This is a genomic window from Kineococcus deserti (genome assembly GCF_050871945.1).
In the GTDB taxonomy this organism is placed as follows: Bacteria; Actinomycetota; Actinomycetes; order Actinomycetales; family Kineococcaceae; genus Kineococcus.
The window spans coordinates 1-42262 of sequence record NZ_JBJLSI010000040.1 but is presented as its reverse complement, the minus strand read 5'-3'; the positions used below and the strand labels follow the sequence as shown (position 1 = coordinate 42262).

General features: G+C 68.8%; 44 protein-coding genes and 1 pseudogene. 33 read left to right on the top strand and 12 right to left on the bottom strand.

Features of this window, described 5'->3' with window-relative positions; genetic code table 11:
• Positions 1–290 precede the first annotated feature (290 nt).
• On the top strand, positions 291–1328 hold the full coding sequence (locus ACRYR2_RS22145; protein WP_432565059.1) for a hypothetical protein: 1038 nt from the start codon (positions 291–293) through the stop codon (positions 1326–1328).
• A 111-nt stretch (positions 1329–1439) separates the two neighbouring features.
• Here the strand turns inward: ACRYR2_RS22145 and ACRYR2_RS22140 are convergent.
• A pseudogene (locus ACRYR2_RS22140) lies at positions 1440–1541 on the bottom strand (PAQR family membrane homeostasis protein TrhA); the annotation flags it as partial.
• A gap of 492 nt (positions 1542–2033) precedes the next feature.
• Here ACRYR2_RS22140 and ACRYR2_RS22135 point away from each other — a divergent pair.
• The 9 genes from ACRYR2_RS22135 (at position 2034) to ACRYR2_RS22095 (ending at position 9351) form a co-directional block, all read left to right on the top strand.
• Positions 2034–2348 (top strand): hypothetical protein, encoded by a 315-nt coding sequence (locus ACRYR2_RS22135; RefSeq protein ID WP_432565058.1) that lies wholly within the window; start codon positions 2034–2036, stop codon positions 2346–2348.
• A gap of 483 nt (positions 2349–2831) precedes the next feature.
• Entirely contained in the window at positions 2832–4400 is a 1569-nt protein-coding gene (locus ACRYR2_RS22130) for a ParB/RepB/Spo0J family partition protein (RefSeq protein ID WP_432565057.1), read from the top strand.
• A gap of 158 nt (positions 4401–4558) precedes the next feature.
• The gene (locus ACRYR2_RS22125) at positions 4559–5005 is read left to right on the top strand and encodes a hypothetical protein (RefSeq protein WP_432565056.1); all 447 of its coding nucleotides are present in this window, start codon (positions 4559–4561) and stop codon (positions 5003–5005) included.
• Positions 5006–5130: 125 nt separating this feature from the next.
• Entirely contained in the window at positions 5131–5736 is a 606-nt protein-coding gene (locus ACRYR2_RS22120; protein WP_432565055.1) for a hypothetical protein, read from the top strand.
• Between the two features lie 138 nt (positions 5737–5874).
• Positions 5875–6315 carry a DUF6573 family protein gene (locus ACRYR2_RS22115; RefSeq protein WP_432565054.1) on the top strand — a complete coding sequence of 147 codons (441 nt, stop codon included), beginning with the start codon at positions 5875–5877 and terminating at the stop codon, positions 6313–6315.
• Between the two features lie 263 nt (positions 6316–6578).
• Positions 6579–7385, top strand: a complete 807-nt coding sequence (locus ACRYR2_RS22110) for a ParA family protein (RefSeq protein ID WP_432565053.1) — start codon at positions 6579–6581, stop codon at positions 7383–7385.
• Entirely contained in the window at positions 7385–7813 is a 429-nt protein-coding gene (locus ACRYR2_RS22105) for a hypothetical protein (RefSeq protein ID WP_432565052.1), read from the top strand. Before ACRYR2_RS22110 ends, ACRYR2_RS22105 begins: the two co-directional genes overlap by 1 nt.
• A gap of 324 nt (positions 7814–8137) precedes the next feature.
• Entirely contained in the window at positions 8138–8965 is an 828-nt protein-coding gene (locus ACRYR2_RS22100) for a hypothetical protein (protein WP_432565051.1), read from the top strand.
• A gap of 113 nt (positions 8966–9078) precedes the next feature.
• Positions 9079–9351, top strand: coding sequence for a hypothetical protein (locus ACRYR2_RS22095; protein WP_432565050.1), 273 nt, complete (start codon positions 9079–9081; stop codon positions 9349–9351).
• A gap of 246 nt (positions 9352–9597) precedes the next feature.
• On the opposite strand, the gene ACRYR2_RS22090 is transcribed toward ACRYR2_RS22095, so the two are convergent.
• A complete protein-coding gene (locus ACRYR2_RS22090; RefSeq protein WP_432565049.1) occupies positions 9598–10248 on the bottom strand; it encodes a hypothetical protein in 651 nt (216 codons plus the stop codon).
• A gap of 566 nt (positions 10249–10814) precedes the next feature.
• A complete protein-coding gene (locus tag ACRYR2_RS22085) occupies positions 10815–11759 on the bottom strand; it encodes a hypothetical protein (RefSeq protein ID WP_432565048.1) in 945 nt (314 codons plus the stop codon).
• Between the two features lie 298 nt (positions 11760–12057).
• On the opposite strand from ACRYR2_RS22085, the gene ACRYR2_RS22080 reads away from it, so the two are divergent.
• The 5 genes from ACRYR2_RS22080 (at position 12058) to ACRYR2_RS22060 (ending at position 15036) form a co-directional block, all read left to right on the top strand.
• Positions 12058–13095, top strand: coding sequence for a site-specific integrase (locus tag ACRYR2_RS22080; RefSeq protein ID WP_432565047.1), 1038 nt, complete (start codon positions 12058–12060; stop codon positions 13093–13095).
• A 35-nt stretch (positions 13096–13130) separates the two neighbouring features.
• Entirely contained in the window at positions 13131–13589 is a 459-nt protein-coding gene (locus ACRYR2_RS22075; RefSeq protein ID WP_432565046.1) for a hypothetical protein, read from the top strand.
• Positions 13576–13890 (top strand): hypothetical protein, encoded by a 315-nt coding sequence (locus ACRYR2_RS22070; protein ID WP_432565045.1) that lies wholly within the window; start codon positions 13576–13578, stop codon positions 13888–13890. The genes ACRYR2_RS22075 and ACRYR2_RS22070 overlap by 14 nt, the downstream gene beginning before the upstream one ends.
• Positions 13891–14224: 334 nt before the next feature.
• Complete coding sequence (locus ACRYR2_RS22065; RefSeq protein ID WP_432565044.1) at positions 14225–14560, top strand: hypothetical protein; 336 nt, start codon at positions 14225–14227, stop codon at positions 14558–14560.
• A gap of 206 nt (positions 14561–14766) precedes the next feature.
• Positions 14767–15036, top strand: coding sequence for a hypothetical protein (locus tag ACRYR2_RS22060; protein WP_432565043.1), 270 nt, complete (start codon positions 14767–14769; stop codon positions 15034–15036).
• A gap of 112 nt (positions 15037–15148) precedes the next feature.
• Here ACRYR2_RS22060 and ACRYR2_RS22055 read toward each other — a convergent pair whose 3' ends face one another.
• Positions 15149–15619: a PH domain-containing protein gene (locus tag ACRYR2_RS22055; protein WP_432565042.1), complete on the bottom strand. Its 471-nt coding sequence runs from the start codon at positions 15617–15619 to the stop codon at positions 15149–15151.
• Positions 15620–15727: 108 nt separating this feature from the next.
• Entirely contained in the window at positions 15728–16051 is a 324-nt protein-coding gene (locus tag ACRYR2_RS22050) for a hypothetical protein (RefSeq protein WP_432565041.1), read from the bottom strand.
• 130 nt (positions 16052–16181) lie between these two features.
• Between ACRYR2_RS22050 and ACRYR2_RS22045 the strand changes: the two genes are divergently transcribed.
• A complete protein-coding gene (locus ACRYR2_RS22045) occupies positions 16182–16931 on the top strand; it encodes a nucleotide-binding protein (RefSeq protein ID WP_432565040.1) in 750 nt (249 codons plus the stop codon).
• Between the two features lie 235 nt (positions 16932–17166).
• On the opposite strand, the gene ACRYR2_RS22040 is transcribed toward ACRYR2_RS22045, so the two are convergent.
• Together ACRYR2_RS22040 and ACRYR2_RS22035 are read right to left on the bottom strand one after the other, a co-directional pair.
• Entirely contained in the window at positions 17167–17400 is a 234-nt protein-coding gene (locus ACRYR2_RS22040; RefSeq protein ID WP_432565039.1) for a hypothetical protein, read from the bottom strand.
• Between the two features lie 865 nt (positions 17401–18265).
• A complete protein-coding gene (locus ACRYR2_RS22035) occupies positions 18266–18610 on the bottom strand; it encodes a hypothetical protein (RefSeq protein ID WP_432565038.1) in 345 nt (114 codons plus the stop codon).
• Between the two features lie 206 nt (positions 18611–18816).
• Here ACRYR2_RS22035 and ACRYR2_RS22030 point away from each other — a divergent pair, with 206 nt between their 5' ends.
• From ACRYR2_RS22030 to ACRYR2_RS22010, 5 genes are all read left to right on the top strand, one after another.
• Entirely contained in the window at positions 18817–19155 is a 339-nt protein-coding gene (locus ACRYR2_RS22030) for a MobC family plasmid mobilization relaxosome protein (protein WP_432565037.1), read from the top strand.
• Positions 19156–19159: 4 nt separating this feature from the next.
• Entirely contained in the window at positions 19160–20890 is a 1731-nt protein-coding gene (locus tag ACRYR2_RS22025) for a relaxase/mobilization nuclease domain-containing protein (protein ID WP_432565036.1), read from the top strand.
• Entirely contained in the window at positions 20887–22161 is a 1275-nt protein-coding gene (locus ACRYR2_RS22020; RefSeq protein ID WP_432565035.1) for a hypothetical protein, read from the top strand. The genes ACRYR2_RS22025 and ACRYR2_RS22020 overlap by 4 nt, the downstream gene beginning before the upstream one ends.
• Positions 22158–23876, top strand: coding sequence for a VirD4-like conjugal transfer protein, CD1115 family (locus ACRYR2_RS22015; RefSeq protein ID WP_432565034.1), 1719 nt, complete (start codon positions 22158–22160; stop codon positions 23874–23876). Before ACRYR2_RS22020 ends, ACRYR2_RS22015 begins: the two co-directional genes overlap by 4 nt.
• 191 nt (positions 23877–24067) lie before the next feature.
• Complete coding sequence (locus ACRYR2_RS22010) at positions 24068–24580, top strand: hypothetical protein (RefSeq protein ID WP_432565033.1); 513 nt, start codon at positions 24068–24070, stop codon at positions 24578–24580.
• 32 nt (positions 24581–24612) lie between these two features.
• Here ACRYR2_RS22010 and ACRYR2_RS22005 read toward each other — a convergent pair whose 3' ends face one another.
• From ACRYR2_RS22005 to ACRYR2_RS21990, 4 genes are all read right to left on the bottom strand, one after another.
• On the bottom strand, positions 24613–25134 hold the full coding sequence (locus ACRYR2_RS22005) for a hypothetical protein (RefSeq protein WP_432565032.1): 522 nt from the start codon (positions 25132–25134) through the stop codon (positions 24613–24615).
• Between the two features lie 188 nt (positions 25135–25322).
• Entirely contained in the window at positions 25323–26516 is a 1194-nt protein-coding gene (locus ACRYR2_RS22000) for a DUF6545 domain-containing protein (protein WP_432565031.1), read from the bottom strand.
• Positions 26513–27199 (bottom strand): hypothetical protein, encoded by a 687-nt coding sequence (locus tag ACRYR2_RS21995; RefSeq protein WP_432565030.1) that lies wholly within the window; start codon positions 27197–27199, stop codon positions 26513–26515. Before ACRYR2_RS21995 ends, ACRYR2_RS22000 begins: the two co-directional genes overlap by 4 nt.
• 156 nt (positions 27200–27355) lie before the next feature.
• Entirely contained in the window at positions 27356–27850 is a 495-nt protein-coding gene (locus tag ACRYR2_RS21990) for a helix-turn-helix domain-containing protein (RefSeq protein ID WP_432565029.1), read from the bottom strand.
• A 400-nt stretch (positions 27851–28250) separates the two neighbouring features.
• Between ACRYR2_RS21990 and ACRYR2_RS21985 the strand changes: the two genes are divergently transcribed.
• Positions 28251–30188 (top strand): glycoside hydrolase family 26 protein, encoded by a 1938-nt coding sequence (locus ACRYR2_RS21985; protein ID WP_432565028.1) that lies wholly within the window; start codon positions 28251–28253, stop codon positions 30186–30188.
• A gap of 51 nt (positions 30189–30239) precedes the next feature.
• Here the strand turns inward: ACRYR2_RS21985 and ACRYR2_RS21980 are convergent, their stop codons facing one another.
• Entirely contained in the window at positions 30240–30548 is a 309-nt protein-coding gene (locus tag ACRYR2_RS21980; protein ID WP_432565027.1) for a hypothetical protein, read from the bottom strand.
• 116 nt (positions 30549–30664) lie between these two features.
• Here ACRYR2_RS21980 and ACRYR2_RS21975 point away from each other — a divergent pair, with 116 nt between their 5' ends.
• The 11 genes from ACRYR2_RS21975 to ACRYR2_RS21925 all read left to right on the top strand — a co-directional run bounded on the left by ACRYR2_RS21975 (position 30665) and on the right by ACRYR2_RS21925 (position 41852).
• Positions 30665–30862, top strand: a complete 198-nt coding sequence (locus tag ACRYR2_RS21975) for a hypothetical protein (protein WP_432565026.1) — start codon at positions 30665–30667, stop codon at positions 30860–30862.
• Entirely contained in the window at positions 30863–31714 is an 852-nt protein-coding gene (locus ACRYR2_RS21970; RefSeq protein WP_432565025.1) for a type IV secretion system protein, read from the top strand.
• 2 nt (positions 31715–31716) lie between these two features.
• Positions 31717–32130: a PrgI family protein gene (locus ACRYR2_RS21965; protein WP_432565024.1), complete on the top strand. Its 414-nt coding sequence runs from the start codon at positions 31717–31719 to the stop codon at positions 32128–32130.
• Positions 32114–34486, top strand: a complete 2373-nt coding sequence (locus ACRYR2_RS21960) for a VirB4-like conjugal transfer ATPase, CD1110 family (protein WP_432565023.1) — start codon at positions 32114–32116, stop codon at positions 34484–34486. The genes ACRYR2_RS21965 and ACRYR2_RS21960 overlap by 17 nt, the downstream gene beginning before the upstream one ends.
• Position 34487: 1 nt before the next feature.
• Entirely contained in the window at positions 34488–36104 is a 1617-nt protein-coding gene (locus tag ACRYR2_RS21955) for an NlpC/P60 family protein (protein ID WP_432565022.1), read from the top strand.
• The gene (locus ACRYR2_RS21950) at positions 36101–36778 is read left to right on the top strand and encodes a hypothetical protein (RefSeq protein ID WP_432565021.1); all 678 of its coding nucleotides are present in this window, start codon (positions 36101–36103) and stop codon (positions 36776–36778) included. Before ACRYR2_RS21955 ends, ACRYR2_RS21950 begins: the two co-directional genes overlap by 4 nt.
• 23 nt (positions 36779–36801) lie before the next feature.
• Positions 36802–38526, top strand: a complete 1725-nt coding sequence (locus ACRYR2_RS21945) for a MinD/ParA family ATP-binding protein (RefSeq protein WP_432565020.1) — start codon at positions 36802–36804, stop codon at positions 38524–38526.
• Positions 38527–38793: 267 nt separating this feature from the next.
• Positions 38794–39069, top strand: coding sequence for a hypothetical protein (locus tag ACRYR2_RS21940; RefSeq protein WP_432565019.1), 276 nt, complete (start codon positions 38794–38796; stop codon positions 39067–39069).
• A gap of 245 nt (positions 39070–39314) precedes the next feature.
• A complete protein-coding gene (locus tag ACRYR2_RS21935; RefSeq protein ID WP_432565018.1) occupies positions 39315–39563 on the top strand; it encodes a hypothetical protein in 249 nt (82 codons plus the stop codon).
• Positions 39564–40887: 1324 nt separating this feature from the next.
• Positions 40888–41391, top strand: a complete 504-nt coding sequence (locus ACRYR2_RS21930) for a hypothetical protein (protein WP_432565017.1) — start codon at positions 40888–40890, stop codon at positions 41389–41391.
• Positions 41392–41438: 47 nt separating this feature from the next.
• The gene (locus ACRYR2_RS21925; RefSeq protein ID WP_432565016.1) at positions 41439–41852 is read left to right on the top strand and encodes a hypothetical protein; all 414 of its coding nucleotides are present in this window, start codon (positions 41439–41441) and stop codon (positions 41850–41852) included.
• Positions 41853–42262: the final 410 nt, after the last annotated feature.

The window sequence follows — 42262 nt, the reverse complement described above, 5'->3', positions numbered from 1 at the left end:
CTGTGGAGGGCCCACGCCCCGCGAAGGCCCCACGCCCTGTGGAGGGCCCACGCCCCGCGAAGGGCCCACGCCCTGTGGAGGGCCCACGCCCCGCGAAGGCCCCACGCCCTGTGGAGGGCCCACGCCCCGCGAAGGGCCCACGCCCTGTGGAGGGCCCACGCCCCGCGAAGGCCCCACGCCCTGTGGAGGGCCCACGCCCTGTGGAGGGCCCACGCCCCGCGAAGGCCCCACGCCCTGTGGAGGGCCCACGCCGCGCAGAGCCGAAGTCGACCGAGAAGCGAACGCCTCAGGTGCGGCACGGCCGAGAGTTCGCGCAATTCCGAGTCGAGAACAGAGACCGCCGCCTACTCGACCTCGAACGCAGCCTGGCGGCCGCTCGTCGTCGAGCTACGGAAGAGACGGCTCGTCGTACGGCTGCCGAGGAAGCCCTCAAGAGAGCCCTCGCCCACGCCGCCCCTGAGGAAGTCGCGAAGTCCGCTCGTCAGATCGCTGGCGACGACAGGGAGATCATCGACCTTGTGCACCAGGTGGCCGAGGCCGAGGGTGAGATGGTCCGAGAGGGCCGCTACCGCTTCACAACATCGCAGAGCGACCGTGCCGGCGCCTCGCTGCACTTCGAGGGCGACTCTAGGCCCACTACCGTCGCCCGGACTCTGATCGCTCTCGAGTACCGGTACAACGTCGGCGTCGTGGTCAACAAGTTGCGCACAGCGGCCGAAGGCACATCCCCCTTCAAGGGGATCAACCTCGCGCTGATGCGCGGCTTGCCGGAAGTGATCCAGGAACACCTTGAGGAGCCGATGGAGGTGACCAACGACGCTCTAGCCGAACTCCTGTCACCCCAGGAGCAGATGCAAGTCCTGTTCATCCAACACACCGGCTCGTTCGACATCGGCTTCGAGGGCCTCGGGGATGCCGTCCGTGAGGTCAGAGAGTCCGTCACCCCGACAGGACGCGCAGGTCGAGCCGAGCAGCTTCGGCACCAGAAGAAGGTCAACGCCCTCGACGAGGACAGTCAGGGTCAAGCGAATGCGCACGCCCGTCGTATGAACTCGATGGAGGCCGCCCACTCCGAGGTCGACCTGCACACCAAGGTGCTCGACCTGCGGGAACGGCAGCTCGATGTGGCGGCCAAGGAGCGCCAGCACATCCTCGAGACCATCGCCGCGTTCAACATCGCCGGACTTCCGATCGACGCGGAGCTCGCTGCAGCACTGAAGACAGCGCTGTTGCGGACTGCCTCTCTTGAAGCCACCGACGTGACAAAGCTGTACACGTCCAACGACCAAGCGCCCCCGGCTTTGACCGAGGACGCTTCGGGCCAGTAGCTCGGTGGGGACCCACCGGCCGCCCGCCTGACCTGGGGGCGGCTCAGACCGACCGGGACGAAGACGACGCGCTGGAGTGGTGACGGCTGCAGCTAGGCGCCCGCGCCGGACCCGCCTGGCGGGCCGCCTCGTCACCGCCAGCGGCGTGTACGTGCCGGCGATGATGAGGAAGATGTTGCTGTGATCCAAGCGCGGTAGGACGGTCGCGGGCCGGGTATACCGTGAGCGCCGAGCACGACGTGGTGCTGCCGCTGGTGGTCGTCAGCGAGCTGGAAGGCAAGCGGCACCACCCCGAACTGGGCTACTTCGCCCGTAACCGCGGACGAGTACCGCGCCGAGCTGGCGGCCGATTCCGGCTGCGGGACACTGCGCTGGGGCCATGAAACTGGCCCTTTTTGCATTGCGCTGCAATGCGTTTAGCAGCGGCGACTACCTTCGAGCACCGGCAGATCGTCGTGCTCGCCGCCGCTGTGCTGTGGACGTCTCGTCGCGTCACCTGGATGTCACGCACTGATCACTCCGGATCGCGTGTTCCCGATCCGACACAAGGGCCCATCGTCTAGCGTCATGGGTACCCGCAGAACGGCGACGAGCCGGTGGGAGGCAACCCACCGGCTCGTCAGCGGCGATCAGGACGCAGGACCAAGCACGCCTCAAGTGCAAGTACCTACAAGATCCCGGCTCGCCGGGAGAAGGGCGGTCCACATGGAACCGCTGCTCCGCCCCCACCGTAAGCCCGCGCCCCTGCCGGTCGTGGGAAGTTCGGCCAACGACACCCAGGAGACGGTCGAAGACCCGCCCCACCCGGCGGCCACAAGCGCGCGGGCGACGCCGAGTGACCAACTCCCCCGGGCCGTCGGGGCGATCATGCTGGTGGGGCTCCCGGTGACCATCCTGCTGCGCCCGGAGGCCTCGTCCGAAGCCCTCGGCGTCATGGGTGCGTGCGGCCTGGCCCTCTTCGGCATCGACAAGCCGTGGTCGCGCGTGATTCAGGACGTGAAGAACCGCGTGCACGGCTGAGCCAACGAGTCGTCGACGGGACTGCGGTACGCAAGCACCGCGGCCCGTCGACGACCAGAGCGATGCGAAACGGTGCAGCCGAACCGCCGGCGGCGTGTCCACCCAGGGTACGGCCCGAGTGGTCACGGCTGACGCGCGGCCGGTGGTCTCCGGCCGCCGGCAGGCACCTGCTGGGGCCGGGGTCCTCGACGACCTCCTGCGGCCGCGGGACTGGCAAGCGGCCTTGAAGAAGGGGTGGGGCTTCGCGCAGGGGACGGGGACGGCTCCCCCACGCTGACGGCGGTGGGGGGCTGGCTCCGGGCCTGCGGCCCTCAGAGCGTTGGCCCACGCCAGACCAGGACCCGGCAGACACCCCACGCGGCAAGCCACTCCCTTACTCTCGCAACAGAAAAAGACGTGACAGGTGTTGCCCCTGTTAGTTCTAACCGATACAATAGAACTAATAGGGACGGAGAGACCGGCCCTGGAACGAGAGGAAGAACCGTGACCGACACCGTCACCCAGGACAGCGCCGAGACCGCAGCGCAGACCATCGTGCAGCTCGACCCCCGCACGCTGCTGGTGGACCTGAACATTCGAGAAGCCCGCATCGACGCCGACCTGGTCGACAGCATCAAGGAGCTGGGGGTCTTGCAGGCCGTCACCGTTGTGACGACCCCCGAAGGGGCCTACCGGGTGCGCTACGGGCACCGGCGCACCCTGGCCGCCATCGAGGCCGGCCGACCCCTGATCCCGGCTGTGGTGGCCGGAGCAGAGGGCAGCGCCAAGGCCGCGCAGGTCGCCAGGATCGTGGAGCAGTGGCACGAGAACGAGGTCCGCGCGAACCTCACCCGCGCCGAGCGGATCGAGGCCACGGCCCAGCTCGCCGCGTTCGGCGTCTCCCCCACCCAGATCGCCAAGCGCACCCGGCAGGCCAAGGACGAGGTCCGCCACGCGATCACCGTGGCCGCCTCCCCCGCCGCCCGCCAGGCCGCGCAGGAGCACGAGGCCCTGACCCTCAAAGACGCCGCCCTCCTAGCCGAATTCGAGGGCGACGACGACGCGGTGGCCCGCATCCTCGCCGTCGCGGGCCGTACCTGGGGGTCCTCCCCCGCCCACGTCGCCCAGAAGATCCGCGACGAGCGCGCCGACGAGGCCCGCCGCGCGGAGTTCGTCGAGGGTCTACGCGCCGCAGGCGTGACCGTCCTGGACCCCAAGGCCGAGGACTACACCGGACGCGCCCTGTCGGTCCTGCTGGACACCGAGGGCCAGCGGATCACCGTCGAAGGCCACGAGCAGTGCCCCGGCCACGCCGCCGTCATCGGCCAGAGCTGGGGCTGGCTCGACCCGGCCACGGGTCTACCCGCGACCGCCCAGGTCGACGACCAGGACGACCAGGACGAGGAGGACCAGGACGAGGACCAGGACGAGCGGGACGACGAGGACGACAAGGACGAGGCGAACCAGACGCAGAAGGAGTGGGGCTCCTACCCCACGACGGCATGGGTCTGCGCCGACCCGGCAGCCCACGGCCACGCCGTCGAGGCCAGCTCCGGCAGCGGCACCAAGCGCGCCGCCGACATGGGTGAGGCCGAACGCGAGGCCGCCAAGGAGGCCCGTCGCACGGTGATCCGCTGCAACAAGGAGTGGAAGGCCGCGCAGCCGGTTCGCCGCGAGTGGCTGACGACCTTCCTGACCCGCAAGACCGCCCCCAAGGACGCCGCTGCGTTCATGGCGCAGATCGTGGCGACTGAGCCCGGCGTGCTCGCGCGCATCGAGGCCAACGAGCTGGCCGCCGTCCTGCTGGGGCTGGCCGAGAACACCGGATACGGACGGAGCAAGGTCCTGACCGAGGCCGTCGCCAAGGCCAGCGACACCCGCGCCCAGGTCCTTCTACTGGCCCAGGTCCTCGCCGGATGCGAAGCCAGCTTGCACCAGAACTCCTGGCGCAACCTGGCCCCCACCACCAGCCGCTACCTGTTGAGGATCGAGGAATGGGGCTACCGGCTGGCCGACGTAGAGCGGCTGGCCTGCGGGATTGAGACCCTGCCGGAAGTGAGCACCGAGCAGTAACCAGCGCGGGGGGTGTCCAGTCGGACGCCCCCCACCTGCTAGTTCTAATATTGCCGTTCGTTCAAAACACGCTAAGAGGTTGTCTCCGTTAGTTCTAACCGTTACGATAGAACTAATGCCAACCGGACAGGCCGGCTGGTGACCAGAGAGGGCAATCCGTGAGCGAGACCAGCACCCCCGCCGCCGAGGCCACGACCACCGCGGCCACAATCGAGGCCGCCACCCCCACGAAGACCACCCCCACGGGCATCCCCTTCGTCATGTGCGGGAGCTGTCGCCTGCCCCACCCGATCACCCGCAAGCACTGCCAGACCTGCGGCTCCCCGTCGGTCTTCGCCCACAAGACCCACGCGCGGCGGACGGCCCACGTGAACTACCTGACGGGCGTGTCGGACGCCTACCAGCGCCCCCGATCCACCGCGCCCGCCGTCACCATCTCGATCCTCAGCCACGCCGACGCCGTCCACGCGGCGTGCGCCGTCTACGAGGCCGAGCACGGCATGGCCCCGCTCGACCACGTCAGCAGCGACCGGAACGGGGTCGTCACCGTGGAGGCGTACGGCCCCCACTACATGCCCGCCGTCAGCGTGACCTGGCGTCCGTGAGCACGGGCACGGCCAGGCGAACACGCCACCTAGAACTATCAGCGGACTTGACCCTGTTAGTTCTAATCCCTACAATAGAACTAACGCCGAGCGGACAGGCCGCCGGTGCACCGAAGGAGAGAACCGTGAGCGAAAACGCCTCCATCTACGAGACCGCCGCCGCCAGCGGGAGCCAGCCGACCGCCGAGCAGCCCGAACGCATCTGGCACCAGGGAGCCCACAACCTGTTCGACCGACCGGCCGCGCGCCGCTCCGGCAACAGCTACGTCGTCAGCCGGGAGGCCCTGGTCCGGGCCGTCGAGCGCATGGGCTGGCACGACGTGGTGGACGGCCTGCCGATGCCGTTCAGCCCCGGCCTGGCGGTCAACGCCCTGGCGCAGGTCTCGGGTCTACCCAAGGTCCAGCGGATCGCCTGGGACGGCGCGGTGACCACCCACGACGACTACGAAGGCCCCGGCGCCTACAGCGTCGTCGGAGTCGAGTTCAGCTCCGGCCCGACCACCTTCCGCATGTACGCCGTGGACCGGGGGACCGACCTGGTGATCGCGTTCATGGAGTGGTGGACCCGTCCGCGGCCTGAGTGGATCGTGACCGCCGACGTCACGACCACGGCCATCGCCCACGTCGAGGCCGACACCGAGGAGGAGGCCCGCGCCCTGGCCCTGGTCGCGCTCACCTCCGACGGCACCGACCCGGCAGACGTCAGCATCGCCGAGGTCGAACGAGGCTGACCCCCTCAGGGTGGCGCGGACAAGGGTCCGCGTCACCCCCCTAGAACTAATAGAAACCTTGACTCTGTTAGTTCTAACCGCTAGGATAGAACTAACACCGAGCGGGCAGGCCGCCGGTGCCGACACGAAGGAGTCATCGTGACCGACACGACCAACCACGAGGCCCAGGACCTGTGCGGGCGCAACGTGATCCACGCCTACAGTCGCGCCCAAGCTCTCGCCGACGGCGTGCTCGTGGCCGTCGACCAGGCCACCGCCCGAGAGGCCGGGGTCACCATCCCCGTTGCCCTGACCGCCGCCGTCTGGGCCGACTGCGTGGCCTGGACCCGCGAGACCGAGGCAGCCAAGTCCTACGGCACCGGCCAGGATGAGGCCGGACGACTGTGGGACGTGCTCTGGATGGCCCGGTGGGCCGCCCGCAAGGCCGGACCAGGAGCGGACCGGGTGCGCTTCCCGCTGCTGCGGGTTCCGCCCACCGGGGCCGGGGTCGCGGCCCAGGCCGTGACGCTGTCTCTACGTGTGGGCCCGGGTGACGGGCGGGAGCCAGTCGCCACGATCTCCGAGCCCGGCGAGGACTGACCGGAGGTGCCCGGCGCAGGCGACTGTGCCGGGCACGCCCGCGCCGCCCCCCGGCGCAGCCGGATGCACCACCCCCGGTGGCCGGGGGGGGTCGGCCAGGCGGCATCGAGCCGGCCTGCCCGCCCAGCTTCGCCGCGCATCCCGCCCAGGTGCGGGGCCGGCCACCAGCCCCGGCGTGTCGCTAAGAGTTCCCATCCCTCTAAAAGAACTATCGGGTACGTTGAGGGTCACTCGACCGTCAGCGCACGAAAGGAGAACCGCCCGTGAGCGAGACTGCCCACCCGAAACCCGTGCGCCGCATCGCCTTCGCCAACCAAAAGGGGGGAGTCGGCAAGACCACCTCTACGGTCAACATCGCGGCCTGCGCCGCCGAGAGCGGCCAGCGCGTCGTCCTCGTCGACCTCGACCCCCAGGCCAGCGCGACCCGCTGGCTGGGCGCCAGCACCGAGGCCGGCGACCTGCTCGACGTCTTGGAGGGCACCGCCAGCCTGGCCGACGTCCTGACCACCAGCGTCGTCGAGGGCCTGCGCGTCGTCCCGGCCTCCATCGCCTTGACGGCCGCGGAGAAGGTGCTCACCGGCCAGCCCGGCGCAGAGATGGTCCTGCGCTCTGCCGTCGACCGGATGCTGGGGGAGGACCTGGAGCGCGTCGGCCCCGTCGACGTCATCCTGTTCGACTGCCCACCCACCCTCGGCCTGCTGGCCGTCAGCGCCCTGGTCGCTGCCGGCGAGGTCGCCGTCCCGGTCGGCATCGGCTCGATGGAGCTCGACGGCGTGGCCGACCTGCTGCGCACCGTGGAGCTGGTCGCCCAACGCCTCAACGCCGGTCTACACGTCAGCGCCGTCATCCCCGTGGCCTACCAGGCTCGTCAGCGCCTGTCCCAGGACGTCCTGGCCAGCCTGACCGCCCGCTTCGGTGAAGCCGTCCTGCCCCCGGTGCGCCAGTCGGTGCGCGTGCGCGAGGCCCCCTCGGCGCGCGAACCGCTCACGACCTACGCGCCCACCGAACCCGTCACCGACGACTACCGAGCCGTCACCACCGCCCTACTCCAGCGAGGAGCGACCCCCTGATGCCCCCCAAGAACCGCCGCGGCGGCCTGCGCAGCAACCCTCTGGACGCGGTGATCCCCGACCCCGCCGCCAGCGCGCCCCAGGACGAGCCCACGCCCGAGCCGGAGTCGGCCCCGGCCGTCACCGACAGCGCACCGGAGACGACCACCGCCGCCCAGGCAGAGACCGAGCCCGCCGAGCCCGCCGCGCCGGCCAAGGCCGTCGACCCCGCCAAGCCGGTCAAGTTCAACGGCTACGTCAGCCCCGAGCACGCCGACCGCGCCCGCGATGCCCTGTACGTGCTGCCGGGGGAGTGGACCACCGGCCGCTTCCTCGAGCACGCCATCGACCTGGCCCTGGCCGACCTGGCCGAGCAGTACAACGGCGGCAAGCCCTTCGCCAAGCGCCCCGCAGGCCAGGGCCTGCGTCGTGGACCCCGCATCACCTGACCTCGACCCGGCCGGCCTCAACCACCAGCCCTGACACCTGGAGATCCCTGTGAACTTCCGCGGCGCCAGCGCCACCATCCGGCCTGTCCTGCAGCATGTTGCGGCACAGGGCTTTACCGTTGAGCACGCTGCGGGGTCAGGGCATTGGAAGGTCAGTGACCCGATCACCGGAGCCTTCCTGTGCGCCCTGCCCCACACGCCGTCCTCACGACAGGCCGCCGCCCGCGCCAACTCCGTCCTGCGCCGAGCCGGAATCGACCCCATGCCATCCCCCGCGCAGCGGGTGAAGCGGGTCCGCGCATTTCAGCTGCGGCCGGTGACGCAGTGACGAGGATCGAGCTACGGCATCCCGAGCGGTACTGGCTGGCTGGTCGGACCGACATGCCCTGGCTCGAAGACCCCGACAAACGTCGCCAGCGCTGGCCAGACCGAGACGAGCGCGACTGGGCTGGCATCGCTGCCGTCGTCCAGCACGTCATAGATGAGGTCGCCGAAAGGCTCGGGCGTACCGAGCAGGTCGACGAGGACGACCCAGATATGGGGAAGTCCGTCGTGGTCGACGTCGAGCTCGGCCACCTCGAAGCCCAGGACCAGAAGATCGCAAGAGAGTGGTTCCGGCCAGGCGTGGGGCCCCTCGGCGACCCCTGGGATGGCCTTTCGGATGGGCGGCACCGTCTCTGGAACTGCTGGCAGGCCGCCCCTGATGCTGTCCTGCCTGTCTACTCCAGCCACCTCCACTCGCTTGACCAGGTCCAGGAGATGAGCGAGGACTCCGCCGCAAGGCTCTATGAAGACGTAAGAGATGGGATAGAACTATCTTCTCCGTCGGCGGTGAGTCGGAGTCCACGCTTCTACGCAGAGCTGGGCCGCGTGGCGAGCCTTGGCGGGTACGACGATCTGATCCCTTCGCGCCGCTACTCGGCAAGAGACCACAACGTCCCCGAGTGGGACGAGGACGACCCCTACGACGATGACGACGATGACGACGATGACAGCCTTCAAGTCCCGGGCAGCTACTCCCTCCCGCCCAAGCCTGTGGGTCTCCCCGTCCGCCGCCCCGCGTTGCCGCCGCGTAAACAGCAGGGCGTCGCACCTGTCCACGCTCCGCCTCCGTGGTGGAGGCGAGTCCTGACCTGGCTAGCAGGCAGGTAGCCCACATGAACGTCGGCTGCGCCGACGTCTACCCACCCGGACGCCATCCCGCATCGTCATCGAGAGCCGACGTGACGCATCTCAAGCCAGGCGCACCCCCTACGGAGGACCCGATGCACAGCAGTTCGACCCCGCAGCCCTTCGCTGCCCTGGCCCCTGGCGCCGCGCAGCGTCCGCTCAGTCCGCCCGGCGCTGTCCTGGCCTGCGATGAGTGCTACCCCCGACAGGCCCGGGCGGTGTGGACCTTCAAGGGCACCGATGCAGCCGGGAGGCCCTGGCGCGCCATGACGTGCAACCAGCACGTGTCTCTCATCGACGAGGAGCTGGCCGAACGCGGTGGGTACGGATCGCTCGAACCCCTCGCCGTACCGCCCCGCACGAGCTGACCCGCTAGATCACGTAGTCTGCGACGCCGCCGGCAACGGGCCGGGCCGGTCGATCTCGCGCACGAAGAGCGCCAAGTGACCTTCGGTGAGCTGCGCCCGCAGCTGCTCGATGGCCGCTGCGCTGCTGTCGGTTTCCAGGACGACCCGTACCGCCTCGATGACTCGTTGCGCGGTCGATGAGCCAGCTCCCACATCACACGCTCGGTGAGCCTTTGTCAGTAGCTGTCGGTCGCTACTGACAAGGGCTCAGTCGTCGTCGTGCTCGGAGAAGCTGTAGTCGCCGGTGGGGTAGTACAGCGTCAAGACGTCTGAGTCACCGGTTCCGTAGTTCAGGTAGACGTGTGCCATCCGAAGTTCGCCGGCATCGGTTGCGGGCCAGTCGCATCTGCCGGTCAGGGGGACCGCGGTAGTCATCTGCGGTTCAAGGCGGACCGGAGAGATGGTGCCCGTGCCGCACTCCTCGTCATCGATGACCTCGGTCGCCACCGTCAGATCAACTTGGACCGTGACGTCGGTCGCCGACAGGCCCAGGTTGCGCACCGACACCCCGTCGTAAGTCCAGCTTCCTGGTGCCGTTTCCTTCAGGTCCACTGGTGCCCCCACATAGACACCCCCGTGCATCTCGATGTCGTACATCACTGCTTGGGGCTTAGCGCCCTGTAGCTCAGTCTGTTCGTAGCTGGCCTGCACGCTGAGTCTGGTTAGCTCGGCGGCTTCGCGAGACGCGTCGGCAGCATCCACGGCTGCCTTCGTCGCGATGGCCGACACCACTAAGGCACCGAGGCCCAAGATGACGGTTCCTACTTCGGCGCCGAAGCGCAGGTCGTCACGGGTGCGGGAGGTGACCCATCCCCAGATGGCACTGGCTCTGCTGCGAATTGAAGACCACGCCGACACGGTGATGATCTTACAGAGTCGCCGGAAGAAGCGTCGTCAAGATGCATGATGCGTTGAGTCTTCGTCAGTAGCAGGAAGTCGCTACTGACAAAGGCTCAGTGCCTCCCCTCGGGCCCGCCCTGACAAGACCGCCCTGATGGCACGCCAAAAAATCGGCCGAGTCAATTCATGGGCAGATTCTTTCGCGCGCCTCAAGAATGCCTAAAAAGTTGACGGCGGGGCATTCTTGTGGTATCATAGAAATATGATCGAGACACCGGGTCGCGTGATTAGAAGGGGATTGAAAAGAGATGAAGGTAGCATTAGGTTCAGCACTTAGTACGGTTTTGGTTGCAATGGTTTACCACATGATGGGAGTAGCTGGGTGGATGCTCTTATTATGGACGCCGGTAACCCTAGTGGTTTTACTGTCCGTAGTCATAGTGGCTCTAGCGTACTCGCCAAACGGCGATAAGATCATCGAGCAACTTAGAAGGCTAAGATAAATCACAAGAGAGGGTGGTCCGCCGCTGGCGGGGTGCCCTCTCTTGCTGTTCCCGGCACTGCCGTGAGGGCTGTTTGCGGCCCTAGGTGTTGACCGAAGCATAGGTGTCCCAACGCAACAAGTCTGGCCCACTGTCTTCTGACACCTGGGCCCAGCCGCGGATGGGGCGGAAAGTGATCTCCTCGGCGTAGCAACGCACCGCAGCCGAATACCGTCGATAGTCCGAACGTGAGATGCGGACAAACTGGCCAGGCTTGTACTTCAAAGTAGGAGCCTTCTTCAAGGCCGGCGGATCAACCCTGCCGGCGCGGTGGACCCAGACATCGCGCAGCGAGTTCAGCTCCCTTAGGGTCGCGTCGAGGTCAGGTGGGATGGGGCGATCTGGAGGAGCCGCCCAGCCGATCTGCTTCAACGATTTCTCATAGCGCTTGGCACCCGCACCCCTCGGCACATGCGCCTCCGGGATGACTTCCTCTAGCCGCCCTCGCATGTGCTCATCGAGGAGCGCGAGAGTCTGATGATCGAGGTCAGCAAGAAACTGTCGGCCAGCTTCATTGGTATGCTTCGTCATCTCCTCCCTGGCGTTCTTCATCATCTCGGTAGCGGCATGCCGTATGCGGAACGCGCGCCATGACTTCGCCAAGTTTTCGACCATCGCGTCCAAGGCGCTGTTGAGGCTTACCAAGGCCTGTGCGTTCGCGTGTGGGCTGTCGTTTGCCAGCTCGGCCTTCGCCATCTCGGCGCGTTCGTACGCCGCTTGCAGGGTGGTAGCCGCGTCCCTCGTGAGGTCGTCTGCGTCGTGCTTGACGCCGAGGCGGTCCTCCTCGCGCTCCAGGGCGTGCGTCAGCTCATGCAACCCCCACAGTCCCAAGTCGCGTACCCGCTCGGCTTCCTCGACGGCATCCCAGAAGTCAGCGATGGCTGTCTCGCCGTCAGGACTTCGATCAAGGCGTGGATCTCGCCGCGCCGCCTCCAGCTGTAGGCGTGCGAACTCTCCGACCTGATCAGCGCCGACGCGATGGATCACACAGTCAGTGTGTCCGCGCCGAGGTGCTGGCGCCCGTGGTGGCCGTCCCGGAAACACCGGTTTTCAGGACGGGTCACGGTCAGAGCCGAGCAGTCGCTGGGGACCCCAGGGGCGTTGCCCTCTGCGGCGATCGGCCCGGACACCCACGTCGGCGGGGGAGGGAGGGGCGATAGTCGTGAAGCGCGAGTAGCGCTCGATAGTTCGCCTTCTCGTGCGCTATGGTCAAGCCGTGGCCGGGACCGAGATCACCCCTCTCGCTAGCCTTCCCGCTGGTTCTCCCGCGGCCGCTGACGAGGTCGTGGATACCGACGTCGTGGACGTCGTGGACGTCGTGGACGTCGTGGACGTCGAGGTCGTTGCGGTCCCTGCCGCGACACCCCCCGCGGTCCTGGACCCGGCCGCCCTGGAGCGGTGGCTGCTGACGCTGCATCCGCTGCACCGGGCCTCGCACGCCCCTGCGACGTGGCGGGCCTACGCCTCCGACCTGCGCCTGTTCACCGCCTGGTGCCAGCCGCGGCACGCCTGCCCGCTGCCCGCGACGCCTGCGACGGTCATGGACTACCTCACCGACCAGGGCCCCATCCTCAAGCTGTCGACGCTGCGCCGGCGCCTGTCGGCGATCCGCCTGGCCCACCACCTCGCCGGCTTGACCTCACCGACCGTCCACGCCGACGTGACGCAGGCCTGGCGCGGGCTGGCCCGCACCTACGGCCCCTCCCAGACGCCCCGCCGGTCCGGGGCGATCATCACCTCCACCCTGGCCCAGATCGTCGCCCCCCTCGGGGAGTCGACGAAGGACAAGCGTGACCGGGCGCTGCTCGTAGTCGGCTTCGCCGGTGCCTTCCGCCGCTCCGAGCTGGCCGAGCTGGATGCCTCCGACATCCAGGTCCTGGAGGACGGGCTGCGCATCACCGTCCACAAGTCCAAGACCGACCAGGAAGGCAAAGGGCGCGTCGTCGGCCTGCCCTACGGCTCGCACCGCGCCACCTGCCCGGTCCGCTCGTGGCTGGCCTGGCGCGAGGCCGCGAAGCTGGACGAGGACGGCCCGGCGTTCCTGTCGATGCGCAAGGGCGGCTCGCACGTCTTGACCTCCCGCATCCCTGCCGACGCCATCGCCCGGGTCGTGAAGCTGCGCGCTGCCGCCGTCGGCCTGGATCCCCGCACGGTGTCCGGGCACTCCCTGCGGGCCGGCTTCGCCACCTCCGCGGCCCGCGCCGGGGTCGGGGACCGCGACATCATGCGGCAGACCGGTCACCGCTCCCCCGACTCCCTGACCCCCTACATCCGCGAGGGGAAGCTGTTTGAGGACAACGCAGCTGCCAAGGTGGGCCTGTGAGTGTAGATCAGCCGAGGCGCCGATGGCCGTGGGCTGTGGTCGCCGGCCTGGCCGGACTGCTGCTCGGCGGGCTGGCGATGTTCGGGATCATCGACGCGGCCACGCCGGACTACGCCCTGGCGACGGCGTCGTTCTCGCACTTCTGGAGCAACGTCGCCCGACCGTTCCTGCTGTCTCCAGGCTTCGGTGGTGCCGCGGCGTTCATCGCGGCGGCGGTGACCTTCTTCATCGCCAAGGAGCGGCTCGACTTCGACCGCACTGTGCGTGCTGAGGAGTCACGAGACGAACGCTGGTGGAACCTGTTCGACAAGCTCATCGAAGATGAGTCGATGTTCCAGGTCAGCGACGCCGGCGGGGAGCTCGCGAAGTTGCTGCAGGAGAGCGCGCAGACCCCGCTGCAAGAGAAGGCTGTGCTGGTCCTGCTTGAGCTCTACGTCGGTACGGGAGACGATGAGCAGGTCGTGCCGGAGGGAGGCAGTAGTGAGCAAAGGTGAACGCCGCGGCGCAGTGAGCGTGGGGAAGACCCCGGCTGCTGCCGAGCACAACGAGCGTGGCCCCAAGGTCATCGACCTTAGGAGCAGTGACCGCGACGGACTGGTGCTCAAGTCCGGGGATCAACGTGTCGAGGTAGTCACCGTGGACACCGAGCCGAAGAAGCGCCGCGGCCTGCGCCAGGTGCTCTCTCCGCGGCTTCGCCGCGAGCTGGTAGCTACGCGCGACGAGCTTCGCGCCGAGCTGGCTGACCCGAAGCGGAAGTACGCCCCCCCGGGGAAGCGCAAGCGCGTCCGTATCTGACCGATCTGAACAAGGCCCCGTACCGTGCTGGTGCGGGGCCTTCATGGTTGGCCATGCACGGAAGCGGTCAGCGGTTGGCTTCCTGGAAGCGCACGATCAGGTCGTTGCTGAGCCGGCCGCGTTCGGAGATCTGGGCAAGTCATCGGTAGCTCGAGCTCTGGAGAACGCTGACGAGGACGTGGACCAGCAGGCCAAGGAAGAACCGCCCTCGTAGGGGTCCTCCATGCACGCTCCCGGCCCGACACCACCAGCTAGGACCTGCCCTGCGGATCTTGGACGGCGGTGACCGCGCGGACGGCGGGATGACCGGACGGGTGTCGGCCATGCTGGGGTGATGCGAACGAGCTTGGCCGATGAACAGTGGGACGCCGTTGAGCGAGGGCAGGTCATCATCCCCACCGGTCGTCAGTTCGAGCGTCGCTCCAGCCGCATCAAGCGCCGGGACGCCGACGCGCTCATCGCTGCCGGCGCGCCGCTGGTCCTGTACTGGTACGGCGGCCAGCAGCTCGACTACTTCGATGGCTCCGACGCTGCGGAGCAGTGGCAGGCCGTGCGTGGAGCGCTGACGAGTCAGGCGCCGCAGCTGGGCGGCGATGTCGTCTGGACCGGTGGGCGTTGGGTCTGCGACGAGCACGAGCACGAGCTACTGCTGCTGACCGGGCAGTGCTGAGCAGGCCATCGCTGTGGCTCGCCCGGGGGCGAGAGGAGCGCGCGGAGCGCACCGCGGGCTGCTCAAAGATCAGGGTGAGATCCGGGGGCATCCCTGATGGCGCCGATTCCTGCGAGGCAGCCAGGCTCGATCCGTGGGAGCCGAGGGGTTCCACTAGCAGCCTGCGGGGGATGCCCCGGGCTGAGTGGTCGTCGAAGGAGGACAGCGTGAGCGGTGCAGACGAGTGGATTCAGGAGCGGGTCAACCCCGGCGGTCAGGGACTGCCGGTGACGGCCGAGAGCTTGGCCGAGCTGCTGGTGCGCGTCTCGATGTACGGCATCGCCGTCCGCGATGAGCAGGATCCGGTCATGGGCGGCATGTGGGGGCATGTCTTGACGCTGGTGGACAAGTTGGGCGAGTTCGCCGGCCTGGAAGCCAACGCGGTCAACGAGGTGTACCGCGCCGAGGTCGCCCGGCTGCAGCTTCCCATCGATTGAGTTGGCGACACCGCCCCCCGTAACTGCGGGTTCGGTTCCAGAGCCGTCCCTAGTGTGCTGGCCAGCGGTAGGGGCAGCCCGTCAGCGCTCTGGGCATGCTTTGGAGGCGCGGTCAGGGAGTTTGGGCCTGCTGCAACGCCTCAGCCAGGCGCTGGGCGGCTTCGCGAGGTACCCCGACTAGGGACACCTTCCGGCCTCCCTGGGTGACGACGGTGCTGTAGTTCTCCCAGCGTCCCTGCACGCAGACCTGCTCCACCTCGCTCCACGGTATGAGGTGGCCGTCGATAAGCACCTTCCGGATGCGTAGGCCGTGTTCGTCCACCACGGTCGCCGGCGGCCGCCAGAAGTGCATGATCAAGGTGATGGCGATGCTGGTGAGCACCACCAGCCCGAGAATTTTGTCGAACCAGTGGCCGGAGATGATGCGGGGTACCGCGAAGAGGATCGCAAGGCCAGCCATGACGAGGGGCCACACCCGCGATCGGCCTTGATAGGTCTGTTGGTAGATCCGTTGCAGTCCCGCCAGGTCGATGAGCAGCTCAGGTGCGGCCCGATTGCCGGTGGGGGTTGCCTCGTCGTCCATGTCGCTACCTTGTCGGGTAGTGGGTCGAGCGACAGCCGGGTCACCCGTTCGGCGGGATGACCGTGACGTCGTGCGCAGTGCGCCGGGTCTCATCTGGCGACTCCGCCTTCAGCCTCCGTTGAAGTACAAGGTGCGGTGCCCCGGCACGTTGCCCTCGCTGCCCATGACGAGGCGGGTCAACTCGATGAGGGAGTAAGCAGCGGACCGCACTGCCTCGTCGTCGGCTTCCTCAGCGAGGTCGCGCAGCTCGTCGCGCAGTCGCTTGCACTGGCGTTCGTTGAAGACCGTCTCGTCGTCCGTATCGACACCAGAGAGCAAAGGGAACCTGTCGCTCACTCCGTAGGACAGCTCGACGAGCTGCCTGACTCCAGGACCGAGGTAGGACTCCACCGTCGGGCCGTCGTACTCCCGGACGTGGACGCTGATCGACATGCGACCAGCATCACTCATGAGCACGGTAACGACCCGTAGCTCGCTCATCGACATGAGCGGAAGATCATCCGTCCTCGACCGGATCCGCAGGGCACGCCCTAGGGACGTCAGCTTCTCCTAGGCTGAACCGATGGCAGCAACCCCGCCCGCTCGTCTGTTCATTGGTTCGTCCTCCGAGGGCTCCGACGTCGCCCGTCACCTGCAAGAGGTGCTTGAAGGCCGTCAGGTGTGCGAGGTCGACGTCTGGGACACGAGTGTCTTCGAGCCGTCGGGCTACGCCCTCGACTCGCTGCTCGTGGTCGCGGCCCGGACCGACTTCGCCGTCCTGGTCGCGTCGCCGGACGACGAGACCACGAGCCGCGGCGACACCGCACCATCGGTGCGCGACAACATCGTGCTGGAGTTCGGGTTGTTCCTAGGTGCACTCGGGAGGCAGCGGACCTACTTGCTGGCCACCGGACCGGTCAAGTTGCCAACCGACGTGTTCGGACTCACCAGGCTGCCCTACCGAGCTCGGTCGGACGGCAACCTCAGCGCAGCCCTCAACGCGGCAGCCCTCCAGATCGCGCAGCAGGTGAGGACCCTTGGGCGTCGAGACGTCAACGGCCCATCGGCCGTGGACACGAGAACGGGTAGCGAGCCCCTTGAAGCTGAGATCACCCGCCTGCGCACCAACGCGGAGGCCCAGGGCTGGACGGTCAAGACGGACAGCGCGACCACGCTGCGGTTGCTCTCGCCGCGCGGGAAGTACCACACGCTCACCAAGAGCAAGCCAGAGTCGACGCGGGCTGATCTGCGGCGCTTCGCCGCCGAGCTGCGCGCAGACGGGCTCCGGGTGAACCACGCGATCCGTCGCCCAGTGGAGGAGTCGCCCTACTAGGCAGAGCAAGTCCCCCTGTTGCTTCCCGTGTCGGTCAGCACCGCAACAGCGCCGAACAGGGGGACGACGCTCCAACCCGGGCTCTACCGGGGGCACCCATACAACGATGGGTAGTGCCGCGCCTCGGCCGCTTCCCCACGAGCACGCCTTGCGCCATCGGCATCGCGCCTCCGGCCACCGCCACCAGGACGGAGGGAACCCTCGTGGTTCTACGACAAAGCCAGCCTATCGGCTGCTACCCGGCGAGATAGGCGACCAAGCCTGCGGCGACGCCGAGCAGGCTGGCTGCCCCGGCCCAGGCGGTCGTCGCCTTCCATGTCCGGCGCGCCTGCTGCTCGACGAGCGGATCACCGTCAGCCAGCTCGCTCCAGGTGAAGCCTGCGAGGTCCGCCCAGGTAGGTGGCCGGCGGCGGACGGGATGGCTCGCTAACGCGCCGGCGAGGCCGCAGGCGGCGGCACCGACCGTCAAGATCAAGACCATTCGTGAGACGTCATACCCGTCACGGTGGAGCCTGGCGAGGCCGCCATTTCGGATGCTGTGCGTGTCGCGTCCGCAGCCATCTCGCGTGCCGTCTGGAGCACGCGGGTGGCTTGCCGCGTGGGGTGTCTCGCGGGGGCCTGGTCTGGCGTGGGCCAACGCTCTGAGGGCCGCAGGCCCGGAGCCAGCCCCCCACCGCCGTCAGCGTGGGAGGACCGTCCCTGACCCCACGCGAAGCACCCACCCCTCTTCAAGGCCATCTTTCCCAGCCCCGCGGCCGCCGAGGTCGTCGACGACTCCCAGCCCCAGGACGTGCCTGCCGCCGGCCGGGGACGTCCTGCCGCGCGTCAGCCAGATCAACTTGGGCCGCAGGTGCGCGTAGCGCGCCCGTCGCTGTGGAGTCTTCCCGGTACTTCGTGAGGCCGTGCACGGCCAGCGGGTGCAGGAGGTGAGGGTCGAAGTGGTCGAGAGCTGCTGGCGGTGTGCGGCCGGGCCGGTGGGTCCCGTCGTCCCCCTGTGAGCGGGTCCGGCCGGTGCGGAGCACGGAGCCGTCCACAGGTGGGCGAGGGGCACCGTCGTGACCCGCCCCCGAGGACCGGCCCGATCACGTGCTGTTCCCTCGTGTCCTCGTTGTGGGACACACTGACCCAACCGGGTGAGGCTCACCCGCAGTCAACCGAGCGAGGTGCCCATGCTGGTCGTCGTCTTCACTGCCGCCGTGATGTTCGTCGTCAACATGGCCGTGCGGGTCGCGCTGTGGTCGGTGCGCCTGGCCGTTTTGATCTTGCGTGTGACCTTGGGTGGACTGTCGTGGCTGCTCGCCGTCGCCGTTGACGGCATGACCAGCGCGATGGTCTCAGGCCGCGGAGCTGCTGCCCGTCGTCGAGGCCGGGGCAGCGCCGTCACCAGTGGCGCTGTCGAGGCTGGCGTCGGAGTCGTCTCCCGCCGCTGAAGACCGCCGCGTTCGGCGCGGCGTCAGCAACGCGGTCTCCTCCCGCGTCAGGCTGAAGGCCGTGGTCACGTCCCGCTGGGAGAAGCCCAGCTCGCGCAGGGTGCCCAGCGCCTCGGTCGCGGCAGCGATGGAGCGTCGCAGAGCCTCCAGCGAGGTGCCCGTAGCCTTCACTGCTTCCTTCTTGCGCGCCAGGGCCGCCTCCTCCTGGTCGAGCAGGAGCTTCACGCTGTTGATCTCGGTCGTCGCCATGTCCTGAGCCTACCCGAGCCAGCTTCGCTGGCCAGGGTTGCGAGGGTGGTTGTCTGACCCCATGTCGCACCCGACCGCAGCGCGACGCATGGGTGCGCCGTGACCAGAAGCAAGCATAGCAAATGTAATACATTTGCTGCGTACGGCTGGGGTCGTCCGCTACTATGGGCTACGCCCAAACCCGTTAATGGAGGTGGCTGAGTCCCGTGACGACGCCCCGCGGTGAGCGCAAGAACATCAAGACCTTGCGCCTGACCGACGACGAACTCGCGCGCATCCAGCAACGCATGAAGCTCGCTGGTTCCCGCTCGTTCAGCGCCTTCGCCCGCCGCGTGCTTATCGACGGCGACCTGCGCGTTCGCCACGTCACCTTCGACCCTGAACCGCTGCGCACTGAGCTGTCGCGCATCGGCAACAACCTCAACCAGATCGCCCGGCGCGTGAACGCCGAGCAGTCCGTCTCGGCCGCCGAAGCCCTGCAAGCCCGCCGGCTTATGCAAGAAGTCCAGCGGCTCATCAGCCAAGCCATCGACGAGAGCCGGTGACGTCGTGGCCTACGTGAAGATGCACCAGATCAAGAAGACGCCGGCGTTGTCGATCAAGTACATCGTCCGTAGCGACGCCACCGACGACGGCCGTTTGGTCTCCACCAACGCCGCTGTCCTCGACCCTGCCGACTGGCAAGCCACCGCTGTCTCGTGGGAGAAGTCGCGCGCCAAGCGCACCGGCGCAGGCCGCCAAGGCGACGTCCTGGCGCACCACATCGTGCAGTCGTTCAAGCCCGGCGAGATCAGCTCACCGGCGCAGGCTCACGACATTGGTGTGCAGCTCGCCGAGCAGATCGTGGGCGGTCGGTTCGAGTACACCGTGGCGACCCACCTGGACAAGGGCCACGTCCACAACCACATCCTCGTCAACGCCTACAGCCACGTCGACGGCCACAAGATCCGCGTCCAGCGTGACACCCTGGCGCGGTACCGCGGGATCAGCGACGACCTGTGCCGGGCGCAGAACCTCAGCATCATCCCGGCCCGCGAGGAACGATCCCTGGGCGAGACGCTGGGCCAGCGCTACGCGCGAGCCCGCGGGAAGTCGGCCACCGACCTTGTGAAGCTGGCCATCGACAACGCCGTGGGCAACGCGAAGTCCTGGCGCGAGTTCGAGACCGCCCTGAACGCCCAGGGCATCGAAGTCGGGCGCAGCCAGAAGCGTCACGTCACGTTCAAGGGCTTCGAGATGAGCCGCGCCGTGCGCGACGTGCGCCTGGGAGTGGGCTACACCGAAGACGTACTCATGGCCCGCCTGGGTCAGGTCAAGTTGCTGCGCTTCGACGCCGACCGCAGCCTGATCGCGGCGCAGAAGGACGGCGTACTGACGTTGAAGTTGCCCGGTAGTGGTGGTCAGCGGCGCGTCAACGTCGACCAATCGCAGGTCGTCGAGCACGGCCGCACCCTGCGCGTCTACCTGCCCGCCGAAGGACGCCAGGCCATCCTTGACCGCCGCGGACAGATCAGCGCGCAGGTCCCTACCCGCGCTCTGTACGGCGCGTTCGCCCCGCCGGCCCGTGACCTGTTGAAGACATACCAGCAGCCCGAGAGTGCAGTTGCGGTCCGACGCGGCCGCCAAGCGCAAGCGAAGATGACCCGCCTGCACGACCAGGAAAGCGTCCTGAACGTCCGCGCCCGGTACGGAGTGGTCACCGCTCGACAGGCCGTCAGCCAGGCAGTCCAGCTCCATTCCGAGATCGACAAGGCGCAGCAGTCGGTCCAGACCTTCGCCGTCGCCCTGGACAACCTCACGGACAAGAACGGTCCCGAGGCCGCCGACCTGAGAGTGCGCCTGTCGGCCGCGCAGCACGACGTCAACGACCTGAGCCGGAGCGCGGCGTCGCTGGCGTCCTGGGCAGTGACCGTCGAACGCGAGAGCGAGAGCCTGCTGCGCGACATGTCGCTCAAGGAGCGACTGCGCGGCCTGCAGTCCAACGACCTCGTCGGCGTCGGCCTCTCACCTCGAGACGCCAACGAGCTGACCCAGCAGCTCGACCGCCGCACCGAGGACGCACGGCAAGAGAGCGTCACCGTCGGAAAGGAGGAACACGACGTCGACCGCTCGCGGGCCGAGGCCGCCAAGCAGCAGGAGCAGCAGGAGCGACCGGCGACGTGGGAGCACATGACGTTGGGAGAACGCATGGCCTGGCTACGCGAGCACGACGCAGCCCCCCAACGCACGAGGAAGCCGACCGACGGTAACGAGAACGGACGGGAGAGGGGTCGACGATGACGGTCGAAACGCACGAGGACGAAGCCCGCCGGATGGTCATGGAGATCAGCCGGCGCAGCATCACCGTGACCGCACACCTGGCACAGAAGACCTGGGTCGAGATGCGTCAGTTCGTCTCAGACAAGCTCATCAGCGCTCACAGGGAGCCGCGCCCGGGTCGTCGGATGACCCCCGCCCAGCTGGAGCAGGCCACGCGAGGACAACGCGAGAGTGTCAACCTGACCGACCCCCGCATCGCGAAGCTGGTGCAGAAGGAGCTGAACCGCTACGGGGTGACGTTCGCCATCACCCGCGACGCCGAAGGCACCCGCGTCCACATCGGAGCTGGCAACGCCACCCAGCTGGACACGGCCATGCGCCGGGCCGAGCAGACTCTGGCCCGTCAGCTCGAAGCGGCCCAAGCCCGCGCCGATCGCCGCGCAGGCCGCAGCGGCGCATCGAGTGACGAGGCAGCGCCAGAACGCACTTCGACCATCCCGGGTGAAGCCAAACAGCAGCAGCAAGCCCGCACGCCCGGCTCAGTCGAGAGTCCCGACCGCGGCTACGGGCTAAGCAACCTGGCCGCCTCGTCGGAGCGCTACGCCGCCGCCGCCCGCGAGGCACTGCCGGCCGCCGTGGCCGAGGCAGTCCTGACCGATAGCGGTTGGCCGGTGTTGGCGAAGAGCCTGGCTGCCGCGGAGGATGCCGGTCTGGAGCCGGCCGCAGTCCTCGGCTCGGTGGTGCGCCAACGCGAGACGTTCACCTCGCGATCCGTGGCGGCGGTGCTGGCTTGGCGGGTGGACAACGCGATCGACGAGGCGGCCCCGAAGCTGGTGCAGGAACGATCCGATGAAGCGGCGCCGACGCCAGAGCCGCAGCGTTCGGACCCGGGTCGAGAGGGTCTCCCTGCTCTCAGCACATGGTCGCCCGAAGCGCAGATGCACTGGAACTATCCCGACATCGTCGAGGCGACCAAGCTGCCGCTCGAGACACGGCAAATGCTGCTCTCCGTGGACCGGACCGAGCTGGTGAGGGAGTTGACCACGGCCGCGGCCCGAGGCGAGGACCCGGTGCAGCTCCTGCAACGCGCCGTCGGGGTCGGGCCCGTCCGTGCCGACGAAGCGTCAGCAGTCCTGCCCACGCGGATGCGGGCGGCCAGCCTGGGCGATGCGCGCTCGATCGCTCGCTCCGCGCTGAACGAGCGGGCCCGAACCCTGCCAAAGGGCGACGTTGTCGACCTAGCCACGGAGAAGCCGGGCCGCGGCCTGGACCTGGGCAGCCCGCGCCGATGACCGCCCAACGCAACGCGCTGCCCGCTATCGGCGCCCTGCTCATCATCGCGGCCGGCGGCAAGGCCACCCGTGCCGTGCGTGAGGTCTGGCAGGGCCCGGGGACTTCCCTGGACAAGCTGCGCGGCATCAGCGACGCCCTGGCCCACGAGTTCACCCAGCGCTGGTCGCTGTCCCTGCACTGGCCCGACGTGGTGGGCGGGGTCGCCGCACTGCTGGTGGTCCTGCTGGCCATCGCCTATCGGCGCGCGGGCCGCCAGACCCAGCGCATCGGGGAAGAGCACGGCTCCGCGGCCTGGGGCAGCCGGCGCGACATGGCGCCCTTCCGCCCCCGCAAGGACGAGGAAGGGCTGCAGTTCACCGTCACCGAGACGCTGTCCCTGAACGCCCAGCGCACCCGCCGCAACCTCAACGTGACCGCCATCGGTGGCTCCGGGGCGGCCAAGACCCGCGCGTTCGTGCTGCCCAACGTCCTGGCCAACACCGGGGCCAGCATGGCGATCACCGACCCCAAGGGCGAGATCTACCGTGAGGCCGGCGAGAAGCTGGAGGCGCAGGGCTACGACGTCCGCTGCCTCAACCTCGTCGATCCCCGCCGCAGCGGAGGGTTCAACCCGCTGGAGTACATTGACCCTGAGCAGCCGGCGGTGAGCATCGCCCAGCTGGCCGAGGGCATCGTCAACAACACCACCGGCAAGAAGCCGCACGGGGCCGACGCCTTCTGGGAACGGGCCGAGCAAGCTCTGCTGACGAGCCTGGTCGCCTACGTCTACTTCATGCACGACGACGCCGAGGAGCCGCCGTCGCTGGTGCACGTCGTCGACCTGGCCAAGCAGCTCGAGGCCGCCGAACGCAACGACGACTTCACCTCCGAGGTCGACGACAAGATGAAGCTGGTCCGTCAGCTCCTCGAAGATTGGCAGCCCGTCCCCGGCCTGAGCGCCGCGGAGTCGGAGCGGACCCGCGACGGTCTGCGCTTCACCGTCGACCAGTACCGCATCTTCCAGCAGGGCGCCGGGGAGACGAAGAAGGGCGTCATCATCAGCCTGGGCGTGCGCCTGTCGGTCCTGGACATCCCCGAGATCCGCCGACTGATGAGCGACGACACCCTGGCCCTGGATCAGCTCGGGGCCACCAAGGGTGCGGTCTTCTGCCTGCTGCCGGACACCCACGGGGCCTTCCACTTCATCGCGGCGATGTTCTGGCAGGCCGTGTTCACCACGAACGTCTACCTGGCCGACCACTCACCCGGCGGCGCCCTGCCGGTGCCCATCCAGTGCTGGCTGGACGAGTACGCCAACATCGGCCAGATCCCCAACTTCGTACGGCTGATCTCCACGATCCGCAGCCGAGGGATGAACGCCGTCGTGATCGTGCAGAACCTCGCCCAGCTCAAGAGCCTGCACAAGGACGACTGGCAGACCGTCCTGGGCAACTGCGACAGCCTGCTGTTCCTCGGCGGCAACGAGACCGAGACCGCCGAGTACCTGTCCAAACGCCTGGGCAGCGAGACGATCAAGGTCGAGGAGACCAGCCAGAGCAAGGGCTCGCAGGGGTCCTGGTCTCGGAGCCTGCGCAACGTCAAGCGTGAGCTGATGACCCCCGACGAGATCGGCCGGCTCCCTGACGATGAGTGCCTGTACTTCCTGCGGGGCTGCCGACCCTTCCGGTCGCGCAAGCTTCCGATCTACACCGGCGACCGCGTCGCCTCGAAGTGACACCAGCGCACACGCCCCCACCACTGCTGCCGCAGCCGGCGGGGGCGTCCGCATGTGAGGCCGCTCATCGGCGCCCGCCACAGCGCGAACTCCGACCCCAGGGCGCGGGTCTGGAACCGTGAAAGCCACCACGGCGTCCATCTAGAAGCGGCCTCCTCGTGGGCCGCTGTTCACGCAGAGAGGCGTCAGACATGAACCGTCGACAGGCACTCACCGCGCTCACCACCACCGGCCTCACCGGCACCGCGGGGCTGGTGTTCGCCGACGCCGCCGCCGCCTACCCCCCGCCCGTCGGGACGGTCCTGACCACCGTTCTCGACGAGACGCGAGTCCAGCACGGAGCCATCAGCTACGCCGCAGCCCTGCGCGTCATCTCGACGGGCAGGGACGACGTCCTGGGCCGCACCGCATGGCAGGTCCGCTGGGGTGTCGACATCGTCAACCACAGCAAGGACCAACGAACCGTCTTCTACACCAACACGCGGGGGATCTGGCATCGTCGCACCGGATTCCAGCACCACTCCGACGACCCGGAGCGGCGCTGGACCATCGGTGGGCACCGCAGCATCACCAAGTGGTTCGGTGGGCGTTGGGCTGCCGGCCAGGAGTCGAACTTCACCGCGGCTGGGGTGCTGCGCTACGGAACGCTGCCGAACGGCAACGCCACCGTGGCTCAGTGGCAGTCGGACGGCGTTCCGACGTGATGCCTGCTACGTCGCGGCCAAGCTGTTCTGCTTCATCGAAGCCCTAGGTAAACGGCTGCGGTGATGCTGCCGCCGATCACGCCGCCCAGGAGCATCTGCCCGAGGGTGTGGTGACGCAGTTTCCGGCGTGACCAGCCGGTGGCGGCCAGAGCGGGGACGCCTACGAGGAGGGCCGTCGGCCCGTACATCGCAGTGGTGACGACGACTCCACCGGCGAGGCAGCCGACGTGGATCGAGAGCTTGGTCCAGAAGTGGTTGACGGCCAAGAAGGCGGGCACGGAGGCGATGGGCGCCCACACCGCGGCCGTCATCGCGTCGGGTGCGTCCAGGAAGTGCAGGCCGGTCAGACCCAGCACGCACGAGGTCAGGCCGAACAGGATCGGCACGGTGCGCTGGTGACGTTGGCTGACGTCACGGTCACTCCAGCGGCCGCGGGCTGCGCCCCAGCGTACGAACAGGTCTGGCACCAGTGCCGTCATGCCTGCTGTCCAGGCCGCCAGCCCCACCGCGCCGCGCGTGGTGGTGCAGGAGTCGAAGGCGACGAGGGTCTGCACCACGGCCATCACGCGCGAGGGAGAGGTGATCTCGGAGACCAGCCGGGCCAAGGCATCGGGGCGAGAGCCGTCAGGTGGGTCGAGAGGAGCCAACCGGGAGGTCAGACCGGCGGCGGTGTTGCTGGACAGGGCGCTCTCCGCAGGAGTCGTAGGTGGGACGACGGTGGCCGAGGTCAGAGGCAGGCGGCTCACGGGGTGCTCGCACGCCTGCTGAGACCGGAGGCGGTCTGATCGGTCTCGGCGGCATCGGCTAGGTCAAGCGCGTCCGGCCAGGACGAAGCCAGGCGCTGCAGCATGGCCCGGTCGTCGTGGCGTGGAGTGCTGTGTCTGGAGTGCAGCGGGGCGGCGCCGTCCAAGCGACGGCGACGGGCGAGTTCGAGGACTGCGGCGGCGATCAGGGCGTCATCGTCGCGCAGCCGGGACAGCGCGGCGCGGACCGCGGTGGCGTCGCTGGGGTCGATCCAGTCCCGCAGATCGGTGATGGCGTCGCGCATGGTGGTCTCGCGGGTGCTGAGGACCAGGTCGGGGGACAGGACGGTCAACCCGACGCCGGCGTTGGGGGCGGCCTTGCGCAGGGCGGTAGTGATCGGGCGCAGGTGACGGGCGCGGGTCAGGTCGGCGGTGGCGGCGGTGAGGGTGGCGAACCAGCCGTGCTGCGGAGTGAAGCGGGAGCGCCAGCAGCCGTAGGACATGGCAACAGCGATGACGAGGACGGCGATGTTGGTCGCGGCATCGGCCAGCCGCGGCAGGTAGTCCCCGGCGAGGTCAGCGACCATGACCAGCTTGCACACCGCGTAGACGCTGCCCGCGATGGTGCCCACAGCCAGGAAGTTCAGGCCGGCGCGTCGGTCGCTGGGCTCGGGGTGATGGGCGCGGAAGTTCAGCCAGGTCGTCGTGAACGGAACGCAGGTGGTGAAGAAGAAGGCCAGGAACAACGACCAGTAGACGAGGCCGGCGGGGCCGCCCAGCCCCTCGGTCATGGCGACCGTGGCGTAGGGGTCGGAGGAGACAGCAACGCAGCCGATCATCGCCGCAGCCAGCAGAGGCGTGCAGCGGCGCACCCGGCGAAGGGCGCTCGGGGGCCGGTGGCGGGGGCGGGCACGACGCAGATCCTCGGTGGCGGCGATGCCACCGGCCAGGCTCACCAAGGCGATGAGGTGCTTGGCGAGGCCCGCCAGCCAGTTCCAGCCGGTGTGCTCGGTGACCGCGGCGGCCACGCCGTTGATGTTCAGCATCAGCGCAAGGGCGCCGGCGCCGATGATGACGAGCATCCGCAGCGACTTCTCCCCGTCGGTGCCGTTACGGCGCCCAGCCCACACCGCACGGGCGATGAACCACAGCGACAAGACCAAGGCGACGTCAGAAGCGATCTTGACGATCACGCGCGGCCCGCCTCCGGGCTGGCCTCGGTGTCGCACCCCAGCATCCGCTTAAGACGCGCGTCGAGCAGAGCCGTGCCCTCGAACGGCTTGGACGGGTTGGTCGGAGTCAACCGGCGCCGCATCATCGTGGCCAGCAGCTCGGTCTCGCGCTCCTCAGCCAGCAACCAGTCACCGCGAGCCTTGACCATCGGGCGTGCGTTGACGATCCGCTGCTGGGCTGCGCTGTCGAAGCCGTGGAGGCGCTGAGCCAGCAGGGCGCAGTCGGTCTTCAAGAGCATGTGCGCGATCTCGTGGAGAACGTCGTGCTCACGGGTGTCGAAGTTCGATGCTTCGTCGATGAGCAGGAGGTCGTGGTCATCGAGGGCGACCCAGGCCGCCCGCGCGTCGTCACGGCCGGCCTTGGTGCAGATCAGTGACCGAGGGACCAGGTGGACGATGACCTCACGGTGGTGACGCTCCTGCATGAGGTCGAGCAGGTCAGCCAGCGTCGCGTCCCCGGGCAGATCGAGGCCTTGAACTAACGGCCGGTGTCGCCACCAGTTCGGCACGTCGCGGGCCTGCAGACGCAGCAGCAGCAGGCGGTCGTGCAGGCGACGCCGCAGCGACTTGGCCGGCAGACCATGGTCTTGACCGGTCGAGGCAACCGTGGAGCGGCGAGGGTGAAGCAGCGTGCCGTGGATCATGGAGCGGGGGTCTCCTTGGAGTCTGGCAAGACTCAGGGAGTATGCACACGCTGTGCCGAGATCGTGAAACGGCCCACCCCGCGGAGCATTGATTCAATGCGCAAGTACCGGGCAGCGAGTGAGGCAGCCATCCCGTTGATCTTGCGGTGAAGGCGATCACTCGTCCGAGTCTTGCCGCGACTCCCTGTCGGTATTACCTGTATTTGTGCGAGAGCGGGGACGGTAGGGGTTCTTGGCGCGCAGGGTCTCGATGGACTCCAGGCCCTCGATCGCGCTACGCAGGAGCCGGATGCTCTCGGTGTCCATGCGGGAGGCGCGTAGGGCGATGTCCTTGACGCCCTTGTCGCGCATGGCCAGTAGCAGGTCGAACTCGGCGTGGATGCGCTCCACCTCTTCGTCGTCGCCGACGAAGTATTTGGGGCTGATGCCAAAGAAGCGTGCGATAGCGGTGATTTGCTCCAGGCCCGGGTTTCGACTGGCGCCGTTGCGCAATCGGGAAAGGTGTTGCTGTGTGACGGCAACGGGGCCGACTTTGGCCGTCCCTTCGGCAACCTCGGTCAAACTGAATTGTCGACCGTCAGGGTGAAGAATCTCCTGGAACAGCTTGTCGAGGCGTTCGGCAAAAACCCCGCGATCGTCCACGGGTGCCATGAAGCCTCCAAGCAGGGTCGAGTGCGACGGGAGCCCACAGCCTAGGACTCGCTGCAGCTACCGGGGTCGCGTTGTCGTGATCACACACAAGTGTGTGGAGATGACGTACAGTCTCCAACGCCTTGATGTGTAGACCTGTCTACGCGTGAGGGCGTACGAGTCGCGTGCGGCTCGTGGACGGTGGTGGACCAGAACGGGGGTTCCAGCCCACCACCTAGGTCTCAGAGGGACAGGAGAGCGCAACCGGCATCCATCGACCGGTCGCGCCTTCCTCACGACGGGTGGGGCTGCAACCCCATCTCGTCGTGCCACCTGAGACCTGCTCACCGTCCCCCGGCGGACGTCGTTGCCGCGTCAGCCGTCGGGGGGCGTCCATCCATCTGAGCAGAAGGAGCCAGTGGTGACACCTCCCACCCCGCACAGCACCCGCTCGCGATCCCGCCGGACCCTCGCCGCCGCAGCAGCGATGACCGGCTTCCTCCTGGCCGCGCAGCCGCTGACCGCCTCGGCCGCAAGCACCGACGAGGCCAAGATGACGACCTCGAACGACTGGCTTGACGTGTCGGTCACCGGCAGCGACGACTCCACCCGCCTGTTCACCGCCGGGGTCCCCGGCGGGGGCACGATGCTGACCTTCTTCCAGATGCCTTCCGGCGATGGGGCGACCCCCAAGGCCCGGGAGCTGACCTTGACCGTTGAAGGGGAGGCCGTAGCCGCCGGCGCGGCCTCGCTCAAGGACGGCGCGATGGTGCCCAGCGCCGATGCCGACCTGGAGCAGACGCAGGCCGACGGGGAGACCACCGTCACCGTCGAGGCGACCAACACCTCCCAGACGGTCTTCCTCCTGCCCGAGCAGGCTCCCCGTGCGGCCGACCCGGACGACCAGGGCTGGGTCTCGATGGTCTGGGGTCAGCTCCTGGACAAGATCGGGCTGGGTGGGGACGAGGACTCCAGTGCCGAGGAGACGACGGACGACGAAGCCGACGCAGAGAGCGGGGAGGACTCGACGCCTGAGCCCTCCCCGTCCAGCACCGCCAACTCCTCGACGTCGACCAGCTCTGCGACCTCGACCAGCTCGGACGGCGCCGAAGACCAGGCGCAGTCCAAGGACGAGGACGCCGAGAGCGTTCCGACGGCCACGGCGACCACGTCCCCTTCGTCGAGCACCACCTCGCCGGGTGCGGACGGCGATGACGACACCGAGGCCGCCGAGGGCGGCGAGATGTGCGTGGTGACCCCGAGCACCAGTGCCGTTGACGAGGGTGGGCAGGCCGAGGACTACGCCGTCAGTGACGGCCCCACCGCGGCCCCCACGTTCAGCGAGGAGGTGCGCCAGAAGGCCGCAGCCGCCGCGTCGGAGTGCGGCGGCGACGACTCCGACGACTCCGACGATGACTCCACCGAGTCGACCGAGTCGTCGGGCTCGTCGAGCGGCATCACCCGCGCCGACGTAGCCGACGGCGACTGGCTCTCCGGTGCCTCCGGCAACCCGGACGGCATCGCCAAGCTGCGCGGCGCCGAGGCCGAGGTCGCCACGACCTGGGCCAACGGTGGCACCAACGGCATCGACGTCCCGCAGCTGCAGGACGGCGGAGAGTACAGCCAGGCCAACTGGAACAAGTCGCTGATCGTGTCGGTCTCCCCCTTCGAGGAGGGTGGCTCGTGGGCCAAGGCCGCAGCCGGCGACTACGACGCGAACTGGAAGAAGCAGCTCACCAACATCAAGAACGGCTGGGGTGAGCGTGACGGGGAGCTGTTCGTGTCCTTGGCCTGGGAGCTGAACGGCAACTGGTTCGCGTGGTCGGTCACCGCCGGCGAGACCGACGACATGCGCGCGGCGTGGTCGAGGTACCGCAAGCTGCAGAAGGAGATCCTGCCCCAGGCGCTGCTGACCTTGACGATGAACCGTGAGAGCAACGGCTACGACGGCAACTCCGCCGACCTCATCGTCAAGGGCGACCTGGACGTCTATGGGGTGGACTACTACAACCACTACCCCTACGCCGCGACCACCGCAGAGTTCGAGGCCGGCCTGAACGAGCGCGACGGCGGCGGCGGGCCGAAGGGCCTGGAAGCGCACCGCCAGGAGGCCGAGGACGCCGGCGTGCCGATGGCCCTGCCGGAGTGGAACGGCAGCGCCAAGAACGGCGACTCGCCCGACTTCATCGAGGGCATGTACGAGGAGTTCGCCCAGCACGCCGGCCCCGGAGCCGGTCAGGTCGTCGCGGAGACGATCTTCGAGATCGACAAGGACGACAACAACTGGGCCCTGCTCGGCGACACGCGGATGCCGAAGTCGGCTGCCGCCTACGCCGAGGCGTTCAGCGACGTCGGCTGAGCTAGGCGGGGCGTGGGTCGCTGGCCCACGCCCCGTGCCGGCGGCTGGCCGTCAGCTGAGGCGCTGCAGGAAGTAGGTCAAGACCTCGCGCAGCGGCGCGAACGATGCGCTGTAGAGCACACGCTGACCCTGCTGCCGCTTCTCCGGGCGAGGGGAGCCGGTGACGAGGTGAACACCTTCGAGCGCGGCTAGATCACGGTGCAAGGACCCGCTGCCCTGAGGCGGAAGCAACTGAGCCAGGTCGACGACGGCCAGCGGCTCCGGGGAGGCGGCCAGGACGCGGAAGACCTCGAAGCGGCGACCGTTCAGGGTGTTCAAGACGTCGACCGGGTCGATCGACTCACGCGCAGGGGAAGACACGAGGGAACTCTACCTCTTGCGCCACTCGCTTACGCTTTGCAACAAGCGCAAGCGACTGTTAATGTCCGTAAGGCAGGGGCCAGTCATCGGCCCCGCAACCACTGGAGGGTCACGAAATGCTCGACTCGGTTCTCGATCTCATCGTCAAGTTCGCCACCATCGGCGGCGGCCTGTGGCTGGTCTGGGGCGTCATCGTCCTTGCCGGCGGCCTCAAAGACAACAATGGCCCGCAGAGCCAGGCCGGCATCTGGCAGATCGTCGGCGGCGGGCTGATCATCGCCGCGGCGCAGCTGTTCAACCAAATCGCGCTGTGAATGGACGGCATCATCCGCACGATGCTGAACCTCCTGACTCAAGGAGGCTTCGGCAACGTCAGCAAGGACCTGCTGCTCAGCCCTGACCAGTACAACTCCTCGCTCTACCAGGCCGCGGTCACACTGCACGAAACGGCCGTTCTGCCCGTCACTGCGGTGGTCCTGTCGATCGTGTCGGTCCTGGCGATTTCGACCGGCGCCACCCGGATGGACATGGGAGACCAGCAGCTCGGAGTCCGGATGATCGCCGCGGCGATGTTCCGCATCGCCATCGTCATCACCATCACACAGAACGCGCTCCACATCCTCAAGGCCATCGACGAGATCGTCCGCGAGGTGACCGTGGCCGCCAACAACGTCAACTTCGGCGGCGGCGGCTCCTCCGGAACGCGTGTGGGAGAGGAGCTTTCTGACCAGATCGGATCGCTGGGCCTCAGCGACAAGCTCGTCGTGATCATCCTGCTGCTGATCCCCTTCCTGCTGGCCACCATCGTCTCGGCCCTGACCACCGTGCTGATCTTCGTGCGCTTCCTGCAGCTGTACGTGATGACCTGCTTCGTCTCCCTGCCAGTGGCCTTCTGGGGGATGGAGGAAACGAAGGACATTCCCTACGGATACGTCAAGTCCTACGCGTCGACCGCATTCCAGGGGGCGGTACTGCTGATCTCGTTGAAGATGTACCAGGCCCTCATGGCGAGCTGGGCGTCTGACGGAATGAAGATCAATGCCGACTCCGACGTCATGGACCTGGTGGTCAACAACCTCGGACAGTTCTTCGTCGGGCCGCTCGTGCTGGCGGGCGTGATCTTCGGAGCCTCCACCCTTTCCAAGAAGATCATCGGAGACCGGTAGTCATGGCCTTGGAGATGAAGGTCTACGGCGAAATTCGAGCCTTCGAGGCAAAAGTCATCGCCCGTCTCAGCTGGCGGCAGATGATCTCGGTACTGGCGGCGGCTCCGCTTCTCGCTCTCAGTTCGGTGCTGCTGTGGTTCCACGCGCGCGAGGCCATCGTCTACGTCGATTTCATCATCATGCTTCCCTTCGCCGCCTGGGGATGGTGGCGACCGAGAGAACTGAAACCCGAAAAGTTCTTTCCCTACATCTACCAGCGTTACGCAGGAAAGAAGGTCCTCCGCTATGAGTTCCACGAACGTCAGGCCCCGGGACGCGCTGGCCGTGACCGAGGCCGCAAGCGGGCAGTCCGCCGCGCTGTCCGTGATCTCGAGCGAGGCATCGGGCTCCACTGGCACCGTGCACCCCGCCGGTAGGTTCGGCAAGCTGCGCAAGTGGCGGCTGGGCCGACGCAACGACGACCAACCACAGCGCCGCCACTCCCCCCGCTCCACCCAGAGCGTCCTGGCCTACGAGGCGATGCTGGACAACGGGGTGGCCTGGCTGGGAGACGAGTCGTGGTCGGTCACCGCCGAGATCGGTGACATCTCCTACACGGCCGCTCCCCAGGAGGTCCAGGAGAAGATCCTCAACCGGTGGGCGCGCTGGCTGAACTCCTTCAGCCCCAACGTCGAAGTCCAGCAGTCCGTGGTCAACACCCAGGTCGAGTCCGACGCCTTCGGTCGGATGTCTCGGATGCAGCTGACCGGCGACGACGACGACGAGTGGCGCGAGGAGTTCAACAAGCACACTCGTCACAAGCTCTCGGCCAGCCGCGGCAACGTCCTGACCGGCCGCTACCTGACCTTCACCCTCACCCACGAGCCCGACGCCGGCGCAGCCCAGCAACGGCTGGCGGCCGTCATCAACGAGACCGCGACCGTGCTGCGCAACATCGGGTGCGAGGTGCGACGGCTGGAGCGGGCCGAGCGACTGGAGCTGCTGAGCGGCCTGGTGCGTCCCGGCGCCGCCTTCCAGTGGGACGAGCAGGACCTGGCCGGCAAGAAGACCAGCAGCCGCGACCTGATCGCCCCCTGGACGGTGCAGGACAACCTCGACCACCTGGTCTTGACCAGCGATGGCCGCCAGACCTTCCACACGACGATCTGGCTGCGCCGCCTACCGGCATGGCTCAGCGACCGGGTCGTGGCCGACCTGGCCGACGTGCGCGGTGACCTGGTGATCACCACGCACCTGCGCAGCTACGACGCCGCCGAAGGGCTGGACCTGGTCAACGGGCAGATCGCCAACCTGGAGATGCAGTACCTCGACGAGGTCAAGAAGGCCAAGAAGGCCAACTACAGCCTCGACCTCATCCCCCACGTCCTGACCAAGGCCCGCGAGGACGCCCTGGAGCTGCGCAAAGACCTGGAGGGCAGCAACCAGCGCCTGTGGTCCACCCAGACGTGCATCGGGCTCAGCGCTCCCAGCAAGGAAGCCCTCGACGCGCTCAGGGAGAAGGTGACCACCAAGCTGCGCGGGCACAGCTGCACCGGGGAGGTGGTGTCGTGGATGTGCCTGGACGGGCTGCGCACGGTGCTGCCGCTGGGTGCCCGCCGCCTGCCGATGGAGCGGACGCTGACGACCTCCGTGGTGGCGATGATGCACCCGTTCGCCATCCAGGAACTCATGCAGCCCACGGGCTGCTTCTACGGGGTCAACACCAAGAGCGGGAACCCGATCCTGGCCGACCGGACGACGAACGCCAACGGCAACGGCTTCTTCCTGGGCATGAGTGGCTACGGCAAGAGCCAGGCCGCCAAGGCCGAGATCCTGTGGACCTACCTCAACACCGACGACGACATCATCATCATCGACCCCGAGCGGGAGTACCTGGTCGAGACCCAGGCCCTGCACGGTCAGATCATCGGCGTCAGCCCCGGCGGCAGCACGCACATCAACGCCCTGGACATCGACCTCGACACCACCGCCGAGAACCCCATCACCGCCAAGTGCACCTTCGTGCTTCACCTGGTGGGAGCACTGATCGGCGGCGCAGACGGCCTGTCCAGCACCATGAACGGCTGCATCGACCGCAGCACCGCCCGGCTGCTGCGCGCCTACGCCGCCGACCCGGACAACGTGCCGATGCCGACGCTGACCGACCTGCGCGACGACCTGGCCGGCCAGGAGGACCCGGTGGCCCGAGAGCTGGCCGCGGCCCTGGACATCTACACCGACGGCTCCCTGGGAGCCTTCGCCCAGCAGACCAACGTGCAGCTGAACAACCGGCTGACGACCTACGACATCTCCCAGCTGAGCTCGGAGATGAAGGTCATCGGCATGAGCATCATCCTCAACCAGGTCTGGCAACGCGTCACCGCCAACCGCGCCCAGCAACGGCGGACCTGGCTCTACATCGACGAGTTCCACATGATGTTCCGCGTCGACGGCATCGCCCAAGACTTCCTGAACTTCTACCAGGTGGCCCGCAAGTGGGGTCTGATGATGACCGGGATCACCCAGAACATCGAGGAGCTGCTGAACAACGACGTCGCGCGCTACATGATCGGCAACACCGACTTCCTGCTGCTGCTGAACCAGGCCCCCGGCGACGCCGACACGCTGCGGGAGATGCTGCGCATGTCCGAGACGCAGCGCGAGTTCTTCCAGGGCGTCCTGCCCGGCACAGGACTGCTGAAGTCGGGCAACGCCTACATCCCCTTCGACAACCAGATGGTCCAGAGCGGCCCCCTCTACAAGCTGCTGTCCACCAAGTTCGGGGAGCAGTGAGGTGCCCGCCCAGCGCACCACCGAGGAGCTGACGCTCCAGTTCGGTGAGCTGAGCGCCGCCGACCGCGCGCAGCAGGTCCTGCCCCTGCGCGCTGCGGTGACCAGCGCACAGCTCGCAGCCCACCGGCTGCAGAGTCAGGACGACTCCGTCGACCAGACCAGCCAGGACCTGCAGGGCCTGACCAAAGGGCTCCCCTCCCAACTGAAGAAGTGGGGGCGGCCCTCACACCCAGGCTCGACCGCCCCCACCAGCACCTCCCGGGGCGCGGCCCCCACGCTGCGGTTCCGCGAGGAGCGAGCACGTAAGACGCGCCCCGGCACCGCAGAGCGCACCAGCACCCTCAAGGGCGCCAAGCCTGTCCAGAGCGCCACCAAAGGACAGCGGGCAGCCCAGGCCGGCCCTCTAGGCGGCAGCCTGCGCGCCACCAGCATCGTCGGTGCGGGCCAGCGCGCCCGTGCCGCCGAGGCCCTGGCCACCCGCAGCACCGCCACCGCAGCCAAGGACGCCGGCCTGGCGGCCGGCCGCTCGATCACCGCCCGTGCCACGACGGCCGCCGTCAACGCCGTCACGCGCTTCGTGGCCGCAGCCTTGGCGGCCCTCACCGGGGTCTCGGCCTCCACCGTGGTGCTCGTCGCGGCCATCGTGGTCGCCGTCATCGCCGCCATCGCCGTCTTCCTGCCCATGATCAACCAGGCCGCGACCGAGGAACAGGGCAGCATCGGCGGCACCCTGACCGCCCAGTCCGGCGTCCCCGCCAACCTGATCCCGCTCTACAACCAGGCCGGAACGCTGTGCCCGGAGATGCCCGCAGTCCTGCTGGCCGCCCAGGGCAAGCAGGAGTCCGGCTTCAACCCCAACGCCACCTCCCCGGTCGGAGCCCAAGGCATCGCCCAGTTCATGCCCGGAACGTGGGCGACCTGGGGCCAGGACGCTAACGGCGACGGCGTGGCCAGCGTCTTCGACCCCGCCGACGCCATCCAGTCCCAGGCCGCGTTCATGTGCGCCCTGGTGACCCAGATGAGGGACCTCGTCGAGGCCGGCCGCGCCACCGGCGACGTGCAGGTCCTGGCCCTGTCCGCCTACAACGCAGGCCCCGGAGCCGTGGCCAGGTACGGCGGAGTCCCGCCCTACGCCGAGACCCAGGCCTACGCCCCGAAGATCCTGGCCATCGCCGCCGGGTACGGCGCGACCCTCACCAGCGTCGGAACCGGCGACTACGCCGCTGTCATCGACGCCCTGCAGGCCCGGCTGGGCACGCCCTACAGCTGGGGTGGCGGCACCGTCAACGGCCCCTCCCGCGGCTTCGCTCAGGGCGCGAACACGATCGGCTGGGACTGCTCCAGCTTCGTCCAGTACGGCTTCTACCAGGGCACCGGCGGCAAGCTCACCCTGCCGCGCACCGCCCGCGCCCAGGCCGTCGCCCTCCAGCAGTACCAGGTCAACGGCCCCCTGCAACCCGGTGACCTGCTGTTCTACGGCGGAATCGCCTCGGCCAACCACGTCGCCATGTACGTCGGCGACGGAAAAATGATCGAGGAACCCCGCACCGGGCTATCAGCCCGCATCACCACCGCCCGCACCTCCTACTCGCTCGCTGTGAGGGTTCCGCTGCCATGAGCAAGACCACCGCCGCCGTCGCGGCGCTGCTGGCACTGACCATCGCCACCGGCTGCTCCGGCAAAACCGACCAGGCAGAACAGGCCGACGTCCCCACCAGCACCCCGGCCCGCAGCACCAGCACCGCGACGGCCGCGCCCAGCACTCCGGCCTCGACGCCAGCGGCAACGGCAACGGACCAGGCCGCTCAGCCGGGAACCCCGGCCGTCATCCAGCGATGGACACCGGATACCACCCACCTGCCGGCCCTGACGTGGACCGTCGAGGACGACCCGTCCATCGTCGCGGAGAAGTTCGCCCAGGCCAGCTGGCAGATGGACACCACTACCGACACCAGCCCTGTCGATGCCCAGCACCGCTCCGCGACCTTCGCCGCGCCCGAGCTAGCCGAGGCCCTGACCAGCGGCGGCCCGCTGGGCGGCGGGGGCGCAGCCTGGGCCGAGCTGACCGGCCACGCCGGCTGGACGACCGCGCAAGCAGTCGCCCTCAGCGCCGTCGACAACCCCGACACCGCCACCGTGGCGGCCCGTGAGGTCACGGTGACCACCACCGCCCACGGCGCCGACGGCTGGACCAGCACCACCACCTACCCCGAGCAGGTGCTCTACCTAACCCTCTCCCCCGCGCCCGACGGCGGATGGCTCGTCACCGAAACCACGTCCGCGCAGCTGTGATCGACGACCTCGAAGGAGACGCCATGACCATCGACCTGACCACCCTGGAACCGTCGAACACCCACCGATTCGAGGTCGTCGTCGACCCCGACGGCGAGGTGATGCTCACGCTGAACGCACCGGACGCGGACACCAGCAAGGTCTGGGAGTGCCGCGACGTGCAGGCCGCCGAGCGGGTGGCGATGAAGCAGGCCCGCCTGCTGGCCCAGCGCAGCAGCACCCCGCTCACCGTCGTGCTCGCCGCTGACGGCATCGAGCGGACCTTCACCGTGACCGAATCGAGCGCGACCGAGACACAGGCGCCGCCTGCCGACGAGCCCGTCACCGACGGCGGCAACGACGGGGATGGGGACGGTGACGGGCACGTCCCCGCGCAGTCGGCTCCCGCGCCCGAGTCGGTCCTCAACGCCCCAGCCAGCGAGGAAGACCCCGGCTCTGTTGAGGACCTTCCCAGGACCCAGGCACGCCCGACGACGCCGCGACCAAGCGCCGGCTCGCGGCTGCGCACCGCCGCCGCGGCCCTGGACCAGCGCACCGGAACCGCCCCGGACAGCGCCGGCAAGCGGCGCCTGCTCAGGCCGAAGCAGGCGGACCTTCCGCCCCTGAACCTGCCGAAGGCGCCGCCCATCTCCCAGCCCGCCGACGACCTGGAACGCGCCGAGCGTCGGTTCCGACTGCGGCGGCCGCAGATACCCACCGCTGGGCGAGAGGCACAGCCGGTGTCGCCGACCGCGCCTGAGGCCGTGACCCCGCCTCGGCCGCAGACCAGCGAGGCGACGGTGAACCGCACCCTGACCGGGCGGGTGACCTTCCTGCCCGAGCATGACCCGGCCGCGCAGCCAGCCACCCGAGGCTGGCGCGGTGCCCTCAACCTCATGGGCGCGCACCTGCGGCCCGACGAACGCGAACTCGCCTACCGCGCCGACGAGGCGGCCGCCGCCACCACGTGGACCGGACCGCGCACCATCGCCGTCGTCAACGGCAAGGGCGGGGCCGGTAAGACGCCCACCACGGCCATGCTCGCCGCCGTCTTCGCCCACTACGGCAGTTCCACGCTGGCATGGGACAACAACCCCCTGCGCGGCACGCTGGGCTGGCGCACCGAACAGGCCAACCACGAGGCCACCATCCTCGACCTCCTGGAGAACACCGGGCCGCTGGGCGGACCGTCGGCGCGAGCCGCCGACCTCACCGCGTTCCTGCACCACCAGCGCGCCGACCGGTTCGACGTCCTGCGGTCCCAGCCGCGCCGACTGGCCTCCGACCGCCGGGTGCTGGGCCCCGACGTCGACGAGGTCCACCGGATCGTCTCGAAGTTCTACCGCCTGATCGTCATGGACAGCGGCAACGACGAGTCGGACCCGATGTGGCGGGCGATGATCAAGCACACCGACCAGCTCGTCGTGGTCACCACGACCCAGGCTGGTACCGCCGAGGCCGGCGCCCTGCTGCTGGACTCCCTGACCGACCGCGGCGGCCACGGCGCCCAGCTGGCCCGCGACGCCGTCGCGGTCATCACCCAGGCCGACCGCAGCGTCAAGCCCGACGCCCTGCGCGCCATCGAGGCCGGCTACCGGGACCTGGTGGCCCCCGAGCGGGTGGTCACCATCCCCCACGACCCCGGCATGGTCGAGGGGGCGCTGCGCCTGCGCGAACTGCGCGCCGCCACCCAGCGAGCCTGGCTCGCCGCCGCAGCCACCATCGCCCGCGCCATGCCCCAGGACGTCGAAGGCGGCAAGGCCCGATGACACGCACGCTCCCCCCAGTCCTCATCGACCTGGACGACCTCCCCCGCTGACCTTGCTGCCCCTCGCCCCCTTGTGGACGGCGCCGTGCTCCGCAACGGCCGGCCCCGCCCACAAGGGGACGACGAGACCCACCGGTCCGGCTGCACACCGCCAGCAGCGCACCAGCACCCATCGGCTCACCGCCAGTCACCCGCTGGCCGTGCACAGCCTCACGACGCAGGAGCACCAGCACGGCCCGTGCGCGCTCCGCACGCACCAGGAGAAGCGATGCCCGACGAGGACCTGCACGAGGAACTGCGCCGAGGCGTCGAGTGGGACTACGACCTCGCGTTCGACGCCCACGCGCGGGCAATGAAGGAGCTGCGCGTCAGCGAACAGGACCTGGAGGTCGCGCTGACGCTGCCGCACCGCGATCCGATCCGCCAGACGATCGTGGTGCGCTGGTACCAAGCCCGCGCCGTCGAGCACCTGGCCGGCGAGGTGCTGGAACGATGCGGGCAGACCCTGGAGGCCCTGCCCCACACCGCCGGGGAGTCCCGATGAGGTGGCGCGCCTGGTGTGAGTGCGGCTGGCTAGCCGAGGCGTCGACCCCCGACATGGAGACGTCGTTGCAGGCCGCCGAGCACCACATCGAGCACCGGCCACGCCATCGATGCGAGGGCGAGGCGTGGGTCGGACGCGAGGACTCCCCCGGCCAGCCGCACGGATGGGAAACCGTCCTCGATGAGAGCGCGACACGCCGCGCCAGATGCTGCTCAAACGACCCTTTTTTGGGTTGGATCACAGACATGCCCAGGGAGAAGGGGGTCAGCCCCCGCGCACGCCGCTTCACCGAGGACGTCGTGACCCTGCCCCGCGTGACGGCACGACGCGCCGTCGCGGACAAGACCCAGGCCGCACGTCGACGGCTCAACATGCCGTTCAACGCCTACGTGGAGCTGCTGCTGGACCAGGTGCAGCTTGACGCCGAGGGCCGCCCGGTCTTCGTGGAGCCCTCGCTTCCTCAGCAGAAGGAGCTTCCGTTGAAGAGCGCCTAAACGACGAGGGTCCTCCCGCTTGCAGGCGGAAGGACCCTCAGAGTCATCGCGGCCCGGTCCCAGGTCCAGCCAACCATCCGGCCCGCTAGTCACAGGCCCCGCGCTGCGGGTCCTGCCCTTGTCGTGCCGCCTACCCAGCGGCACGACAACCACGGTACCTGAGCACTGCGACGGGCCGCAGCTCTGCGCGCTGGCGATGGACAGCGTGTCGGAACTGCACCCAGCCGACGCAGCGATCAGACCGGACACAAGCAAGGGCCCCGTCGGGACGGCAATCCCAACGAGGCCCGGCCACCCGCGAAGGCAAGTTCGTGAGTGGTCCACCCCCCGAAGACCTAGTTCGGAGAGCGGTCGTGACCAGAGTAAGCACGCGCACGGTGAGGCGTCGAGCGACGCCACGAAGAGACCACCCCCAGGCGGGTGAAGGCCACTCGTAGTGGCCGCCCCGTCGCTGCGCCGTACCCGCACCTCCCGGCGGCGCCAGCGAGCTTCGCAGACCCCTGCGCCGGCGAGCCTACGCGCCGCCCGCGCAGGGCTGGTGCCCCTGCCTGCTCCCGCCTGGGTGCAAGCCGTCGAGGTCCACCCCGACGTCGCTTGCCTGCGCGCCGACGCGCTGCGCACCCTCCAGGCCCTGGTCTGGGCACTGGCTGCCGACGTCCGCCAGGACAAGGACGGGACCACCGCACCGACGTGGGCCGTCCTGGTCAAGCGCACCGGCCGGTCTCGCCGGACTGTCGCCCACTGGCTGGCCTGGCTGCAGGACCGCGCTCTGCTGTTCCGGGCCGAGGCCGGCTCCACCGCCGCGACCCGCCCTGCCTCCTCGACTGTCGAGGGCAACCGCTCGGCGGTTTATCTGCCGACCCGTCGCCAGACCGCCGAGGAGATCGAGGTCAGGCGACGCTCCCGCCGCCCTCGTCGGCGTCCAACCCCGGCCCCTTCGTCGTCGCGGGCCACGACCCCGTCGCGGGCCGCGAGGACCTGGACGGGCCGCGAGGCCGTCCTGACGGTGCACTGCCCGCGCTGCCACGTCGCCCCCGGGACGCCCTGCCACAGGGCGACGGGGACGCGGGTGGCCGCCCACTACGAACGTCACCAGAGCGCCATCGCCCACGGTGCTCGACCCCTCCAGCGCCCTGTGCGCAAAAACCGCACCCCCCACGTTTCTCTCCTCGAAGAGGAGAGAACTGTTAGTAGAGAGAGACTTTCAAACCAACCCCCTAACCCCCACAAGCACATCGAGGCACCGCTGACGACCGCCACCGGACGGCTTCGCCGGGAAGTGCCCGGGAGTCATCGCGGAGGGGCTGGACGGCTGTCGGCCGCAGTGCGTCGACGAGCCCGCCGACTGAGCGAGGATCAGCAAGCCCCATACCTGCAGGCCCTGCTGGGCGTCAGGCCCACCGGGCTGACCCACGCGATCCGAGTAGCCGGGCTGGCCGGGGCCACCCCCGAGCAGGTCCTGCACGCGCTCCGCTTCGGCGTGGACGGGACCCAGCACATCCAGGCCGAAGCCCCGGCAGATCCGGTGGCCGTCCTGGTGTGGCGGCTGCGGCCGTGGGGCATCCTCGTGAGCCTGAACGGCCTGGAGCGGGTGTTCAGCGACGTCGAACGACGCGCCGACCGCCTCGAAGCGATCCGTGACCGGCGGGCCCGCGAGGCCCTGGAGGCCGCGCTGGCCCAGCCGATGCCGGACACCGTCAAGGACCTGGTCGTCGACCTGCGCCGCGCCCGTGAACGACGCCAGGCACAGGCTGAGGTCGAGCTGGACGCGGCGTGCCGCAGTCTGCGTGACCGCTTCCCGATCACGCCGCTGCGAGCCTCGCGGTGATGGCCGCAGCCGGCCGCAGCAGGACCGCCGCCCCGTACGCTGACTCAGTGCCGTTCGACCTGCACACCTACCTGGCCAACTCCGCTCCGTGGCAGGACCGGGGCCCTGACGTCGTGGTGCCAGCCGCCGCAGGCCGGCCGCAGGTAGTCGTGACCGCCCGCTTCCGAGACGGGTACACCGGCCGCGCGCGAGGCATCGCCTACGCCTGGACGTCGAAGGCCGTCGAGGTCCGCTTCCACCACCCCGACGAGGTCGTGCTGAATGCCCCCCGCATCGGCGGCAGCGGGTACAAGGTCTGGCTTCCCATCGCTGACGTCACCACCGACCTTTCGACCCTGCCCGCCCCACCCCGGCTGCATCTTTGGCCCGGCGACGTGGCTCGGTGGGGACCCACCGGCCGCCCGCCCGTTGTAGGTGCGGCTCTGGACGACCGGGACGAAGACGACGAGCTGAAGTGGTGACCGCCTTCTCCAGACGCTCGCGCTGAGGGCTGCCGACAAAGACGGCACCACGGTGGTCGACCACTGTCCGCGTGAACAGGGCTATGGGCGACGGCCGGTGATCTGATTGCGCCGAACAGGTTGCTCGGTATGAACAAGCGCCTCGACGATGAGCCCATGAGCGGCCCAGAGACCGACGAGGAGCGCGCACGCCGCGAGGAGCGCGCACGCCGCGAGGAGCGCGCACGCCGCGCGAAGGCCCCACGCCCTGTGGAGGGCCCACGCCCCGCGAAGGGCCCACGCCCTGTGGAGGGCCCACGCCCCGCGAAGGCCCCACGCCCTGTGGAGGGCCCACGCCCCGCGAAGGGCCCACGCCCTGTGGAGGGCCCACGCCCCGCGAAGGCCCCACGCCCTGTGGAGGGCCCACGCCC

Excerpts from the sequence above, each read along its gene's own strand:
- ACRYR2_RS22135 (WP_432565058.1), top strand. The coding sequence starts at position 2,034 with ATGGAACCGCTGCTCCGCCCCCACCGTAAGCCCGCGCCCCTGCCGGTC.
- ACRYR2_RS22105 (WP_432565052.1), top strand. The coding sequence starts at position 7,385 with ATGCCCCCCAAGAACCGCCGCGGCGGCCTGCGCAGCAACCCTCTGGAC.
- ACRYR2_RS22095 (WP_432565050.1), top strand. The coding sequence starts at position 9,079 with ATGCACAGCAGTTCGACCCCGCAGCCCTTCGCTGCCCTGGCCCCTGGC.
- ACRYR2_RS22065 (WP_432565044.1), top strand. The coding sequence starts at position 14,225 with ATGCGAACGAGCTTGGCCGATGAACAGTGGGACGCCGTTGAGCGAGGG.
- ACRYR2_RS22055 (WP_432565042.1), bottom strand. The coding sequence starts at position 15,619 with ATGGACGACGAGGCAACCCCCACCGGCAATCGGGCCGCACCTGAGCTG.
- ACRYR2_RS22050 (WP_432565041.1), bottom strand. The coding sequence starts at position 16,051 with ATGTCGATCAGCGTCCACGTCCGGGAGTACGACGGCCCGACGGTGGAG.
- ACRYR2_RS22045 (WP_432565040.1), top strand. The coding sequence starts at position 16,182 with ATGGCAGCAACCCCGCCCGCTCGTCTGTTCATTGGTTCGTCCTCCGAG.
- ACRYR2_RS22035 (WP_432565038.1), bottom strand. The coding sequence starts at position 18,610 with ATGGCGACGACCGAGATCAACAGCGTGAAGCTCCTGCTCGACCAGGAG.
- ACRYR2_RS22020 (WP_432565035.1), top strand. The coding sequence starts at position 20,887 with ATGACGGTCGAAACGCACGAGGACGAAGCCCGCCGGATGGTCATGGAG.
- ACRYR2_RS22015 (WP_432565034.1), top strand. The coding sequence starts at position 22,158 with ATGACCGCCCAACGCAACGCGCTGCCCGCTATCGGCGCCCTGCTCATC.
- ACRYR2_RS22010 (WP_432565033.1), top strand. The coding sequence starts at position 24,068 with ATGAACCGTCGACAGGCACTCACCGCGCTCACCACCACCGGCCTCACC.
- ACRYR2_RS21995 (WP_432565030.1), bottom strand. The coding sequence starts at position 27,199 with ATGATCCACGGCACGCTGCTTCACCCTCGCCGCTCCACGGTTGCCTCG.
- ACRYR2_RS21990 (WP_432565029.1), bottom strand. The coding sequence starts at position 27,850 with ATGGCACCCGTGGACGATCGCGGGGTTTTTGCCGAACGCCTCGACAAG.
- ACRYR2_RS21975 (WP_432565026.1), top strand. The coding sequence starts at position 30,665 with ATGCTCGACTCGGTTCTCGATCTCATCGTCAAGTTCGCCACCATCGGC.
- ACRYR2_RS21970 (WP_432565025.1), top strand. The coding sequence starts at position 30,863 with ATGGACGGCATCATCCGCACGATGCTGAACCTCCTGACTCAAGGAGGC.
- ACRYR2_RS21965 (WP_432565024.1), top strand. The coding sequence starts at position 31,717 with ATGGCCTTGGAGATGAAGGTCTACGGCGAAATTCGAGCCTTCGAGGCA.
- ACRYR2_RS21950 (WP_432565021.1), top strand. The coding sequence starts at position 36,101 with ATGAGCAAGACCACCGCCGCCGTCGCGGCGCTGCTGGCACTGACCATC.
- ACRYR2_RS21945 (WP_432565020.1), top strand. The coding sequence starts at position 36,802 with ATGACCATCGACCTGACCACCCTGGAACCGTCGAACACCCACCGATTC.
- ACRYR2_RS21940 (WP_432565019.1), top strand. The coding sequence starts at position 38,794 with ATGCCCGACGAGGACCTGCACGAGGAACTGCGCCGAGGCGTCGAGTGG.
- ACRYR2_RS21935 (WP_432565018.1), top strand. The coding sequence starts at position 39,315 with ATGCCCAGGGAGAAGGGGGTCAGCCCCCGCGCACGCCGCTTCACCGAG.